The sequence below is a fragment of the Azorhizobium doebereinerae UFLA1-100 genome (assembly GCF_000473085.1).
Taxonomy (GTDB): domain Bacteria; phylum Pseudomonadota; class Alphaproteobacteria; order Rhizobiales; family Xanthobacteraceae; genus Azorhizobium; species Azorhizobium doebereinerae.
On the sequence record NZ_AXBA01000030.1, the window covers coordinates 1 to 57,671 of the forward strand.

33 protein-coding genes (1 of these 33 running past the window's edge) are annotated in these 57,671 nt (G+C 69.4%); 18 read left to right on the forward strand and 15 right to left on the reverse strand.

What is annotated here, in order from left to right; genetic code table 11:
- The coding region (locus YU1_RS0119535; protein WP_029005526.1) for an IS5/IS1182 family transposase at positions 1 to 193 on the forward strand (193 nt) is incomplete at its 5' end.
- Between the two features lie 127 nt (positions 194 to 320).
- Here YU1_RS0119535 and YU1_RS30245 read toward each other — a convergent pair.
- Genes YU1_RS30245 through YU1_RS0119550 form a run of 3 tightly spaced genes read right to left on the reverse strand, consistent with a single transcriptional unit; the run spans position 321 to position 15,016 of the window.
- Positions 321 to 1,733, reverse strand: coding sequence for a tetratricopeptide repeat protein (locus YU1_RS30245; protein ID WP_051357044.1), 1,413 nt, complete (start codon positions 1,731 to 1,733; stop codon positions 321 to 323).
- Positions 1,726 to 3,552, reverse strand: a complete 1,827-nt coding sequence (locus YU1_RS0119545; RefSeq protein ID WP_029005527.1) for a tetratricopeptide repeat-containing sulfotransferase family protein — start codon at positions 3,550 to 3,552, stop codon at positions 1,726 to 1,728. The genes YU1_RS30245 and YU1_RS0119545 overlap by 8 nt, the downstream gene beginning before the upstream one ends.
- A gap of 46 nt (positions 3,553 to 3,598) precedes the next feature.
- Positions 3,599 to 15,016 (reverse strand): hypothetical protein, encoded by an 11,418-nt coding sequence (locus tag YU1_RS0119550; protein WP_156922278.1) that lies wholly within the window; start codon positions 15,014 to 15,016, stop codon positions 3,599 to 3,601.
- A 381-nt stretch (positions 15,017 to 15,397) separates the two neighbouring features.
- Between YU1_RS0119550 and YU1_RS30250 the strand changes: the two genes are divergently transcribed.
- The gene (locus YU1_RS30250) at positions 15,398 to 16,378 is read left to right on the forward strand and encodes an alpha/beta hydrolase (protein WP_051357045.1); all 981 of its coding nucleotides are present in this window, start codon (positions 15,398 to 15,400) and stop codon (positions 16,376 to 16,378) included.
- Between the two features lie 91 nt (positions 16,379 to 16,469).
- On the opposite strand, the gene YU1_RS0119560 is transcribed toward YU1_RS30250, so the two are convergent.
- The 7 genes from YU1_RS0119560 to urtA form a co-directional block, all read right to left on the reverse strand.
- Complete coding sequence (locus YU1_RS0119560; RefSeq protein ID WP_029005529.1) at positions 16,470 to 16,814, reverse strand: FmdB family zinc ribbon protein; 345 nt, start codon at positions 16,812 to 16,814, stop codon at positions 16,470 to 16,472.
- Positions 16,815 to 17,036: 222 nt separating this feature from the next.
- Complete coding sequence (fmdA, locus tag YU1_RS0119565) at positions 17,037 to 18,266, reverse strand: formamidase (RefSeq protein ID WP_029005530.1); 1,230 nt, start codon at positions 18,264 to 18,266, stop codon at positions 17,037 to 17,039.
- Positions 18,267 to 18,335: 69 nt separating this feature from the next.
- Positions 18,336 to 19,025: an urea ABC transporter ATP-binding subunit UrtE gene (gene urtE / locus YU1_RS0119570; protein ID WP_029005531.1), complete on the reverse strand. Its 690-nt coding sequence runs from the start codon at positions 19,023 to 19,025 to the stop codon at positions 18,336 to 18,338.
- Between the two features lie 11 nt (positions 19,026 to 19,036).
- A complete protein-coding gene (gene urtD / locus YU1_RS0119575) occupies positions 19,037 to 19,804 on the reverse strand; it encodes an urea ABC transporter ATP-binding protein UrtD (protein WP_029005532.1) in 768 nt (255 codons plus the stop codon).
- 10 nt (positions 19,805 to 19,814) lie between these two features.
- Entirely contained in the window at positions 19,815 to 20,939 is a 1,125-nt protein-coding gene (urtC, locus tag YU1_RS0119580) for an urea ABC transporter permease subunit UrtC (protein WP_029005533.1), read from the reverse strand.
- Between the two features lie 10 nt (positions 20,940 to 20,949).
- On the reverse strand, positions 20,950 to 21,876 hold the full coding sequence (gene urtB / locus YU1_RS0119585; RefSeq protein WP_029005534.1) for an urea ABC transporter permease subunit UrtB: 927 nt from the start codon (positions 21,874 to 21,876) through the stop codon (positions 20,950 to 20,952).
- 334 nt (positions 21,877 to 22,210) lie between these two features.
- Positions 22,211 to 23,491, reverse strand: coding sequence for an urea ABC transporter substrate-binding protein (gene urtA / locus YU1_RS0119590; RefSeq protein WP_084539990.1), 1,281 nt, complete (start codon positions 23,489 to 23,491; stop codon positions 22,211 to 22,213).
- Positions 23,492 to 23,951: 460 nt separating this feature from the next.
- Here urtA and YU1_RS0119595 point away from each other — a divergent pair, with 460 nt between their 5' ends.
- Together YU1_RS0119595 and YU1_RS0119600 are read left to right on the forward strand one after the other, a co-directional pair.
- A complete protein-coding gene (locus YU1_RS0119595) occupies positions 23,952 to 27,326 on the forward strand; it encodes a hybrid sensor histidine kinase/response regulator (protein ID WP_029005536.1) in 3,375 nt (1,124 codons plus the stop codon).
- Positions 27,316 to 28,242: a response regulator gene (locus YU1_RS0119600; RefSeq protein ID WP_029005537.1), complete on the forward strand. Its 927-nt coding sequence runs from the start codon at positions 27,316 to 27,318 to the stop codon at positions 28,240 to 28,242. The genes YU1_RS0119595 and YU1_RS0119600 overlap by 11 nt, the downstream gene beginning before the upstream one ends.
- A 34-nt stretch (positions 28,243 to 28,276) precedes the next feature.
- Here YU1_RS0119600 and YU1_RS0119605 read toward each other — a convergent pair whose 3' ends face one another.
- Both YU1_RS0119605 and YU1_RS0119610 read right to left on the reverse strand, forming a co-directional pair.
- Entirely contained in the window at positions 28,277 to 28,714 is a 438-nt protein-coding gene (locus YU1_RS0119605; RefSeq protein ID WP_029005538.1) for a hypothetical protein, read from the reverse strand.
- A complete protein-coding gene (locus tag YU1_RS0119610; protein WP_029005539.1) occupies positions 28,711 to 28,974 on the reverse strand; it encodes a type II toxin-antitoxin system Phd/YefM family antitoxin in 264 nt (87 codons plus the stop codon). The genes YU1_RS0119605 and YU1_RS0119610 overlap by 4 nt, the downstream gene beginning before the upstream one ends.
- 471 nt (positions 28,975 to 29,445) lie before the next feature.
- Between YU1_RS0119610 and YU1_RS0119615 the strand changes: the two genes are divergently transcribed.
- The 5 genes from YU1_RS0119615 to YU1_RS0119635 all read left to right on the forward strand — a co-directional run bounded on the left by YU1_RS0119615 (position 29,446) and on the right by YU1_RS0119635 (position 35,303).
- Positions 29,446 to 29,970 (forward strand): sigma-70 family RNA polymerase sigma factor, encoded by a 525-nt coding sequence (locus YU1_RS0119615; protein WP_051357055.1) that lies wholly within the window; start codon positions 29,446 to 29,448, stop codon positions 29,968 to 29,970.
- Positions 29,967 to 30,614, forward strand: coding sequence for a ChrR family anti-sigma-E factor (locus YU1_RS0119620; RefSeq protein ID WP_029005541.1), 648 nt, complete (start codon positions 29,967 to 29,969; stop codon positions 30,612 to 30,614). The genes YU1_RS0119615 and YU1_RS0119620 overlap by 4 nt, the downstream gene beginning before the upstream one ends.
- Before the next feature lie 137 nt (positions 30,615 to 30,751).
- A complete protein-coding gene (locus tag YU1_RS30255) occupies positions 30,752 to 32,206 on the forward strand; it encodes a pyridoxal phosphate-dependent decarboxylase family protein (RefSeq protein ID WP_245263387.1) in 1,455 nt (484 codons plus the stop codon).
- Positions 32,207 to 32,209: 3 nt separating this feature from the next.
- Complete coding sequence (locus YU1_RS0119630) at positions 32,210 to 33,376, forward strand: acyltransferase family protein (RefSeq protein WP_084539987.1); 1,167 nt, start codon at positions 32,210 to 32,212, stop codon at positions 33,374 to 33,376.
- A 61-nt stretch (positions 33,377 to 33,437) separates the two neighbouring features.
- Positions 33,438 to 35,303 (forward strand): ABC-F family ATP-binding cassette domain-containing protein, encoded by a 1,866-nt coding sequence (locus YU1_RS0119635; RefSeq protein WP_029005543.1) that lies wholly within the window; start codon positions 33,438 to 33,440, stop codon positions 35,301 to 35,303.
- A 123-nt stretch (positions 35,304 to 35,426) separates the two neighbouring features.
- On the opposite strand, the gene YU1_RS0119640 is transcribed toward YU1_RS0119635, so the two are convergent.
- Positions 35,427 to 37,076 carry an alpha-amylase family glycosyl hydrolase gene (locus YU1_RS0119640; protein ID WP_245263388.1) on the reverse strand — a complete coding sequence of 550 codons (1,650 nt, stop codon included), beginning with the start codon at positions 37,074 to 37,076 and terminating at the stop codon, positions 35,427 to 35,429.
- 252 nt (positions 37,077 to 37,328) lie between these two features.
- Between YU1_RS0119640 and YU1_RS30260 the strand changes: the two genes are divergently transcribed.
- The 7 genes from YU1_RS30260 to YU1_RS30280 all read left to right on the forward strand — a co-directional run bounded on the left by YU1_RS30260 (position 37,329) and on the right by YU1_RS30280 (position 53,816).
- Positions 37,329 to 40,625 carry a maltotransferase domain-containing protein gene (locus tag YU1_RS30260; RefSeq protein ID WP_035715986.1) on the forward strand — a complete coding sequence of 1,099 codons (3,297 nt, stop codon included), beginning with the start codon at positions 37,329 to 37,331 and terminating at the stop codon, positions 40,623 to 40,625.
- 3 nt (positions 40,626 to 40,628) lie between these two features.
- Complete coding sequence (gene treS / locus YU1_RS30265; RefSeq protein WP_035715988.1) at positions 40,629 to 43,934, forward strand: maltose alpha-D-glucosyltransferase; 3,306 nt, start codon at positions 40,629 to 40,631, stop codon at positions 43,932 to 43,934.
- A 55-nt stretch (positions 43,935 to 43,989) separates the two neighbouring features.
- Positions 43,990 to 46,236, forward strand: coding sequence for a 1,4-alpha-glucan branching protein GlgB (gene glgB, locus YU1_RS0119655; RefSeq protein ID WP_029005545.1), 2,247 nt, complete (start codon positions 43,990 to 43,992; stop codon positions 46,234 to 46,236).
- Positions 46,237 to 46,252: 16 nt separating this feature from the next.
- Complete coding sequence (gene glgX / locus YU1_RS30270) at positions 46,253 to 48,424, forward strand: glycogen debranching protein GlgX (RefSeq protein ID WP_084539992.1); 2,172 nt, start codon at positions 46,253 to 46,255, stop codon at positions 48,422 to 48,424.
- Between the two features lie 7 nt (positions 48,425 to 48,431).
- Complete coding sequence (gene malQ / locus YU1_RS30275; RefSeq protein ID WP_051357047.1) at positions 48,432 to 50,549, forward strand: 4-alpha-glucanotransferase; 2,118 nt, start codon at positions 48,432 to 48,434, stop codon at positions 50,547 to 50,549.
- On the forward strand, positions 50,546 to 53,347 hold the full coding sequence (treY, locus tag YU1_RS0119670; RefSeq protein ID WP_029005546.1) for a malto-oligosyltrehalose synthase: 2,802 nt from the start codon (positions 50,546 to 50,548) through the stop codon (positions 53,345 to 53,347). The genes malQ and treY overlap by 4 nt, the downstream gene beginning before the upstream one ends.
- Before the next feature lie 145 nt (positions 53,348 to 53,492).
- Complete coding sequence (locus tag YU1_RS30280; protein WP_198018991.1) at positions 53,493 to 53,816, forward strand: hypothetical protein; 324 nt, start codon at positions 53,493 to 53,495, stop codon at positions 53,814 to 53,816.
- Between the two features lie 68 nt (positions 53,817 to 53,884).
- Here YU1_RS30280 and YU1_RS0119680 read toward each other — a convergent pair whose 3' ends face one another.
- Positions 53,885 to 54,412, reverse strand: coding sequence for a Dps family protein (locus YU1_RS0119680; RefSeq protein ID WP_029005548.1), 528 nt, complete (start codon positions 54,410 to 54,412; stop codon positions 53,885 to 53,887).
- Positions 54,413 to 54,648: 236 nt separating this feature from the next.
- Between YU1_RS0119680 and YU1_RS30285 the strand changes: the two genes are divergently transcribed.
- Positions 54,649 to 55,338 (forward strand): YoaK family protein, encoded by a 690-nt coding sequence (locus YU1_RS30285; RefSeq protein WP_051357048.1) that lies wholly within the window; start codon positions 54,649 to 54,651, stop codon positions 55,336 to 55,338.
- A 7-nt stretch (positions 55,339 to 55,345) separates the two neighbouring features.
- Here the strand turns inward: YU1_RS30285 and YU1_RS30290 are convergent, their stop codons facing one another.
- Positions 55,346 to 56,263: a LysR family transcriptional regulator gene (locus tag YU1_RS30290; RefSeq protein WP_051357049.1), complete on the reverse strand. Its 918-nt coding sequence runs from the start codon at positions 56,261 to 56,263 to the stop codon at positions 55,346 to 55,348.
- A 57-nt stretch (positions 56,264 to 56,320) separates the two neighbouring features.
- Here YU1_RS30290 and YU1_RS0119695 point away from each other — a divergent pair, with 57 nt between their 5' ends.
- Positions 56,321 to 57,671 carry the 5' portion of a CoA-acylating methylmalonate-semialdehyde dehydrogenase gene (locus YU1_RS0119695; protein ID WP_051357050.1) on the forward strand. 191 nt of this gene lie beyond the right edge of the window, so only the first 1,351 of its 1,542 coding nucleotides appear in the window; it begins with the start codon at positions 56,321 to 56,323; the stop codon falls past the right edge of the window.

The following is a 57,671-nucleotide window of genomic DNA, read 5'->3' on the forward strand; positions in this document are numbered from 1 at the left end:
GGTCATCCCGTCCAATCCATCCCGCGCCAGGAAGCATAGCCTCGACAGGCACCTCTACGCTCAGCGCCACCTGATCGAATGCTGCTTCTCCAAGCTCAAGCAGTTCAGGCGTGTCGCGACCCGCTTCGAGAAGACCGCGCGAAACTACCTCGCCATCGTCACAATCGCTGCCATCGTCCTGTGGATCAGGTAACTGTCCACACCACCTAGAGCGCGATCCGATCAGATTGAATCAATCTGATCGGTGAATCGCCCTCTAACTTGATGATAGAGAACGCGTTATCCGATCAGCTTGCGTTGCAAGCTGATCGGCGCGTGCTCTAGTCCGCCGCTCGTCCGCCCTGGATGAGGCCGGACAGCCGCTCCGCGACCCGCGCCACCGGCTCGGCCCAGGCGGCGCTGGCCGGCTGGCGGAACAGTTCCAGGCTCGGATACCACGGGCTGTCGCCGCGATCGCGCAGCCAGCGCCAATCGGGGGCGAACGGCAGCAGCACGCAGACCGGCCGTCCCATGGCCCCCGCCAGATGCACGATGGAGGTGTCCACCGCCACCACGTGGTCCAGCACCTCCAGGATCGCCATGGTGTCGGTGAAATCGGCGATCTCGGCGCCGAGATTGATCAGCGGGGCGGGGCCGTAATACTCCGCCACCTGCGCCATGGCCGGGCCGATCTGGAGCGAGACCAGCGCCGTGCGCTCCAGCCGGCCCAGCGGGGCCAGCGCCTGCAAGCTCATGGAGCGGTTGAAATCGTTGCCGTGCGTCGGCCGCCCGGCCCAGGCGAGGCCCACCGCCCGGAAGCCGCCGGGCACCAGTTCCGCCAGCCGCGCGCGCCACCGCGCCACCTTGGCCGGTTCGGCCCGCACATAGGGCACCGGGGCGGGGATGGAGCCGAGATCGGTGCCGAACAGGCGCGGCAGGCCGGAGAGCGGGCAATAGGCATCGAACGCCGGCACATGCTCCCAGCGGTCGAAATAGCCGGTGATGCCGCCTTGTTGCAGCACGATCGGCTGCATTTCCGAGCTGCACGCCATGATGAGGTTGGGGCAGAGCCGCGCCACCTGCGGGATGTAACGGCAGAACTGGATGGTGTCGCCGAAGCCCTGGTCGCCGATCAGCAGCAGCGTGCCGCCGGGCATGGGCGCGCCGTCCCACTGCGGCTTGTCCGCGTGCGGCAGCAGGCGCGCGGAATTGGGCAGGGAGAAGCGCCACTCATATTCGCGCCAGCCCTCGGCGAACTGGCCGTCCAGCAGCAGCGCCTCCGCCAGTTCGAAATGCGCGGGCGCCATCGCGGGATCGAGCGCCAGCGCGCGGCGGGCATAGGCGATGGCCGCGTCGATCTCCATGCGGTCGTAATGGATCACGCCGAGATTGTAATTGGCCCCCGCATCGTCCGGCGCCAGCTCCACCGCCCGCCTGCCGTGGGCCACCGCCGCGTCGAGCTGCGACTGGCCGCGGTAAAGCTCGCAGATGTTGCGATGGAAGATCGGCTGGTCCGGCGCCGCCCGGATCGCCCGCTCCAGCCGCGCGAGCGCCTCCGCCGGGCGCTTGCGCCTGTGCGACAGGAGGGCGGCCTGGTGCAGCGCCGGAGCATAGTCCGGCATGGCGGCGAGGATCTGGGCCAGGATCTGCTCGGCTTCCTCCAGCCGCCCCGCCTGCTCGTGGGCGTCCGCCTCGGCCTGCCACTCGTCGACGGTGCGCGAGAGGCCCGGGTTTGCCTGTCCCGCGCTAGCCATCGACGGAATAGCCCAGGCGCGCGATGGCCGGCTCCAGCATCGGGATCACCGGCGCCAGGTGCTTGAGATAGTGCCGGTAGCGATAGCGCGAACCGTCATACAGCTTCTCGGTCACCTGCGCGTAGCTGGCGGTGCGGGCATAGCGCTTGTTCTCGTGGAACTTCAGGCAGCGCTTGTCGAACGGCAGATCGGCGAAGGCCAGCATGCGGCGCACATGCGCCTCCTGGTCGTCGACGATGTCCTCATAGCGCACGGCGAGATACTTCAGCGCCATCTCGCGCCGGTAATGGTCCACGAGGTCCATCACCAGCAGATAGTGCCGAGCGATGGTCTCCAGTGCGTTGGCGCAATAGAAGCCGTGGGTCAGATGGTTGGAATAGACCGAGAGCACGATGTCCAGCGGATGGCGCAGCACATGGATCAGCGGCGCGTCGGGGAACATCAGCGCGATCAGCCCCATATGGGTCTCGTTGAGCGGCATCTTGTCGGTGAAGCGCGTGGCGCCGGGCTCGACGATGCCCAGTTGCCGGACACGCTGGAGATAATAGTCGCGCAAATTGTCCAGCCCCTCGCACTGGTCGCCCATCCACAGGTCGGCCAGCGCCTCGGGATAGGCCAGCGGGCTGTTCAGCATGCGCGGCATCAGATTGGCGATTTCGTGCACGAAGGTCAGCTCGTCGCCGGCGCAGACCTTGGGATGGGCGGAGAGGGTCTGCTCCACCATGGTCGTGCCCGAGCGCGGGAAGCCGAGGATGAAGATCGGCCGGGGGCCGGCCTCTACGGGCTTCGCGCGCGGCACGATGCGCAGGCGGCCGGCGGTGAAATAGGCCTTCAGCCGGGCGGCGAGATCGGCGGCATGCTCGGCCATGTAGGCCGTGCCGCTCAGCTCCACATTCTTGCGCTTGCCGGCGGCGAAGGCGGCGAAGGCCTCGTCATGGCGGCCCATCTTGTCCAGCAGCCGGCCCTTCTCCAGCAGCTCGTTGGTGCCGAGCCCGCCGCCCGGGCTCTGCCGCTCGATCCGCTCCAGGATGGCCAGCGCGCGGTCGTAATCCTTGGTGCGGCCGCGCACGATGGCCCGGTGCAGGAGGATGCTGGGATGGCCGGGGGCGACCGCCTCCGCCTGATCCAGCAGCGCATCGGCGCGGGCGAAATCGCGGTCGGTCTCCTCCATGCGCGCCCAGCCCAGCAGGGTTTGCAGCACGGTGGGGGCGGCCGCGAGGGATTCCTCGTAAAGCGCGCGGGCCTGCGCCATCTTGCCCTGGTTCTTCAGGTTCCAGGCGAGGTTGGCGAGCAGGATGGGCTGGCGCTGGCCCAGCAGTTCCAGCGCCCGGCGGTAATGGAACTCGCCCACCTGGGGCCGGTTGGCCTCGGTCAGGATCATGCCCATCAGATTGTGCGACTGCGGGTCCGCCGGGGCGATGCGCACCGCATTGCGGGCATGGACTTCCGCCTCGGCGAGGTCACCCTTGCCGAACAGCAGCAGCGCCAGCTCCTGGGTGGCCCACACATTGTTCGGGTCCAGCCCCACCAGCCGGCGCACCAGCGCCTCCGCCGCCGGGCCGGCGCCCTGCGCCTTGCGGATCTGGTAGAGGATGGCGAGCGCCCCGCCCTGCCCCGGCGCCAGCTCCAGCACCTCCAGGCACAGCCGCTCGGCCTCGGCGACCGCGCCGCGGCCATGGCTGGCGATGGCCTGGTCCACCAGCGGCAGCAGGTGCCGGCTGGCGGCCGCCGGCCCGAGCGTGCGCGGGTCCAACTGGCAGCAGCGCACCGGGCGCAGCCCGCTGCCGCAGGCACACAGATCGGGTTGCAAGGCGTTCATGGGCCGAATGTCCTGAAACCTGCCGAAGTGTCAACGCATGCCCCGGTCAGAACGACCAGGAGAATACTCCGGTCACCGCATTGTCCTGCACCGCGCTGGACAGGGTCCCGCGGTAGGAGAGGCCCAGCTTCACGCTGTCGCTGAGCTTCCAGTCCGCCCCCAGTTCCAGCAAAGCGGCATCGCGCGCCAGCGGCGCGCCGGTGACGCTGAAGCCGACGCCGGTGGTGGCGAAGGCCAGGCTCGCCGCCGGGTCGAGGTCGCCGAAGGCGTGCTGCCAGCCGAGCATCGCCCGCGGCACCAGCGTGATGCCGCCGCCCAACTGCCAGGTGGTGCCGAGCCTGAGGCCGAGGATGGAATAGGTGATGTCGGCGCTCAAACCCTGCACGCTCAGCGCCGCCGCCCCGCCGGCTTCGGTCGCCGTGCCGGTGTCGAGATGCACATAGGACAGGCCGGCGAACGGCTCCAGCGCCAAGGCGTTCCAGGTGAAACCATAGCCGACCTCGCCGAACACCTGCGCGGTGTGCGCGTCATAGCTGGAGCTGAGCGCGTTCTGGAAGCCGGGGAACAGCACCGTGCGGGCCATGTCCACGTCGCTCCAGCCATAGGCGCCGCCGAGCCGCAGGTTGAGCGGCCCGAAGGCGCGGCCGGCATAGAGGCCGAGCGTGTAGGTGCCGATCTGCGCCGAGCTGGCGCGGTCGGCGATGGTCAGGTCCGTATTGGTGTAGCCGCCCGCGATGCCGACCCGCCAGTCTTCGCCGATCCGGGCATCCATGCCGGTCAGGAAGCCGGAGCGGTCGTGGCTGACGGAGGCGGCGTTGCCGTTGCCGGCGATGCTGCCCCAGCCGCCGAACGCCTCGCCCCAGGCCACGAGGCGCGAAGCGGCGCCGTCCGCGACCGCCGCCTGGGAGGCCGGGCCGGCGATGGCCACCACGCCCGGCTGCGCCGCCAGGCCCGCGCCCGCCGCGCCATAGCCCAGCGCCGCGGCGGAGCCCGCCGCCGGGCCGCCCGCGCCGAGCGCGGCGACGGCGCCGCCGGCATCGCCATAGGCATCCTGCCGCAGCCTGTTCATCAGCGTCTGCGGCACCACGCGGCTGTCGTCCAGCAGCGCCGTGCCGACGCTGGCATAGGCCTCGCCCGACAGCATGGTGAAGGCGGTGCGAGCGCCGGCCACGCTCTGCCCGACCACCGCCTGGTAGAGCGCCGAGCCCGCGCCGCCGTCCTGCACCGCATTGGCGGTGTTGAACTGGTTGCGCGTCGTCGCCACGCTGGCGAAGCGCACCGGCTGGGTGCCGGTGGACAGCGTCAGCGAGACCGTCTGCGCGCCGTAGCTGAGCTGCGGGATGAGGAAGGCGAGATCGCTGGTGACGCTGGAGAACTGCCCGCTCAGCGCCGTGGCGGTGAGGATGGAATAGGTGGTGGAGGCCTGGTAGGAGCCGGTGGCGGCGAGCACCGCGAGCGTCCCGCTCAACGTTGCCGTTCCGCTGATCAGCAGTTGCGAGCTCTGGCCGGCGGGGTTCACCGCCACCTGCAAGGTGCCGCCCGCCGCCTGGACGAAATTGCCGGTGAGCCGGAGCGCGCTGCCGGCGGCGCCGGGCTGGAGCGTGCCGGAATTGGTGACCTGGCCGATGGTCCAGCTGCCCGAGGCGGTCCACGCCGCGCCGCCGGCGATGGCGAGCGCGCTGCCGGCGCCAAAATTGGCGATGGTGCTGGACAGCGTGCCCGTGCCGGTGAGCGTGATCTGCCCGGCGCCCGTGCCGCCGTCGATGCCGCCGTTCAGCACCGAGCCGGTGGCGAGGGTGAGGCTGTTCACGCCGGCATCGAACTGGACCGCGATCCCGCCGGTGCCGGTGATGGTGCCGCTGCTGGTGGCGCTGGCGCCGGTGCCGGTGAACAGCAGGCCAACCACGCCGCCGATGCTGCCGGAATTGGTCAGCACCGCATTGCTGCCCAGCGCCAGGCCGGCGATGGCGTCGTCGAGGATGGTGCCGGAATTGACCACCGTGCCGCCGGCGCCGACCTGCACGCCGTAGATGCCGCCCTGGATGAAGCCGCTGTTGCTCAGCGTCCCGCCGGCGCCGAGGTTCACGCCGGTGTCGGCGGTGCCGATGATGGTGCCGCTGTTGCTGACGGTGCCGCCGCCGGTCACCCCGTTGACGAGGCCGACCACCACGCCGCTGTTGCCGAAGCTGCCGCTGTTGGCGAGCGAGCCGGTGCCGGTGATGGTGCCGGAATTGGTCATGCTGCCGGAATTGATGAGCGTGCCGTTGTTGATCAGCGAGCCCTGGTTGGCGAAGCTGCCGGCGTTGGCAATGCTGCCGGTGACGGTCAGCGTGCTGGCGTTGATCAGCGTGCCGCCGGTGTTGAGCCCGCCGCCGATGGTGGACGGGCCGTCCGCCGACACCAGGCCGCCGTTGTTGAGCGTGGCGCCGGCATCCACCTGAATGATGCCGTTGAGGGTGCCAAGGCTGCTCAGCGTGCCGAAGACGACCACCGGGTTGGTGATGGTGGTGTTGGCGTCCAGCGTCTGGGTGGCGTTCAGGAACGCCACGGAGCTGAAGCCGATGGCCTGGACGTTCGACAGGCTGGCGCCGCCCTGGATGGCCAGCGTGTTCACCCCCAGCGTGCCGTCGGCGATGCCGATCAGCACGCTGCCGCTCTCCAGGATCAGGCGGTTGGTGCCGCCGGCGAACTTCACCGCCGTGCCGCCGGCGCCGGACAGGGTGCCGAAATTGTCGATGGTGCCCGAGGCGCCGCCGCTGAACAGCACGCCGACGCCGGCCGTCCCGGTGCCCGAGATGGTGCCGGTATTGGTGATGGTCGCGGTGCCGCCGGCCACGCTCACGCCCGCCGTGGCGCCGGTGATGAGGCCGGAATTGGTGACCAGCCCGCCGGCGGCCAGCGCCACGCCCGCGCCCGTGAGGCCGGCCACCGTGCCGGAATTGCTGACCGTGCCCGCCCCGGAGAAGGCGATGCCGGTTGCCCCGCCCTGGATGAGCGCCGCGCCGCCGGTGTTGCCGACGGTTCCCGAGGAAAGCGCGATGGCGGTGCCGGCGGGGTCGCTCGCCAGGATGGTGCCGGCATTGACGACGACGTTGCCGCCGCTGCCGCCGGTGACGCCCGCGAGCACGCCGGTGATGCGGCCCGCCGCCTGGTTGCTCACCGACCCGGCGGCGGCCAGCGTCACCGTGGCGGCGACGGTGCCGCTGTTGGTGAAGCTGCCGCTGTTGGTGAACACGCCGGTGCCGCGGATGGTGCCGCTGTTGGACATGCCGCCGGCATTGTCCAGCAGGCCGGTGTTCAGCAGGTCGCCCAGATTGGCGAACACGCCGGTGCTGGCGAGCGTGCCGGTGTTCGCCAGGGTGCCGGAGCTGGTGAGCGTGCCGGAACTGAGCAGCTGCCCATCATTGTCTAGGATCGCGCTGCTAGCCAACGCGCCGAGATTGACCAGCGTGCTGAGGTTGGCGAACGAGCCGCTGTTGGCGATGGTGCCGCTGTTGGTCGAGCTGGCGGTGACCGACACCACGCCGCTGGTGACCAGCGTCGCGCCGCCGATGACGGTGACCTTGCCGTTCAGCGTGCCCCGGTTGGTCAGCGTGCCGGAAATCACCGTCGGGTTGGTGATGGTGGAGCCGGCATCGATGGCCGAGGTGGCGTCGATGAAGCCCACATACTGGAAGCCGATGGCCGTGACGCTCGAAAGCGTCGCGCTGTCGCGCACGATCAGCGAATTGGTGCCAAGGCTGCCGTCGGCGATGCCGACGAGCGTGCTGCCGCCTTCCAGGATCAGCTGGTTGATGCCACCGGCGAATTTCACCGCCGTGCCGCCGGCCCCCGAGATGGTGCCGAAATTGTCGATCGTGCCCGATGCGCTGCCGGTGAACAGGATGCCCACGCCGGTCGTCCCGGTGCCGGAAATGGTGCCGGTGTTGGTGATGGTCGCCGTGCCGCCGGCGATCCGGATGCCTGCGGCCCCGCCGCTGATGCGGCCGCTGTTGGAGATCGACCCGCCCAGCGCCAGCGCCACGCCATAGCCCAGCACGCCGGCAATGCTGCCGGCGTTGATCAGCGTGCCCAGCCCGCCGATGCTCACGCCGTCGCGCCCGCCGGAGACCAGCGAGGCGGTGCCCGCATTGCTCACGCCGGCGACCCCGGTGAGCAGGATGCCGGTGCCCGCCGTGCCGCTGGCGCTGATGGTGCCCGCATTGCTCACGCTGGCGCCGCTGCCGGTGACGCCGGCCAGGGCGCCGGTGATGATGCCGCCCGCCTGGTTGTCCACCGCGCCGCTGGCGGCGAGCGTGACCGTGCCGGAGATGCTGCCGCTGTTCGCCAGCAGGCCGGCGTTGGTGAGCGCGCCGGCCACCGTCAGCGTGCCGGTATTGGTCAGGGTGCCGCTGTTGGTCAGCGTGGTGAGCGCCAGGGTGCCGCCCAGGGTCCAACTGGCCGGGCTGTCCACGGTCACATACTGGAAATTGGCGGCGGTGAGCGTTCCGGTGCCGGAGGCGAATTGCAGGGTGTTGCTGCCCGCGCCGCCATCCACCGTGCCGACGAAGGCCGCCCCGTCGAGCACCCGCAGCACGTCGTTGCCGCCGCCGAACTGCACCGCGGTGCCGGCGGTGCCGGCGATGGTGCCGCTGTTGATCAGCGTATTGTCGAAGGCGCCGGAGAACAGGATGCCGGTGGCGCCGCGGATCGTGCCCTGGTTGGTGACGGTGCCGGCGCCGCCGGCGATGTAGACGCCCGTGGTGCCGCCGGAGATCAGCCCGGTGGCGGCATTGGCGACGCTGCCCCCGGCCAGCAGGGCGACGCCGCGCACGCCGCCGGAGATGGTGCCGTCATTGGCCACCGTGCCGGCGGCGCCGAGGATGCGCACGCCGTGCAGCCCGCCGCTGATCAGCGCGGCGCTGCCGGAATTGGTGATGCTGCCGCCGGCGGAAAGATAGACGCCGGTGCCCAGCACGCCGGTGATGGTGCCGGCATTGGTCAGCGTCCGCGCCGCCCCCCCGGTCCCCACCACGCCGTCCACGGAACCGCGCACCATGGCCCCGGCGGCATTGGCCAGCACGCCGGTGCCGGACAGGGTGACGCTGCCCAGCAGGTCGCCGTTATTGAGCAGCGTGCCCTGGTTGACGATGGAATCGAGATTGGCGAGCGTGCCGGAATTGATCAGCGTGCCGGCATTGGTGATGGTGGCGAGGCTCTCGGTGCCGGTCAGCGTCCAGCTGGCGCCCGCGCCGACGATGAGGATCTCGAAATTGCTGAAGCCGGCGGACGAGCCGCTGCCCGACACCAGCTCGATCGTATCCACGCCGGCGCCGCCATCCACCCCGCCGCTGAACGCCGCGCCCGACAGGATCCGCAACAGGTCGTTGCCGCCGCCGAAACCCACCGCCAGGGTGCCGCCGGAGATCGTGCCGCTGTTCACCAGGGTGTTGTTGAAGGTTCCCCCACTGTCGGAGAAGCGCACGCCCACGCTCGATCCGGCAATGGTGCCGGCATTGTCGATGGTGGTGCCGGCGGTGCCGCCAGCGAGCACACCATAGGCCCCGCCGGAGATGACGCCGCTCGCCAGATTGGTGACGGCGCCCGCCCCGGTCAGCGTCACCACGCCGGAGATGGTGCCGCTGTTGGCCAGCCCGCCGGCCGCGGTGAACACGCCGGCGGTGGTGATGAACGCCCCGGTATTGGTGAAGGTGCCGGTGCTGGCGAGGGTGCCGGTGTTGGTCAGCGTGCCGGCATTGGTCAGGGTCGGGACCGAGAGCGCGGCCCCGAAGCTCCAGGAGGCCCCCGCGTCCACGGCGACGGTGGTGAAATTGGCGAAGGCGGGCGCGGCGCCGCTGCCGGAGACGAACTCCAGCGTGTTCGCGCCCGCGCCGCCATCCACCAGGCCGGTGAAGGACGCCCCCGCCAGCACCAGCATCAGGTCGTCGCCGGCGCCGAAGCGCACCGCCGTGCCGCCGTTGCCGATGATCGTGCCGCTGTTGACCAGCGTGCCGGCCGTGCTGCCGCTGAAGGCGACGCCCACGCCCGCGGTGCCGAAGGCGGCGATGGTGCCGGCGTTGGTGACCATGCCGCCGGCCATCTCGATGCCCGCGGCGAAGCCGTAGATGGCGGCGGCGGCATAATTGGTCACCGCGGCCAGGCCCGTCGCCCGGATGCCGACGCCGGCCGCGCCGGAGCCGGCGATGCCGCCGCTGTTCAGCACCGTTCCGCTGGCGGTCAGCACGCCCACCGGGCCGTAGATGGCGCCCGTCGCGGCATTGGTCAGCGTGCCGGAGGCGAGCGAGACGCCGGCCGTGGTGTAGCCGGCGATCAGGCCGGCATTGGAGATGGTGCCGGCGCCCTGGATGACCACGCCGCTGTCGGCGCCCATGACGAGGCCGGTGGCGCGGTTGGTGAGGCTGCCGCCGACCGCGTACATCATCACGCCGAACTGGCTGGTGCCGATGATGCTGCCTTCGTTGACCACCAAGCCGCCGTTCGCCGCCGTGCCGGCGAAGCGCACGCCGGTGGAGCCGGTGATCACCGCGGCGGTGCCCTGGTTGGTGATGGTGCCGCCGACCGCCGAGGCGATGCCGATGGCCGAGCCGCCGATGACGCCGGCGTTGGTCAGCGTGCCGGTGCCGCCGGCGGCCCAGGTCACGCCGGTGGTGGCGCTGGTGATATAGGCGCCGGCCGCGTTGGTCAGCACGCCGGCGCCGGTCAGCGTCACGGCGGCGGCGATGGAGCCCTGGTTGAGGAGCGTTCCGGCATTGGTCAGCACGCCGCCGGCGCCGATGGTGGCGGCGCTGGTGATGGTCCACTGCGCGCCGGCATCCACGTTCACGACGGAGAAATCGGCGAAGGACTGCGTGATCGTGCCGGCATTGCCCAGCGTGTCGGCGGCAAGCTCCAGCGTATCGGTGCCGCCGCCGCCGATGACCGCGCCCGAGATCACCGAGGTGGGCGCCAGCACCAGCAGGTCGTTGCCCGCGCCGAACTGGATGGCGGTGCCGCCGTTGCCGATGATCGTCCCGGCATTGGTCAGCGTGTTGCTGAACGTGCCGGTGCCGAACGAGACGCCGATGCCCGCCGTCCCGGTGCCGCTGATGGTGCCGGAGTTGGTCACCGTTCCCGCTGCGCCGTTGACCAGCACGCCGTAGTACGCGCCGGAGATGGTCGCGCCGGCGCCGCTGTTGGTGACCACCCCGCCGGCGTCCAGCCGCACGCCGGTCATCCGCGTGCCGAGGATGGTGCCGGAATTGGTCACCGTGCCCCGGGCGCCGGTGCTGCTGGCATCCTGGAACATGACGCCGGTATAGCCGGAGATCAGTGCGGCGGTGCCGCTGTTGGTGACGCTGCCGCCGTCGAGCATCGCCACGCCGAAGATGTAGGTGCTGGCGGGCAGCGCCCCGCCATTGGTGTAGGTGCCGGCGATGGTGCCTTCGTTGGTCACGACGCCGGTGCCGGTGAACACCGTGACGCCGCTCTGCCCACCGGTGATGGAGGACGCCGTGCCGCTGTTGGTGACGGTTCCGCCGGCGAGGAGATAGACGCCGGTGGAAGTGCCGCAGGTGCCCCGGATCGCGCCGGAATTGGTCACCACCACGGGGTTGTTGAAGCCTGAGATGCCGCTGCAATCGCCGGCGATGACGCCGGTCAGGTTGTTGAAGACGGTGCCGCCGGCCAGCATCAGAATGCCGTCGCCGGCCGTGCCGAGGATGGTGCCGTCGTTGGTGACGGTGCCGCCGACGTTCTGCATGTAGACGCCGCTGCGGTCGCCGGTGATGCGCGCGGCGGAGCCGATGTTGGTGACCGACCCGCCATCCACGAGCGCGACGCCGTCGCCATAGGCGCTGTGGATGGTGCCGTAATTGGTCACCGTCGCCGCCGCGCCCTGGGCGAAGACGCCGGCGGACCCGCCGGAGATCAGCGCCGTCAGGCCGGCGTTGTTCACCGTGCCGCCGGCATCCAGGAAGATGCCCATCCCCGCCGTGCCGCCGCGGATGGTGCCGGTGTTGTGGATGGTGCCCAGGCCGTCCATCGTCTTGATGCCGATGCCCGCCGTCCCGGTGCCCTCGATGGTGCCGGCGTTCGAGATCGACACCGACATCACGTTGGTGGTGGTGCCGTTGGAGATCAGAATGCCGGCAAGCCCGCCGCTGATCAGCGAGGCGGTGCCGAAATTGATGATCACGCCGTTGGTGGTCTGGTCGGCGCCGTAGCCGGCGACGCCGACGATGGTGCCTTCGTTGCGCAGCAGCGAGCCGGCGTTGCGCAGTTGCACCCCGGTCAGCGCGCCCTCGATCCGCGCGGCGGTGCCGATGTTGGTGACGGTGTCGGTGTTGAAGCTGTAGACGCCGACGCCGCTGGTCCCGATCGCGCGGATGGTGCCGGAATTGGTCAGCGTGCCGCCGAACATCATGACGCCGTACACGACGCCGGTGATCCGGCCGGTGGCGTCGTTGGTGATGATGTTGTTGCCGCCGTTCGAGCGGATGCCGTTGGTGGCCGTGCCGGTGATGGTGCCGCTGTTGAGCAGCGTGCCGGTGGCGAGCTGGAGGCCGGAGGCGCCGGACAGGATGGCGCCGGCGTGGTTGACCACCGTGCCCATGTCGATGTTGACGCCGTAGCCGGCGGCGGAGGAGATCAGGCCATAATTGATCACCGTGGCATTGACGCCGAGGGTGGAGGCGAAGCTGACGCCGCCGGAGGCGCCGGTGATGGTGCCGGTGGCGGCATTGGTGACGCTGCCGGCGGCGGACGAGATCAGCACGCCGACGCCGGAGGAGGCGGTGATCGTCCCGGCGTTGGTCACCGTGCCGGCGGCGTTGCTGATGACGACGCCGGTGCCGCCGCTGATGAGCGAGGCCGTGCCCGTGTTGGCGACGCTGCCGCCGGCATTCAGGAGGATGGCGGTGCCGCCGGCGACGATGGTGCCCGCGTTGGTCACGACGGGGGTGGTGGCGCTGCCGGCATAGACGCCGGTGCCGGTGGTGGAGATCAGGCCGCTGGACTGGTTGTCCAGCACGCCGCTGCCGGTCAGCGTCACGGTGCCGGAAATGCTGCCCGTATTGACCAGCAGGCCGCCGTTTCGGAGCACCCCGGAGGTGGTGACCAGCAGGCCGGCATTGCTGAGCGTGCCGCTGCTGGCCAGCGTGCCGCTGTTGGTGAGCGTGACGCCGGAGGCGACGGTGTTGGCGCCGGTGAAGGCCCAGCTCGCGCCGCTGTTGACCTGGACCAGCCCGAAATTGGTGAAGCTGGCGCCGCCGAGCCCGGTGAAGCTGCCGCCGGTGCCGCTGAACGCCAGGGTGTTGGTGCCGCTGCCGCCGTCCACCACGCCGATGAAGGTGGCGCCGGCCTGGAGGGTCAGAAGGTCGTCGCCGCCGCCGAACGCCACCGCCTTGGTGCCGCCGGAGATAGTGCCGCTGTTGGTGAGCGTGTCGTTGTAGCTGCCGGCGGCGAACACGACGCCATAGTTCGATCCGACGATCCGGCCCGCGTTGCTCACCACGCCGGTGCCGGAGGAGACCAGGATGGCCCGGTCGCTGGAGGAGATCAGCGAGGCGGTGCCGGAATTGGTGACGGTGCCGCCCTTTTCCAGATAGACGCCGTAGGCGGCGCCCGAGCTGGCGGTGGCCGAGATGGTGCCGGCGTTGGTCAGGGTGCCCGCCGCACCCTTGATGCCGACGGCGACGTAGTCGCTCAGGATCTTGGATGCCGTGCCCTGGTTGGTGATCCTGCCGCCGTTGAGCAGGAACACACCAACATTGCCCGAGACCGTGCCCGCGTTGAGCAGGATGCCGGTCGCGCCGGCGAGCGAGAACACGCCGACGCCGGCAGAGGGGCCGGTGATGACGCCGCCCGCCAGATTGCTCACCGCGCCGCTGCCGGAGAGCGTCACCGTTCCCGCGATGCTGCCGGAATTGGTCAGCGTGGTAGTGCTCACCAGCGTCCCGGTGGCGGTCAGCGTGCCTGCGTTGATGAAGGTGCCGGAACTGGTCAGCGTGCCGCCGGCGGCGATGGTCAGGTTCCCGCTGTTGGTCATGGACATGGACGCGGCGACCGTGTTGGCCCCGGTGAACGTCCAATTGGCGCCGGCCAGCACCGCCGCCTGCTCGAAATTGATGAAGCCGGAGCCGCCCAGCCCGGTGAAGCTCGCGGCCGACGTGCCGCCGAATTCCAGCTTGTCGGTTCCAGCCCCGGCGTCCACCGCCCCGGTGATGACCGAGCCCGGCAGCAGGCGCACCAGATCGTCGCTGCTGCCGCCGAAGCGCACAGCGGTGCCGCCATTGCCGATGATCGTGCCGCTGTTGATCAGCGCGCCGCCGCTCGCCAGCGAGATGCCGAGCGCCGACGCGCCGCTGGCGATCGTCCCGGAATTGGTGATGGTGGCCGCCGCCAGGGCGGTCAGCACGCCGGTGCCCCCGGAGCCGGTGGCGAGGATGGTGCCGGCGTTCGACAGCGAGCCGCCATTGGCCATGTAGACGCCGAGCGCGACACCGGAGATCGTGCCCGTGGCGGTGTTGCTGATCAGGCTGGCGGAGGTGTTCGAGCGGACGCCGGCGCTGTCGACGCCACTGGTCCCCGTGCCGGTGACGACGCCGCTGTTGGCCAGGGTGGCGGTTCCGAGGCCCAGCTGGACGCCGCCATAGCCGGTGATGGTGCCCCCGGCATTGTTGGTGATCGTGCCCTGGTCGACATTCACGCCGAAGCCGGTGCCGCCGGAGATCCGCCCGCTGTTGGTCACCGTGGCGTCGACGCCCCCGGTGGACCCGAAGGTGACACCGCTGGTGGCGCCGGAAATGACGCCGGTGACGGCGTTGGTCACGTTGCCGCCGGCATACCAGACGGCGACGGCCGCGTTGCCGGTGCTGGTGATGGTGCCGGCATTGATCACCGTGCCGGCCACGTCCCTGAAATAGACGCCGTAGCCGCCGGCGGTGATGGACGAGGCCGTGCCGCTGTTGGTCACGGAGCCGCCGCTGGACATGTAGATGCCCTGGTTGCTGCCGGTGATGCGGCCGCCGTTGACGACGGCGCCCGCCGCGCCGGAAATCCGCACGCCGGTCTGGCCGGAGATCAGCGAGGCGGTGCCATTGTTGGTGACGACGCCGCCGCCGTCGAGCGAGATGCCGGCCCCCGACGAGCCGGCCACGGTGCCCTGGTTGGTCACCGTCCAGGCGTTCGCCGCGCTGCCGGTGATGCCCGTGCTCGGCCCGCTGACCGTGGTGGCGGCGGTGACGAGGAAGCTGGTGAAGCCGGGATAGGAATCCAGGGTGATGCCGCTGGTGGTGGCCGGCAGCGTCTGGGTCTGGCCCCGCGCCGGGCCAGGCAGCGTGACGCCCAGGGTCAGCACCACCGGCGCGAGCATCAGCGCCACGGTGGCGCAACTGCTCAGCAAGGCGTCCACGCCGCCACGCAGCCGCCGCCCCGGCCGGGCGGCCGCGCAGGAAGCGGCGATCGCTGTGGACACAGCAGGACGCATGCTTGGCCTTATCCCCCGATAGCCGACGCAAACTCCCGGGGCGACCCGTATGAAATACCCACTCCGCGACGCCGGTGCATCACGGCCCACATGCGGACACGGCGCCTCCGGAACAGCGGTGAGAGTGCGGCCCGCCCCTACAGAAATATACAGATCGATCAGGTAACGGACAGAAACATCGAAGACAAGTGAAACAGAGCCGGCTTCGAACGGTATTTCGGTCCGCCTCCCCCCACCGGAACGCGCCCCGCTTCCGTCAACCCGCGCCCGGCGTCGCCCCGCGCCCCGGCGTCGTCCCCTGTCGAAGACTGGCCGCACCGGCCGGCGGGCGCTCTAATCCCCGCCCCGGGCGCCGCCGCCCGTGATTCGGAATGACCACGCATGACCGCCCACACCGCCCCCCGGGGCCTGCCCATCGATCCCGCCCTGCGGGCCTATCTGGACAGCCTCGCGCCCCCGCCCGGCACGCCCGCGCCGGCGACCGACGCCCAGATGCTGGCCGCCCGGCGCGCGGCGCTGGCCGGCGCGCTGGCGGCGCGCACCGAGATCGCCGGCCTGCCCAATGGCGTCGCCGCGCGGGACCTCCGGATCGCCGGCGCCCTGCCCGCCCGGCTGTTCACCCCGCCGGGCGCGACCGGCCCGCTGCCGCTCCTCGTCTATCTGCACGGCGGCGGCTGGGCGGCGGGCTCGCTGGACACGCACGATCCCTTCTGCCGGCTGCTGAGCGGCGCGGCGGGCATGATGATCCTCTGCGTGGACTATCGCCTCGCGCCCGAGCATCCCTTTCCGGCCGGGCTGGAGGATGCGCGCGCCGCCGCGCGCTGGGCGTGCGCGCACGCCGCCGGCCACGGCGCCGACCCGGCGCGCCTCGCCATCGGCGGCGACAGCGCCGGCGCCAATCTCGCCGCCGCCGCGTTGAACACCCTGGCCGCCGCCGGCGCGGGCGCGGCCTTCAAGGCGCAGCTTCTGCTCTATCCGGTGACGGACCACCCCAGCGGCGGGCACGCCTCCTATGCGGAGAACGCCACCGGCTACGGGCTGGAAGCGGCGCTGATGCGCTGGTTCTGGAAAACCTACGCGCCGGGCGTGGCGCCCGACCTGCCCGAGGTCTCGCCGCTGCGCCATCCCGCCCTGCCGCTGCTGCCGCCGACCCTGGTGGCCACGGCGCAATATGACGTGCTGCGCGACGAGGGCATCGCCTATGCGGACAAGCTGCGCGCGGCGGGCGTGGCGGTGCGGCACCTGCATGCCGGCGACATGCACCACGATTTTCCCGCCCTGCCGGGCACGGTGGGGCGCTTCCCGCAATGCGCGACGACGCTGGCGGCGATCGCGGACTGGCTGAAGGCGACGCTCGGCTGAGGCCGCGCGGCGGCGGGCGAAGCGGGCCGGCCCCCCTTCCGGCCCGCCCGCCGCCCCCGGCCACCGGGCAGGCGGTGCCCGGCGCGCGTCCTCAATGGCTGATCATCCACGGCCGGGCGCTGGGAAAGCTCTTGGCGCCGCCGGCGGCGGTCCGGGTGCGGCTCTTCATCTTGGCCCCGCCGCAGCAGCCGCAGCCGGCGCCGTGCGTCTTCGCGGCATATTCGCCGGTGCTCATGGGCGCGTTGGCGCTGCGCTCATTGGTGGCGAAGGCGGTGCGGCGGGCGCTGTCCATGCCGGCGAGGTACGGCACGGAGAGGAAGGCGCGCGGCGAAAGGCCGGCGCAATCCGGGCAGGGCTGGGCTTCGGCGCAGGCACTCATGGGGTGCATCTGCGTGAACGGCCCGCAGTCCTCGCACATATAATCATAGACCGGCATTCGCATATCCTCCCCGGACCTGGGTCCTCAATCGGGCCATCGACCGGCCACCTATCGAGCCGCCGGCGGGACCGCTGGAACGGTCCGCCGGCCGGCATCGTCACGGGCCGCCATCGTCATGGGCCGTCATCGTCACGGGCCGGCATGGCCCGGCCCGGCATGACCATGATGGAGCGGCCGCGAAACCCCGCGGCCGCTCATGATCGTGCGATCAGTTTCGCCTCACAGATCCGGCGACAGCGGCATGTCGATGGAGCCGTCGAGGAACTTGGTCGGCCCGGCGGCGCTCGGGTTGATGTCGAAGTCGAAGATCTCGGTGGGCAGCCACAGCGTGGCGCAGGCGTTCGGCACGTCCACCACACCCGAGATGTGCCCCTGCACCGGCGCGGTGCCGAGGATGGAATAGGCCTGGGCCCCGGAATAGCCGAACTTCTTCAGATATTCGATGGCGTTGAGGCAGGCCTGGCGATAGGCGACGTGGACGTCGAGATAGTGCTGCTTGCCCGCCTCGTCCACCGAGATGCCCTCGAAGATGAGGTAGTCCTTGTAGTTGGGCGTGATCGGCGAGGGCTTGAAGATGGGGTTCTTGATCCCGTACTTCGCCATGCCGCCCTTCAGCACATCCACCTTCAGATGCACCCAGCCGGCCATCTCGATGGCGCCGCAGAAGGTGATCTCGCCATCGCCCTGCGAGAAGTGCAGGTCGCCCATGGAGAGGCCGCCGCCGTCCACATAGACCGGGAAATAGATCTTCGAGCCGCGCGACAGGTCCTTGATGTCGCAATTGCCGCCATGCTCGCGCGGCGGCACCGTGCGCGCGCCTTCCGCCGCCGCCTTGTCGCGGGCCTCGCCGGAGAGGCGGCCCATGTGGGCGGTGGGGCCGAACGGCGGGTTGGCAAGGCCGGGCACGCGGCCGGGATCCGTGGCGATGAAGTCGATTTCGCGCTTGTTCCAGGTCTCCAGCAGCTTGGGATCGGGCAGGCAGCCGATCAGGCCGGGGTGGATGAGGCCGGCGAAGTTCACGCCCGGAATGTGCCGGGACGAGGTGAACATGCCCTTGAAATCCCAGATGGATTTTTGCGCCTGGGGGAAATGGTCGGTCAGGAATCCGCCGCCATTCTGCTTGGAGAAGAAGCCGTTGAAGCCCCACTGGCTGTCCGGCATGGCGCCGATGTCCAGGAGATCAACAACCAGCAGGTCGCCCGGCTCCGCGCCCTTCACCCCGATGGGGCCGGAGAGGAAGTGGACGATGGACAGGTCGATGTCGCGCACGTCGTCGGCGCTGTCGTTGTTCTTGATGAAGCCGCCGGTCCAGTCATAGGTCTCGACGATGAAATCGTCGCCCGGCTTCACCCAGGCCACCATGGGAATGTCCGGGTGCCAGCGGTTGTGCACCATGTCGTTGTCATAGGCGGACTGGCCGAGATCCACCTTGATGAGGGTATCTGTCATCTTTGGCTCCGTTTCCTTGGGACGCAGGGAAGAAGGACGGGGATGCCGGCGCGCGCGGCGCCCGCGGGGTCAGACCGAGAGGAATTTCGAGACCTTGGCCTCGTCGATGTCGGCGCGCAGGTCCTCGTGGACGATCTCGCCATTCTCCAGCACCAGCACCCGGTCGGCGATGTCGAGGGCGAAGGAGAGCACCTGCTCGGACACCACGATGGAGAGCCCGCGCTCATCGCGGATGCGCTTCAGCGTGCGGGCCATGTCGCGGATGATGGAGGGCTGGATGCCCTCGGTCGGCTCGTCCAGCAGCAGCACCTTGGGCCGGGTGGCGAGCGCGCGGGCGATGGCCAATTGCTGCTGCTGGCCGCCGGACGGGTTGCCGCCGCGCCTTTTCTTCATCTCCAGCAGCACCGGGAACAGCTCGTAGATGTCGCCGGGGACCTTGCTGTCGCCATGGGCGACGAGGCCGGTCTCGATATTCTCCTCCACCGACATGGTGGAGAAGATCATGCGGCCCTGCGGCACATAGGCGATGCCCTTTTCCACCCGCTGGAAGCTCTTGAGCGCGGTGATCTCGCCATCCGCCAGCGACACCTTGCCGGAGCGCGTCGGCACCACGCCCATGAGCGACTTCATGAGCGTGGTCTTGCCCATGCCGTTGCGGCCCATGATGGCGACGATCTCGTTCGGCGCGACGGAGAAGTTGAGGCCGTGGAGCACTTCGCTCTGGCCATAGGAGACGACGAGGTTCTCGACGTTCAGCATGTTACGTCTCCTCAGTGTCCCAGATAGACTTCGATGACCTTGGGGTCCGCCTGCACCTTGGCCATGGTGCCCTCGGAGAGGATCTTGCCCTGGTGCAGCACGGTGACCTTGTGGGCGATGTCCTCGACGAACTTCATGTCGTGCTCGATGACGATCACCGAGCGGTCCTTGATGATCCGGTTCAGCAGCTCGGCGGTCTTCTTGCGCTCGGCGACGCTCATGCCCGCCACCGGCTCGTCCAGCATCAGCAATTCGGGGTCCTGGATCAGCAGCATGCCGATCTCCAGCCACTGCTTCTGGCCGTGGCTGAGGAACTCCGCCCGCTGGTCGAGCAGGTCGGCGAGGAAGATGGTCTGCGCCACCTCCTCCACCCGCTCCTTCACCGCCCTGTCGCGCTTGAAGGCCAGAGCGCCGACGACGCCGCGCCCCCTGGGGTAGGAGATTTCCAGGTTCTCGAACACGGTGAGGTCGTCATAGATGGACGGGTTCTGGAACTTGCGCCCCACCCCGGCGCGGACGATCTCGTATTCCTTCAGCTTCGTCAGCTCGGTGTTCTTGAACTTCACCGAGCCCGAGGTCGCCCGGGTGCGCCCGCAGATGAGGTCGAGCACCGTGGTCTTGCCGGCGCCGTTGGGGCCGATGATGACGCGGATCTCGTTCTCATCCACGTAGAAGGAGAGGTCGTCCACCGCCTTGAAGCCGTCGAAGGAGACGGTGAGCCCCTCCACCGCGAGCAGGAAATCGGGCGCCATCTGGTCGGAAATGGGGGTCGCGTTCATCGGTGCGTCCTCACTCGGCGGGGGCGGGCGTGGCGTCGGGGGCGGCCGGGCGCTTGCGGCCGAACAGGGCGCCGAGGCGCGGCTCCACATAAGAGCGGTAGAGGCCGGCCAGACCGTTGGGGAACAGCAGCACCACAGCGATGAACAGGCCGCCCAGGCCGAACAGCCACAGCTCCGGGAAGCTCTCGGAGAAGGAGGTCTTGGCCCAGTTCACCAGCAGCGTGCCGTAGACCGCGCCGAGCAGCGACAGGCGCCCGCCAACGGCGGTGTAGATCACCATCTCGATGGAGGGCGTGATGCCGACGAAGGAGGGCGACATGAAGCCCACCTGGAGCGTGAACATGGCCCCGCCGACCCCGGCCAGCGCGGCGGCGAAGCAGAAGACGAAGATCTTGAAGCTCGCCACGTCATAGCCGGAGAAGCGCACCCGGTCCTCCTTGTCGCGCATGGCGACGAGGATGCGGCCGAGCTTGGAGCGGCGGACGAACTGGCAGAGCAGGATGGCGCCGATGAGCAGCGTCACATTAACGAAATAGAGGATGAACTTGGCGCTGTCGGTGCGGATGTCCCAGCCTTGCAGGGTGCGCAGATCGGTGATGCCGTTGATGCCGCCGGTATAGCCCTGCTGGCCGACGATGAGGATGGTCATGATCGCCGCCAGCGCCTGGGTGATGATGGCGAAATAGACCCCGCCCACCCGCCGCTTGAACAACGCGAAGGCCAGCACCAAGGCGAACAGCGCCGGCACCAGCACGACCGCCAGCAGCGAGAAGCCCAGCGACTTGAACGGCACCCAGAAGAAGGGCAGCTGGGTGATCTGGTTCCAGTCCATGAAGTCCGGAATGCCCGGCGTGGACTGGATCTTGGTCGCCTCGGGGGTGGAGGCCTGGAGCTTCAGGTACATGGCCATGCAGTAGCCGCCCAGGCCGAAGAACACGCCCTGGCCCAGCGACAGGATGCCGGCATTGCCCCAGCACAGCACCAGGCCGACGGCGACGAAGGCATAGGTGAGATACTTGCCCACCATGTTGAGCCGGAACGGATCGAGCACCAGCGGCAGCACCACCGCCAGCAGCAGGGCGAGGATGACGACGCCGATGAGATCCTTGGCGCGGAGCGTGAATGCGGGGGTCATGAGCGGCTCCTCAGCGACGGACCTTGAGGACGAACAGGCCTTCGGGCCGCAGCATCAGGATGCCGACCACCACCAGCAGGGTGAGCACCTTGGCCATGGAGCCGGACATGAAGAATTCCATGGTCGACTGCGCCTGCGAGATGGTGAAGGCGGAGGCGATGGTGCCGGCGAGGGAGGCCGCGCCGCCGAACACCACCACCAGGAAGGTATCGACGATGTAGAGCTGGCCCGCCGTCGGCCCGGTGGAGCCGATCATGGTGAAGGCCGATCCGGCGATGCCGGCGATGCCGCAGCCGAGGCCGAAGGTGTAGCGGTCGATGCGCTCGGTGGAGATGCCCACGGCCCCGGCCATGGTGCGGTTCTGCACCACCGCGCGCACCTGAAGGCCCCAGCGCGAGCGGAACATCAGCAGGTAGACGGCGGCGGCGATCAAGGTGGTGAGGCCCATGACGAACAGGCCGTTGATCTGCACCTCGATCGTGTCGGTGACCGGCAGCGAGCCCATCATCCAGTCGGGCAGCTCGACGCCCACCTCGCGCGCGCCGAAGATGGAGCGGAATGCCTGCTGCATGATGAGCGAGAGGCCCCAGGTGGCCAGCAGCGTGTCCAGCGGGCGCTTGTAGAGGAAGCGGATCATGCTCCACTCCACCAGCATGCCCAGCGCGCCGGAGACCACGAAGGCGACCGCCATGGCGACGAAGAAATAGATGCCGTTCAGGCTCGGCAGATAGGCCTGGAACAGTTGCGAGGTCAGATAGGTCATGTAGGCGCCGAGGATCATGAACTCGCCGTGCGCCATGTTGATCACGCCCATCTGGCCGAAGATGATGGCGAGGCCGAGCGACATCAGCACGAAGACCGAGAACAGGATCAGGCCGGCGAAGGCCTGCATGGCGAAGATCGAGCCGAGCTCGCCGAGCGAGTATCCCATGAACATGCGATGTGCCTCGGTGTCCGTTTCAGGTGGCCGGCGTCAGGTGTTCGGCTTGCGATGCGGACGCGTGCGGGCACGCCCTCACCACCCGCCTGACAGATCCCCTCCCCCCTTGCGGGGGAGGGCTAGGGAGGGGGGTATGACAGTTCCGTCCGGCGCGCGGGCAGAGGAGAAAGCCCCCGAAACTCGCGAAAGCGGAGAGGGCGTTNCCCCCCTCCCCTGCCCTCCCCCGCAAGGGGGGAGGGAGCGCGTCGTACCGGGCGGCTAGTGCTCCCCCGCAAGCGGGAGAGGGCTTTACGCCGCGCCCTATGAGCAGCGGATCACTTGCTGCACCCGCTCACTGGTAGCCCTTGGGGAACGGATCGGGCTCGACCAGTTCGGAGGTCTCGAACACCACGTCATACTGGCCGTCAGCGCGCGCCTTGCCGACGCGGGTCTTGCTCCAGAGATGGTGGTTCTCGTGGATGCGCACATAGCCTTCCGGCGCCTTGTCGAAGGCCACCCCGGGCGAGGCCGCCGCCACCTTGTCGATGTCGAACGAGCCGGCCTTCTCCACGGTCAGTTTCCACAGCCACGGCCCGAGATAGGCGGCCTGGGTCACGTCGCCGATGACGATCTTGTCGCCATAGGTCTTCTTGAACGCCTCAACGAACGCCTTGTTGTTCGGGTTGTCGAGCGACTGGAAGTATTTCATGCAGGCGAAGGCGCCTGCGATATTCTCGCCGCCGATACCCAGGATTTCGTCCTCGGTCACCGAGATGGTCAGCAGGGTCTGCTTGGAGAGGTCGATGCCGGCGGCCTTCAGTTGCTTGTAGAAGGCGACGTTGGAGCCGCCGACGATGATGGCGTAGATCACGTCCGGCTTGGTCAGCTTGATCTTGTTGATCGCCGAATTGAACTGGGTGTGGCCCAGCGGGAAATATTCCTCGCCCACCACCTTCAGCTTGAGGAAATTCTCGATGTGCTTGCGGGCGATCTTGTTGGAGGTGCGCGGCCAGATATAGTCCGAGCCGAGCAGATAGAAGGTCTGCGCGCCGCGCTCCTTCACCACCCAGTTCAGGCCGGCGATAATCTGCTGGGTCGCCTCCTGGCCGGTGTAGATGACGTTCTTGGACTGCTCCAGGCCCTCGTAAAAGGTGGGATAGTACAGCATTCCGTTATACTGCTCGAACACCGGCAGCACCGCCTTGCGCGAGGCGGAGGTCCAGCAGCCGAACACCGAGGCGCACTTGTCCTGCACCAGCAGCTTCTTGGCCTTCTCGGCGAAGGTCGGCCAGTCGGAGGCGCCGTCCTCCTGGATGTACTTGATCTTGCGGCCGAGGATGCCGCCGGCGGCGTTGATCTGGTCGATGGCCAGCTTTTCCGCCTGCACCGAGCCGGTCTCGGAAATGGCCATTGTGCCGGTCACGGAATGCAGGATGCCGACCGTGACTTCCGTGTCCGTCACCGCAAGTCCCGTCGTATTGACGGCGGACGTGGCCGGAACATCGGCGCGCGCGGCGGACGAGAACAGCGTCGTTGCGGGAACAGCCGAAGCAACCGGCAGGGCAGCCAGCCCCTTGAGTACGTGGCGACGCGTGGCGCTCATCTTGTCTTGACGCTCGTCACTGGAAGACATGCCCATTCCCTCCACGGCAATTACGTGGCCCCAGCAGATTCACGATCGAACCTGCGATGCCATGCATGCTTCACGGGAGGTGGGCGGTGCAGCAATACGTCGATTGACGTATATGCGCCGCACACAGCCGCGCTATCCTGCCCTCAAGGTCGGGTTTTCCTCAGCTCCGCCCGCTTCGTGCGCGCGCGAGAAGTGGAAACAGCGTATTGAGTGGGCAGGGAATGGCGCGTTATTGGGCGTTCGCGGAACAGCATGAGGAACACCTCCACGCTCCAGCCGGAAAGACATGCCGGCGGCGGGGAAGTTCACGCAATGCACGCCAAAATTGCATGATCTAAATTGCTTGTGGAAGCGAACCGGAGGGCCGTAAAGTCCCTCCGAAATAAAAAATGCCAGAGATCGCAGGGAGCGGATGCAGCAAGGGGGCCCTTCAGCCTTTTCGGAGACGGGGCGCACGTCCATGGCGGCGGAACAGCGTATCGTCCGCGTTCGACGCCAGTACAACCAATGGGTCGTCAACGAGACCCTGGAAGACTATGCCCTGCGCTTCACCGCCAAGAGCGCGCGGCGCTGGTCGGCCTTCCGCGTCGCCAACACCGCGCTCGGCGCCATCTCCTTCCTGGCGCTGGAGGCCATCGGCGGGGCGGTCACGCTCAGCTACGGCTTCACCAACGCGGCCGCCGGCATCCTCGTCGTCAGCCTCATCATCTTCCTCACCGGCCTGCCAATCTCCTATTACGCCGCCAAGTTCGGCGTGGACATCGACCTGCTCACGCGCGGGGCGGGCTTCGGCTATATCGGCTCCACCGTCACCTCGCTGATCTACGCCTCCTTCACCTTCACCTTCATCTTCTTCGCCATCGAGGCGGCGATCCTGGCGCTGGCGCTGGAGATGTGCCTCGGGATGCCGCTGGCGGTGGGCTATGTGGTGAGCGCGGTGGTGGTGGTGCCCCTCGTCACCCACGGCATCACCTTCATCAGCCGGTTCCAGACCTGGACGCAGCCGCTCTGGCTGGTGCTGCACATCGTCCCGCTGCTCTGGCTGGTGGCCCATCGCGGCGCGGAGATCGGCCACTGGACCGCCTTCACCGGCCTCGCCGGCCCCAAGGACGGCGGCTTCAGCCTGCTGGCCTTCGGCGGCGCCGCCACGGTGGTGTTCGCCCTGGTGGCGCAGATCGGCGAGCAGGTGGATTTCCTGCGCTTCCTGCCGCGCGCGCAGGCCGGGCGGAACGTGAAATGGTGGGTCGGCATGCTGGCCGCCGGCCCCGGCTGGATCATCCCCGGCGCGGTCAAGATGCTGGTGGGCTCCTTCCTCGCCTATCTGGCGCTGGAGAGCGGCGTGCCGCTCGACAAGGCGGCCGAGCCGACCCAGATGTATCTCGTCGCCTTCGGCGCCATGATCCCCTCGCACGAGGTGGCGCTGTGGCTGATGGGGGTGTTCGTCGTCGTCTCCCAGCTCAAGATCAATGTGACGAACTCCTATGCGGGGTCCATCGCCTGGTCGAACTTCTTCTCCCGCCTCACCCATTCCCACCCCGGCCGGGTGGTGTGGCTGGTGTTCAACGTCACCATCGCCTTGCTGCTCATGGAGCTGGGCATCTACCGGGTGCTGAACGAGACGCTGGGCATCTATGCCATCGTCGCCATCGCCTGGGTGGCGGCGCTGGTGGCGGACCTCGTGGTCAACAAGCCGCTCGGCCTCTCCCCGCCCACAATAGAGTTCAAGCGGGCGCATCTCTACGACATCAACCCGGTGGGGGTCGGCGCGGTGCTGGCCGGCACCGGGGTGGCGGTCAGCGCCTATGCCGGGGTGTTCGGCCCGCTGCCGCAGGCGTTCGCGCCCTTCATCGCCCTGGTCGTCTCCTTCCTCACGGCGCCGGCCATCGCCCTCGCCACCAAGGGGCGCTACTACACCGCCCGCAAGCCCAAGACCGAGTGGCGCAAGGGCATCGTGCGCTGCTGCATCTGCGAGCACAAATACGAGCCGGAGGACATGGCCCACTGCCCGGTCTATGCCGGGCCGATCTGCTCGCTGTGCTGCTCGCTGGATGCCCGCTGCCACGACCGCTGCAAGGTGGAGGCCCGCGCCGGAGACCAGATCCTCGCCGTGCTCGGCGCCGCGTTGCCGGACTGGGTGGTGGCCAGGCTCAATTCGCGGGTGGGGCACTATCTTGCCATCCAGGCCATATTGGCCTCGGTGATCGGCGGCATCCTCGCCATCATCTATTTCCACGCGCGGTTCGAGAGCCCGGCCCATGGGGAGGCCATCCGCACCACGCTGTGGACGCTCTATTTCGTGCTCATGATCATCGTCGGCGTGGTGGCCTGGCTGTTCGTGCTGGCGCAGGAGAGCCGGCAGGTGGCGCAGGAGGAGAGCCAGCGCCAGACCACCCTGCTGATGCGCGAGATCGAGGCCCACAAGCGCACCGACGCCAAGCTGCAAAAGGCGAAAGAGGTGGCGGAGGCCGCCAACCTCGCCAAGAGCCGCTACGTGGTGGGCATCAGCCACGAATTGCGCACGCCGCTCAACGCCATCCTCGGCTATGCGCAATTGCTGGAGCGCGACACCTCCATCCCCGCCCACCGGCGCGACGCCATCCGCGTGGTGCGGCGCTCGTCCGAGCACCTGTCGGGGCTCATCGACGGGCTGCTGGACATCTCCAAGATCGAGGCCGGGCGGCTGCACCTCTATCGCGACGAGGTGCGCATCCGCGAATTGCTGGACCAGATCGTGGACATGTTCCGCCTCCAGGCCAAGGCGCGCGGGGTGGCGTTCATCCACCAGCGCTCCGACCGCCTGCCGGTGGTGGTGCACACCGACGAGAAGCGGCTGCGGCAGATCCTCATCAACCTTCTGTCCAACGCCATCAAGTTCACCGCCAAGGGCCATGTCGCCCTGCGGGTGAGCTATCGCAACCAGGTGGCCGAGTTCGAGATCGAGGACACCGGCATCGGCATCGCCGAAGGCGAGCGCGAGCGCATCTTCGAGCCGTTCGAGCGCGGCACGCGGGGCGGCGCCTTCAACGCCATCGGCATCGGCCTCGGCCTCACCATCACCAAGCTGCTCACCGAGATCATGGGCGGGGACATCTCGCTGAAGAGCGAGCTGGACAAGGGCAGCGTGTTCCGCGTGCGCCTGCTGCTCTCCCAGGTGGAGGGCCGCGACGCCGCCGCCCCGCCGGAGCAGCGCATTTCCGGCTATGCGGGGCAGGCCCGCACCGTGCTGGTGGCGGACGATGACGACGCCCATCGCGACCTGATGTGCGAGATGCTGCGGCCGCTGGGCTTCATCGTCTTCACCGCCGCCGACGGCTTGAGCTGCCTGGAGATGGCGGCGCAGACCGACCCCGACCTCGTGCTGCTGGACGTCTCCATGCCCCTGCTCACCGGCTGGGAGGCGGCGGCCGCCCTGCGCACCCGCGTCGCGCCCGCTGCCCGCATCATCATGATCTCCGCCAATGCCGGCGAGATGGGCCAGCGCCCCGCCGATCCGCGCCACCATGACGATGCCTGCGTCAAGCCGGTGGACCTGCGGGCGCTGCTGGAGAAGATCCGCGCGCAGCTCGGCCTGGAATGGACCTTCCAGGCGGACACGCCCGAGGCGCCGGCGGCGCTCGCCGCGCCGGTCCGGCCGCCGGCGCCGAGCCATCTGGACGAGCTGCTGAAGCTCGGCCAGATCGGCTATGTGCGCGGCATCCAGGCCAAGCTGCAGTCGCTCGCCGCCGAATCCCCCGAGCACGAGCCCTTCGTCCGGGAGATGAGCGACATCGTGCGCACCTTCGATCTCAACCGCTACATGGCCGTGCTGGAGGCTCTGCGCTCCGATGATGCATAGCGCGAAACGCCGCGACATCGTCCTCGTCGTGGACGACAGTCCCGAAACCCTGAGCCTCCTCACCGATGCGCTGGAAGAGGCGGGCGTCACCGTATTGGTGGCGGTGGAGGGGGCGAACGCCCTCGCCCTGGTGGAGCAGATCACCCCGGACGTCATCCTGATGGATGCCATGATGCCCGGCATGGACGGCTTCGAGACCTGCCGGCGGCTGAAGACGCTGAAGGCGCTGGCCCATGTGCCGGTGATCTTCATGACCGGCCTGTCGGAGACCGAGCATATCGTGAAGGGGCTCGACGCCGGCGGCGTCGATTACGTCACTAAGCCGGTGGTGCCGAACGAGATCATCGCCCGCATGCGGGTGCACCTCGCCAATGCCCGCCAGACCCAGAGCGCCCAGGTGGCGCTGGACGCGGCCGGGCGCTTCCTCATGTCCGCCAGCCTCGACGGCCGGGTGCTGTGGAGCACGCCGCAGGCCACAAGGCTGATCGGCGGCCTGTTCACCGCTTTGCCCGGCGAGGGCTATCTGCTGCCGGCGCCGGTGCTGGCCTGGCTGCGGCGCCTGCACGCCGCCCCGGGCACGCCGCCGGAGAGCGTGGCGGTGCCGGACCCGGCGGGCGTGCGCAGCCTGAAGCTGTCCTATGTGGGGCAGATCGGCGAGCAGGAGGTGCTGCTGCGGGTGATGGACGAGGTCCGCGTGAAGGACGAGGACCTGCTGCGCGCGGCGCTCAACGTCACCCAGCGCGAGGCCGAGGTGCTGGTGTGGATCGCCCGCGGCAAGCCGAACCGGGACATCGCCGAGATCCTCGGCCTGTCGCCGCGCACGGTGAACAAGCACCTGGAGCAGATCTACGCCAAGATCGGCGTGGAGAACCGCGCCGCCGCCGCCATGGCGGTCCGCGCCCTCTCGCCGCGCTAGGCGCGCGCGGGGACGCCGCGCAGGCGGCCTCCAGCTATTCCGTTCGCGGAACCTGCTCGACCCGCAGCGCCCGTGCCAAGGCGAGAAAGCGCTCCCGGACGAGGCGAAAGAAGCCCGGCGGCAGCATGCCGAACGCCACGCTGCCGGCATCCCCGCCCGCCAAGGGGCGCAGGTCCGGCCCGGGCCAGATGAAATCATTCAGTTCGGTGAGCACGATCCAGGATCGTGCGAAGTCCAGCCCGAGGCGGGCCTTGGTCGCCGCCGGGATCTCCACGGCCATGGCGGGATCAGCCGGCGCGGCATGGGTGATGGGCAGGACCAGGACGCGGCGTTTGCCGCCGGCATCCTGGGTGACCAGGATCACCGCGCAGGGGCGATCCTTGACCCCTTCCTCCCGGCCTTGCTCGGCCTCGCTGGCCCACAGATAGGAATACCGGATCACCAGGCCCGGCTGCGGCTCCGGAAAGCTCACGGCTTCCGGTCTTCCAGCTCCGCATCGAGATGGGCGAATTCCGCGGGCACTTCGGCCTCGGCGATCCGGGCCAGATCATCTTCGCTCACCTCGCCGGCGCGGACCGCATGACGGTCCCGGCGCTTGAGACGGGCATATTCCTCCGCCGAGAGCAGCACCAGCCGATCCCGGCCGTTGCGGGTGATGGTGACCGCCTCCGACAAGGCCTTGTCGGTCAGCGCCCCGTAATTCTTGATGAACTCGGCGGACGAGACTCGCATATCATATATCTTTCGAAACTTTCGTTACTTATGAATATGGCAAGTCGGACCGGGGCTTGGCAAGGGAGGAAGGGCCTTTCTTCCGCGGGCGCACACGACTGGCGAACTGTCGCGCGGCATCCGGCGATCGCGAAAGACGGCATGTAATTCAATCCATTGAACCTCGTTCCGCTGCGGCCGCGCTGCCGCGCGCGTGGACAAACCGCCGCCGTCCCCTATTCTGGATCCGCCGGTCCCGGCGGCGCGTGCGGGGCGCGCGCGGATCGGAAAGTCGTCTCCTCCTCCGTGGCGGAGGTTGTGCGGGCGAGAGACGAGGGGTGGAATGCCGGTTCCCAGGAGGGTCCGCCAGGGGCGGACGCGGCGGTGCGCGGGCCAGCGCGCGTACCCGAGGGCTGGCCGCGCGCCGGAGGCCCGGCCGTGAGCGACGCCGCGCCGGCGCCGCCCCCCGTGGACCGGGACGGCTTCAACCGCATGATCCTGGCCATCGCCGCGCACGGCGACCGGGAGGCGTTCGCCGCCCTGTTCAAGCATTTCGCCCCCCGCCTGAAGACCTTCCTCATGCGCTCCGGCCTCTCCGCCACGGCGGCGGAGGAGATCGCCCAGGAGACCATGCTCAGCGTCTGGCGCAAGGCGGCCTATTTCGACCCGGCCAAGGCGGGGGCCGCCACCTGGATCTTCACCATCGCCCGCAACCTGAAGATCGACGCCCTGCGCCGCGAGCGCCCGGTGGCGCAACTGCCCTCCGACGCGGACGAGACGCCCGACGAGGCGCCGGACGGCGAGGCGCTGGTGCTCACCCAGGAGCGCGAGGCCAAGGTGCGCGCAGCGCTGGCCGCGCTGTCCGCCGAGCAGGCCCATATCGTCCGCCTGTCCTTCTTCCAGGACAAGCCCCACGTGCAGATCGCCGCGGAACTGGGGATTCCGCTCGGCACCGCCAAGTCCCGCGTGCGCCTTGCCCTGACGCGCCTGCGCACGCTGCTGGAAGACCTCGGATGACGCACATCCCGCACGACGACACCCTCGCCCGCTACGCCGCCGGCACACTGGAGCCCGGCCTCAGCCTGGTGGTGGAGACCCAGATCGAGCTGGCCCCCGCCGTCCGCGCCCGCCTCGCCGTGTTCCAGGCCGCCGCCGGCACCCTGCTCGCCGCCTTGCCGCCCGCCGACATGGCGGACGACGCGCTGGCCCGGGCGCTGGCCCGCCTCGACACCCCGCCCCCGCCCGCCCCCGCCGCGCCGCCGCCCCGCCAGGCCGCCGCCTTGCCGGACGGCGTGCGCCTGCCGCGCGCGCTCGCCCGCTGCACCACCGGCCGCTGGATCTGGATCGGCCCCGGCGTCCACTTCAGCCCGGTCGGCATCCCCGGCGCGCGGCGCGCCAGCGTCGGCCTCATCAAGGCCGCGCCGGGCCGCCACCTGCCGGACCACGGCCATCACGGCAGCGAGCTGACCCTGGTGCTCGACGGCAGCTTCTCCGATGCCGGCGGCCGCTACGGGCCGGGCGACGTGTGCGAGACCGACGAGAGCGTGGAGCACGCGCCCGTGGCCGACCCGCGCGAGGGCTGCGTCTGCCTCATCGCCATGGACGCGCCGCTGCGCCTCAAGGGCCTGCTCGGCCTGCTGCTGCGCCCGTTCACCGGCTGAGCGCCCGCGCCGGAAGCGCGGCTCAAGTCATCGGCCGGCGCCGGCGGCGCGGCCTCAAGGCAGTTGCACCGCCCCCCGCCGAGGGCTTACCACCCGCAGCAGGAGACCCCGCAGCAGGAGATCTGGGAGACGATGCCGTGAGCGAGCCCACCCTGGACCCGGCCGACTGGAGCGCGCTCGGCGCCATCTTCCACGCCGCCGTGGACGATGGCCTCGCCCATCTTCAGGACGCCCTCGACGCCCCGGTGTGGCTGGCCCCGCCGGAAGCCGCCAAGGCCGCGCTGCACGAGCCGCTGCCGCAGGCGCCGACCCCGGTGGCCGAGGTCTATGAGAGCTTCAAGGCCAATGTGCTGCCCTATGGCGTGGGCAACGTGCGCCCCGGCTTCTTCGGCTGGGTGCACGGCGCCGGCACCGCGGAGGGCGTGCTCGGCGACCTCATGGCCGCCTTCATGAACTGCAACGTGGGCGGGCGCGCCCACATGGCCAACGAGCTGGAGCACGTGGTGGTCGGCTGGTGCAAGGAGATCACCGGCCTGCCGGCGAGCGCCAGCGGCCTGCTCACCTCCGGCACCTCCATGGCCACCATCATTGCCCTCGCCGCCGCCCGCACCGCCCATGCGGACGGCGACATCGGCCGCGACGGCATGGCGGTGGCCGGCCGCGGCATGGTGGCCTACGGCTCCACCGAGGCCCACAGTTGCCTTGCCAAGGCGTTCGACCTGCTGGGCTTTGGCCGCGCCGCGCTGCGCCCGGTGCCGGTGAACGCCGCCCGCGAGATGGATTGCGACGCGCTGGAGGCGATGATCGCCGCCGACCGGGCCGCCGGGCTGAAGCCGTTCTGCGTCGCCGCCACCGTCGGCACGGTGAACACCGGCGCCATCGACGACCTCGCCCGCATCGCCGACATCTGCGAGCGGGAGGGCCTGTGGTTCCACGTGGACGCCGCCTTCGGCATCGGCGCCCTGTTCAGCGAAGCCCATCGCGCGAAGGCCGTGCCCATGGCGCGGGCGGCCTCCATCGCGTTCGATTTCCACAAATGGTTCCAGGTGCCCTATGACGCCGGCATCGTGCTGGTGCGCGACGCCAAGGCGCACTACGCCACCTTCGCCGGGCGCAAGGAATATCTCGCCACCTCCGAGCGCGGGCTGGCGGCGGGCGAGCCCTGGTTCTGCGACTACGGCCCCGAGCTGTCGCGCACCTTCCGCGCGCTGAAGGTGTGGTTCACGCTGAAGAGCCACGGGCTCGACGGCATCGCCGCCATCGTCAACAAGAACATCGCCCAGGCCGCCTATCTGGCCGGGCGCGTCGCCGCCGAGGCCCCGCGCCTGGAGCTGCTCGCCCCCACCAGCCTCAACATCGTCTGCTTCCGCTACATCGGCCCCGGCGACGCGGCGGCGGTGAACCGGCTGAACAAGGACATCGTGGCCGACCTCCAGGAGGCGGGCATCGCCGCCCCCTCCACCACCACGCTGAACGGCCTCACCGCCATCCGCGTCTGCCTGGTCAACCACCGCACCCGCCGGCAGGATCTGGACGCCTTCCTCGCCGGCGTGCTAGAGCTGGGCGCCCGGCGCGTCGCGGCGGCGGCCTGAGCCATGGCGCCCCCCGCCCCATCCCCCGCCCCATCCCCCGCCCAATCCCCCACGGTGCCGCGCGGCGCCCGCGTCACCTGCCTCGACGGGCTGCGCGGGGTGGCCGCCTGCGCGGTGGTGGCGTTCCATTTCCTCTATGCCTTCGCCCCCGGGGTGTTCGCCAAGGGGCGCACCGGCTTCGGCCTGTCCGACACGCCGCTGGCCGTGCTGTGGAACGGCCGCTTCTCGGTGGCCATCTTCTTCGTGCTCAGCGGCTTCGTGCTGGCCGCCTCCTGCCCGAGGACGCTGCGCGAGGCGCCGCTGCTGATCGCCCTGCGCTACCTGCGCCTCGCCATCCCCGCCCTCATCAGCTCCATCATCGCCTGGGCCTGGCTCACCGGCTTTCCCGACGCCGGGCGGGAGGTGCAGGCGCTGACCGGCAGCAGTTGGTTCCGCTGGACCTACCAGCCGCCCATCCCGCCGCTCTCCCAGGCCATGTGGGAAGGGGCCATCGGCACCTTCATCGAGGGCACCACGCGCTTCAACAACCCGCTCTGGACCATGCGCACCGAATTCCTCGGCTCGGTGCTGATCTATGGCGCCTATGCGCTGGTGCCGCAGCGCCGGCGCGCGCTCGCCATGGCCGCCGGCCTGCTGCCGCTGGTGCTGGCCGACCAGATCAGCCTTGCCGCCTTCTGCGCCGGCGCGCTGGTGTTCGAGGCGCGAAACCGCCTGCCCGCGCACACCGGCCTCGGGCTCGCGCTCGGCCTCGCCGGCCTCGTGCTCGGCGCCCCCCTCTCCGGCCATACGGCGGGAATGGGGATGGGCGACCTCGTGCTCTCCGTCCTCGGCAGCCCGGGCCTGAGTGAAATGGGCGCGACGCTCATCGTCCTGTCCATCCTGATGACGCCGGCCCTGCGCGCCATGTTCGAGCGCCCGCTGCTGCAACGGCTGGGCGAACTCTCCTTCCCGCTCTATCTGGTGCATGTGCCGCTGATCTGCGGCCCGGCCTGCGCGATCTTCCTCCATTTCGCGCCCATGGGTTCGCTCGGGCTGGCGCTGCTGTTCGCGCTCACCGCCACGGCCGCGCTGGCGCTGGCCATCCCCTTCCTGCTGCTGGTGGAGCGACCCGTGCTTTCGGGCCTGCGCGCATTGCGCACACGCGGAAAGGCACGGCTCGCGGCGCTTTGAAGCGGCGGGCGGCGCGCAAAGCCTTGCCCTTCGCCTTCGCGCCTGCGAGAAGAGCCCGATCATGATCGTGCTCGACGACATTTCCCTGCGCATCGCAGGCCGCCTGTTGCTGGACCACGCCTCCGCCGCCCTGCCGGAGAATGCGCGCGTGGGCGTCGTCGGCCGCAATGGCGCGGGCAAGACCACGCTGTTCAAGGCGCTGATGGGCGAACTGGAGCTGGAGAGCGGCTCCGTGCGCCTGCCCAACCGCACCCGCATCGGCCGGGTGGCGCAGGAGGCCCCCGCCGGGCCGGACAGCCTGCTGGAGCGCGTGCTGGCCGCCGACACCGAGCGCGCCGCGCTGCTGGAAGAAAAGAAGACCGCCAGCGATCCGCACCGCATCGCCGAGATCGAGATCCGGCTGGTGGACATCGACGCCCATTCCGCGCCCTCGCGGGCGGCGCGCATCCTCTCCGGCCTCGGCTTCGACGAGCAGGCGCAGGCGCGCGCCTGCGCCGAATTCTCCGGCGGCTGGCGCATGCGCGTGGCGCTGGCGGCGCTGCTGTTCACCGAGCCGGACCTGCTGCTGCTGGACGAGCCGACCAACTATCTGGATCTCGAAGGCACGCTGTGGCTCCAGGACTATCTGGCCAGCTATCCGCGCACGGTCGTGCTCATCAGCCATGACCGCGACCTCCTGGACACGTCGGTGGACCACATCCTCCACGTCTTCAACAGCAAGCTGACCCTTTATCGCGGCGGCTATACCCAGTTCGACCGCCAGCGCCGCGAGCGGATGCTCCAGGACCAGAAGGCGCGCAAGAAATCCGAGGCGCAGCGCGCCCACATGGAGGCGTTCGTCGCCCGCTTCCGCGCCAAGGCCACCAAGGCCAAGCAGGCGCAATCCCGCCTCAAGGCGCTGGCCCGCATGGAGCCCTTGGCCGACGAGATCGGCGAGGCGCCCGCCCACATCACCATCCGCCACCCGGACAAGCTGCTCTCCCCGCCCATCGTCGTCTTCAACGACGTGAACGTGGGCTATGTGGAGGGCAAGCCGATCCTGCGCGGGCTGAACCTGCGCATCGACGAGGATGACCGCATCGCCTTGCTGGGGCCGAACGGCAACGGCAAGTCCACCTTCGCCAAGCTTCTGGCAGACCGGCTGAAGCCGCAGCACGGCAACGTGGTGCGCGCCGACAAGCTGGAGATCGCCTATCTGGCCCAGCATCAGGTGGACGAGCTGCGCGTCGGCGAAAGCCCGGTGGAGCATGTGCGCCGCCTGATGCCGGATGCCCCCGAGGCGCGGGTGCGGGCGCGGGCCGCCGAGATGGGCTTCTCCGCCGCCGCCGGCGACACCAAGGTGGCGCAGCTCTCCGGCGGCGAGAAGGCGCGGCTGCTGCTGGGCCTTGCCTGCTTCCACGGCCCGCACATGCTGATCCTGGACGAGCCCACCAACCATCTGGACATCGAGGCCAGGGCGGCGCTCATCACCGCCATCAACGACTTTCCCGGCGCGGTCATCCTGGTCTCGCACGACCGGCATTTGCTGGAAGCCTGCGCCGAGCGCCTGTGGGTGGTCGGCAACGGCGCGGTGAAGCCCTATGACGGCGACCTCGACCAGTATCGCTCCGAGGTGCTGGGCAAGGCCGGGCGCATGACGGGGGACGGGCGCAAGGACAAGGCGCGCGCGGCCGAGGACGCGGCGGACGGCGAGAACGCCGCCCTCGCCCCCTTGCAGAAGCGGGCCCGCGAGCTGGAGGCGCAGATCGCCAAGTGCGAGAAGGACATCGCCGCCATCGACAAGCGCCTCGCCGACCCGAAGATCGAGAAGTTTCCCAACGACGCCGCCCGCCTGAAGCGCCAGCGCGAGGAGGCCCTCGCCGCCATGGCCAAGGCGGAGGAAGACTGGCTGGAGGCCAGCGCCGAGATCGAGGCACTGGGGGCGTAGGGACGGGGCGCCGCCCCCTCCCGGTGAGCCGCGCGCCCGGTTGAGCGGCCGCTCATCTCCTGATCGCCGGCGGCATGCGCCGGACCGGCGCTGCCGGGCGCCGCGCACGGGTGCGCCCGGCACTCAGCCGGCTTCGGCGGGAAACGCCACGCCCCGGCCGAGCGCCACCACCACGCCCTCGTTGGCCCGCAGGGCAAGCTCGCCCGCCACCGCCTCATCCACCCGGTCGCACAAGGTGGATTGCAGGATCTGCCCGGCGAGGCCGTCGAAGGCGGCGAGCAGGGGCTCGCCGCCCAGATTGAGCGCGACGAGGAGGCGCTCGTCCTGCGCCTCGCGGCCATAGACCAGCAGGTTGCCGGTGGCCGCCACCGGGCGATAGGCGCCGACGGCGAGGGCGGGGTGGGCGCGGCGCAGGCTCAGCAGGGCGTGGGTGAGCGCGTACATTCCATGCGATGACACACGGTGTTGCATCACGTTAATTTCGGGGAAGTTCGTGTCCAAAGGCAGCCACGGTGTCACATCGCTGAACCCGCCATTGGCGGACGCATCCCATGGCATGGGGGTGCGCACCCCGTCCCGCCCGAGCCCCAGGCCGGGCAGGTTCTTCTCCCACGGATCCTGCACCTTGTCGGCCGGAATGGGCACGGTCGTCATGCCGATTTCATCGCCATAATAAAGGGTTGGCGTACCGCGCAGGGTCAGGAGCAGCATCTGCGCCACCCGCGCCTGGTCCGGCCCCAGCCGGCTCGCCACCCGCGGCCGGTCGTGATTGCCCAGCACCCAATTGGGCCAGCCGCCCGGCGGCAGGGCTTTTTCATAGCGGGCAATGAGATCCGCCACCGCCCGAGCCTCCCATGCTACCTCCAAAAGGGCGAAGTTGAAGGGCAGGTGGGCGCCGTCGAGATTGGCCCCATAATACGCGCCAAGCCGTTCCACCGGCAGGTAGATTTCGCCGATGAGCACACGGTCGTCATAGCCGTCCACCACCTTCCGCAGGCCGGCTATGACGGTATGGACTTCCGCCAGATCGGTGGTGTGGACCGGCAGCAGCCGCCGGTAGGGGTTCATGCCCGGGCGATAGTCCGGATCGGGCGGGTTGTCGCGAAAATCCTTGTCCTTCAACAGGTGCCAGATCACATCCACCCGGAATCCCGCCACCCCGCGATCCAGCCAGAAGCGCATCGCCTTGTGGATCGCCTGGGCCACTTCGGGGTTGCGCCAGTTGAGGTCGGGCTGGCTGGCGAGGAAGGCGTGGTAATAGTATTGTCCGGTATTCTCGTCGTATTCCCAGGCACTTCCGCCGAATTCCGACAGCCAGTTGTTGGGCGGCCCGCCATCCGGCGCCGGGTCGCGCCAGATATACCAGTCGCGCCGGGGATGGGTCCGCGACGTCCGCGCCTCCCGGAACCAGGGGTGCTGGTCGGAGGTATGGTTGGGCACCAGGTCGAGGATCACCTTGAGATTGCGTGCCCCCGCCTCCGCCATCAGCCGGTCGAAGTCGTCGAGCGTGCCGAACAGCGGGTCGATTCCCTCATAATCTGCAACGTCATAGCCAAAATCGGCCATGGGCGAGGGATAGATGGGCGAGATCCAGACCGCATCCACTCCCAGCTCTTCCAGATAGCCGAGCCGGCGACGGATGCCCTCCAGATCGCCCACCCCGTCACCATTGCTGTCCTGGAACGAGCGCGGATAGACCTGATAGATCACGCCTTTCTGCCACCACAAAGGCTCGCGCCCCGGCCCCGCCCCCGCGCTCTCCCGATCCGCCACGCCGTCCTCCCCTTGCTCCGGGCTGGCATCCTGCGCCCCGCCGACGACACGCCCGCGACCCTGATCCGCGCGTGTCGCATCATCGATAACATACGGTGGCTGAAGGGGTTCCCCCGGGCGACCTTGAGCACGGCGTTTCCAGGCAGGCGGGGGAACCCTCGGCCAGCTGCCGCGTTGAGCCGGTGGAGGGGACCGCCCGGCGGCACGCGTCGGCGGCGACGCGCCTCTTCGTCACCCGCCACGACGAGTGCCATGCAGATCCTGCGCGCCCCCTTTTCCCATGCCCCTTCCGCCGGTCTGGCCGCGCCCCTGCCGCGGCTCTATCTCGTGCACCCGCTCTGGCTCGACGGCCTCGATGCCTTCGGTGCGGCCTGCGACCATGCCGCCGGCCTCGGCTTCAACGGCATCCTGCTGGCGCCGCCCTTCGCCACCGGCCGCGGCGGCAACATCTTCCTGACCGCCGACCACGACCGCCTGAACGCCGCCTTCGGCACCGAGGCCGACGCGGTGGACGGCCTCGCCGCGCTGGTCGGCCACGCCCGCAGCCGCGGGCTCGACCTCCATCTGGACCTGGTGGTGGACCGCGTCGCCGCCGACGGCCTGCTGCCGGCGCTGGAGGGCGGCTGGTTCCTGCCGGCCGAGGCCGCCGAGGCGGCGCCCGACCCGCGCCGGCCCGAGCGTCAGCGCGACGCCGCCCTGCTGGCCCTCGACCAGCCCGACGTCGCCATCGCCGCGGGCCGCTATTTCGCCGAGTTGGTCGCCCAATGGACCGCCGCCGGAGTGCGCGGATACCGCTGCGACGCTCCCCATCGGGTCCCTGCGGCGGTGTGGGCCGAGGTGATCGGCGCCGGCCGCCTCACCCGGCCCGACACGCGGTTTCTCGCCTGGACGCCCGGCGTTCCGGCCGAAGCGGTGGCCGCCCTCGCCGGCATCGGCTTCGACGGCGCGTTCGCCTCCACCGCCTGGTGGGACTTCCGCAAGCCCTGGATGGGCGAGGAACTGGAACGGCTGCACGGCCTCGGCGCCGCCTTGGGCTGCCCCGAGACGCCGTTCGGGCCGCGCCTGTCGGCGCATCTGCCTCTGCCCGCCCATGGGGAAATCCCGCATCGGCGGGCGCTCGACTTCAGCGCCGCCATCGGCGACGGCCTGCTGGTGCCGGCCGGCTTCGAATATGGCGCCCGCGACCCGCTCGACCCGGCGCGCGGGTCGCCGTCCGACCTCGCCTTCGCCCGCGAGACCGCCCCGTTCGACCTCGGCCCCGCCATCCGCGCCGCCAACGCCCGCCTCGCCGCCCGGGCCGGAGCCGCCGCGGGGCCCTGGCGCCCGGCCTCGGCGCCCGGCGCCGACGCGCCGGCCTTCGCGCGGATGGAAGGCGACGGCGCCGCCCTGGTCCTGGCCAATGCCCTGGTGGATGCCCGCACCACGGTGGACGGCATGGCGATCCTGCCGCGCGCCCTGGGCTTCGGCCGTTTCATGAGCCCGGACGGCCACATGCTCTCGCCCGCCGCGCCCGCCGACCTCGGGCTGGGGCAGGTGATCCGCTTCACCTCCGCGGCGCTCCCGCCGATCCTGGAAGGCCGGATCGGGCGAGACGCTGCACGCGCCGCGGCCGAAGCGCCCCGCCTTGCCATCGAGGCGGTGACGCCCGCCGTGGACGGCGGCGCCTTTCCGGTCAGGCGCCTTCTCGGCGAGCGGGTCCGCGTCGAGGCGGACGTGGTGACGGACGGGCATGACGCCATCGCCGTGGCACTGCTCTGGCGGCCGGCGGATGCCCCGGACTGGGCCGAAATCCCCATGACCGCGCTGGGCAATGACCGCTATGCGGGGGAATTCCCGCTGGAGCGCCTGGGGCGGCACGTCTTCACCATCGCCGCCTGGCGCGACGCCTTCGGCACCTTCCACCACGAGTTGGACGCCAAGGTGAAAGCGGGCATCCCCGTCGACCTGGAGATCCGCGAGGGTGCCGCGCTGGTCGCCCAGGCCAGCGCGGCCGAGGACACCGCCGGCGCGCTGGCGACGCTACAGGACCGGATGGCCCGCGCCACGCCCGAGCAGCAGCGCGACATCCTGCTGGCGGACGACACCGTTCGCCTCATGCGCACCACCCGCGAACGTCCCTTCCTGTCTCAGCATCCGACGCATTTCGGCGTCGATGCCGAGCGCCAGGGCGCGGCGTTTGCGAGCTGGTACGAGATCTTCCCCCGCTCCACCAGCGGCGATCCCACGCGGCACGGCACCTTCGACGACGTGATCGCCGACCTGCCGCGCATCCGCGACATGGGCTTCGACGTGCTGTATTTTCCGCCCATCCATCCCATCGGCAGGCAGAATCGCAAAGGCCGCGACAACAGCCTGACGCCGGGCCCCGACGATCCGGGCAGCCCTTACGCCATCGGTTCCAGCGACGGCGGCCACACCGACATCCACCCGCAGCTCGGCACGGCCGAGGACTTCCTGCGCCTCGTTGCGGCCGCGCGGGCACATGGGCTTGAGATCGCGCTCGATTTCGCCATCCAGTGCGCGCCCGACCACCCCTGGCTCGCCCAGCATCCCGGCTGGTTCGCCTACCGGCCCGACGGCTCGATCCGCTATGCGGAGAATCCGCCGAAGAAGTACCAGGACATCGTCAACGTCGACTTCTACGCGAAGGACGCGGTGCCCGACCTGTGGCTCGCTCTGCGCGACGTGGTGATCCACTGGATCGACCAGGGCGTGCGCCTGTTCCGGGTGGACAATCCCCACACCAAGCCGCTGCCGTTCTGGCAATGGCTGATCGCCGACGTGCGCGGGCGCTATCCCGACACCGTATTCCTGGCGGAAGCCTTCACCCGCCCGAAGATGATGCTTCGCCTCGCCAAGATCGGCTTCTCCCAGTCGTACAGCTATTTCACCTGGCGCAACACGAAGGCGGAATTGACCAGCTATCTGGAGGAATTGCGCCAACCGCCGGCGAGCGACGTCTACCGCCCGCACTTTTTCGTCACGACGCCGGACATCAATCCCTACTACCTCCAGACTTCAGGTCGCGGCGGCTTCCTCGCCCGCGCGGCGCTGGCGGCGACCCTGTCGGGCCTGTGGGGCGTGTTCTCCGGCTTCGAGCTGTGCGAGGCCGCCGCCGTTCCGGGCAAGGAGGAATACGTCGCCTCCGACAAATACGAGATCCGCGCCCGCGACTATGCCGCGCCCGGCAACATCGTGGCGGAAATCACCAAGCTGAACCGCATCCGCCGCGAGAACCCGGCGCTGCACACCCACACCTCCGTCCTCTTCCTCAATGCCTGGAACGACCACGTGCTCGCTTTCGCCAAGGCCACGCCCAGTCGCGACAACCTCCTGGTCGTCGCCGTCAACCTCGATCCCCATGCGGTGCAGGCAGCGGATTTCGAGATCCCACTCTGGGAGCTCGGCCTGCCCGATGATGCCGCCGTCGAGGTGGAGGACCTGATGGGCGAGACGCGCTTCCGCTGGACCGGCAAGGTGCAGCACGTGCGGCTCGACCCCGCCGTGCTTCCCTTCGCCATCTGGCGCCTCTCCAAGGCGGAGGGCTGAGCCATGGATGCCATGCGCGCAGGCGACGATCCGCTCTGGTACAAGGACGCGGTTATCTATCAGATGCATATCAAGTCGTTTTTCGATTCCAACAATGACGGCATCGGCGACTTTCCCGGCCTCATCTCCAAGCTCGACTACATCGCCGAGCTGGGCGCCGACACCATATGGCTGCTGCCCTTCTATCCCTCGCCGCGCCGCGACGATGGCTACGACATCTCGCTCTACGAGGGCGTGTCACCGGACTACGGCACCATGGAGGATGCCCGCCGCTTCATCGACGCCGCGCACGCGCGGGGCCTCAGGGTCATCACCGAGCTGGTGATCAACCACACCTCCGACCAGCATCCCTGGTTCCAGCGGGCGCGTCACGCGCCGAAGGGCTCGCCGGAGCGCAATTACTACGTCTGGGCCGACGACGACCAGGGCTATGCCGGCACCCGCATCATCTTCCTCGACACCGAGAAATCCAACTGGACCTTCGACCCGGTGGCCGGCCAGTATTTCTGGCACCGCTTCTATTCGCACCAGCCGGACCTGAATTTCGATAATCCCGAAGTGCTGGACCAGGTGCTCTCCGTCATGCGCTTCTGGCTCGACCTGGGCGTGGACGGGCTCCGGCTCGACGCGGTGCCCTACCTGATCGAGCGCGACGGCACCTCCAACGAGAACCTGGCCGAGACGCACGACATCCTGAGGCAGATCCGCGCCCATCTCGACGCGAACTATTCCGGGCGCATGCTGCTGGCGGAGGCCAACATGTGGCCCGAGGACGCCCAGCAATATTTCGGCGCGGATGCCGACGAATGCCACATGTCGTTCCACTTTCCGCTGATGCCGCGCATGTACATGGCCATCGCGAAAGAAGACCGCTTCCCCATCACCGACATCCTGCGCCAGACACCGGAGATTCCGGAAAGCTGCCAGTGGGCCATCTTCCTGCGCAACCATGATGAGCTGACGCTCGAGATGGTGACGGATTCCGAGCGCGACTATCTGTGGAGCGTCTATGCCGCCGACCGAAGGGCGCGCCTCAACCTCGGCATCCGCCGCCGCCTCGCGCCGCTGCTGGAACGCGACCGGCGTCGCATCGAGCTGATGAACGGCCTGCTGCTCACCATGCCCGGCACGCCGGTGATCTATTATGGCGACGAGATCGGCATGGGCGACAACATCCATCTGGGCGACCGCGACGGGGTGCGCACGCCCATGCAATGGTCGCCGGACCGCAACGGCGGCTTCTCCAGGGCCGACCCGGAGCAACTGGTGCTGCCTCCCATCCAGGATCCGCTCTACGGCTATTTCGCGCTGAATGTGGAAGCCCAGCTGCGCGACCCTCACTCGCTGCTCAACTGGACACGGCAGATGCTCGCCATAAGGCGACGCCACAAGGCGTTCGGCCGCGGCACGTTCCGCCTGCTCTATCCGGGTAACCGCAAGATCCTCGCCTATCTGCGCGAATATGAGGACGAGGCGATCCTCTGCGTCGCAAATCTCTCGCACACCTTGCAGGCGGTGGAGCTGGAGCTGCAGGAATTCGAGCATCGCGTGCCGGTGGCCATGGTGGGCGCGACACCCTTCCCGCCCGTCGGCCGGCTGCCCTATCTGCTCACCATCCCGCCGTTCGGCATGTATGCCTTCCAGCTCTCCCGCGAGGTGGCCGAGCCGAGCTGGCACAGCCCGCCGCCGTCGCAATTGCCGGAGTTCACCACACTGGTGCTGCGCAACGGGCTCGTGGAGGCGGTCTCGGCCAAGCATCGCGCGCTGATCGAGAACGAGGCCCTGCCGGCCTATCTTCGCCGCCGGCGCTGGTTTGCCTCGAAGAACGAGAAGATCGGCGGCGCCCGCCTCGCGCTCACCGCGGGCATGCCCGGCACGGAGAAGGACTTCCAGTTCGCCGACATCGAGGTGAACGTGGGCGGGCGGACCGAGCATTACGCCATGCCACTCACCATCGTGTGGGAGGACCAGCAGCCGGCCGCGCTCGTCACCCAGCTGGCCCTCACCCGCGTGCGCCAGGGGCGGCGGGTCGGCTATCTCACCGATGCGCTCACGTCCGATGCCCTGCCCCACGCGCTCGTCCGGGCGCTCCGGCGTCAGGCGGCGATGCCGCTGCCGGATGGCGGCGAACTGCGCTTCGTGCCGACCCACAAGCTGGCGGAGATGGAGATCCCCGCCGACGCGCCGATCCAGCGCACGGCGGCCGAACAGTCGAACTCCACCATCATCATCGGCAGCGTCGCGGTCATCAAGGTGGTCCGCCGCACCCTCTACGGCATGCACCCCGAATCCGAGATGGCGCGCTACCTCACCGAGCAGGGCTACCAGAACACGGCGCCGCTGCTGGGCGAGGTGGTTCGCATCGCGCCGGACGGCACCCCGGCGGTGCTCGGCCTGATGCTCGGCTTCGTCAGCAACCAGGGTGATGCCTGGTCCTGGACGCTGGATCAGCTGCGCCGGGCTCTCGATGCCACCGAGGCGATGCCGCAGGAGGCCGAGCATCTGTTCGAGGAACAGATCTCCGGCATCACGCCGTTCGTGCGCGGGCTCGGCCGACGACTGGCGGAGCTGCACGAAGTGCTGGCCCGGCCGACCGCGAATCCGGATTTCGCGCCGGGCACCGCGACAGCGGAGGATGCCCGGCGCTGGAGCGAGGACATCGCGGCGGAAATGACCGCCGCGCTGGACACCCTGGCCGAGACCACATCCTGGCCCGACGCGGACACGCAGACCATCGCGCGCAGCATCCTGGACGTCCGGCCGGCGCTGCTGGCGGCGGTCCAGCGCCTCGCCGCCGGGGCGGAGGGCGCGGCCATGACGCGCATCCATGGCGACTTCCACCTGGGCCAGATCCTGGTCTCCGGTGGAGACGCCTACATTATCGACTTCGAGGGCGAGCCGCGCCGTTCCATTCCCGAACGCCGCATGAAGTCCAGTCCCTGGCGCGACGTGGCCGGACTTTTGCGCTCGCTCGACTATGCCACTGCCACCCTGTCCATGGGCGCGCCGGACCAGGCTTCCTGGTCCGGCGGCCCGCAGCGGACGGACCTGCTGCGCCGCTTCAAGGTTCGCGCCGCCCGCACCTTCCTCGGCGGCTATGTGGAAGGCGGCGGACCGGCCACCTCCATCGACCGCGCTCTGCTCGATCTCTTCCTGCTGGAGAAGGCAGCCTATGAGATCGCCTATGAGGCCGCCAACCGCCCCGGCTGGATGGGCTTGCCCGTGCGCGGCCTGCATGGCCTTGCCGTTCGCCTTGCCGGTGCCGCCGAGCTGGAGGAGGACGCGGAGCTGGAGGGGGTCTCGCCATGAGGTCCACCACGCCGTCCGCTTTCGACCGCGCCCATTCCCATTACGGAGACCTGCCATGACCATAGCGGAGCGCTTCGCGACCGATCTCATCCTTGATGAGGGCGCGCTCAAGGCCCTGGTTGACGGGCGGCACGGCGATCCGTTCGGCCTTCTCGGGCCGCATCGCCTGGAAGGCGGAACGGTGGTGCGCACCTTCCAGCCGGGCGCCCGCGCCGTGGAGGTTCTGGAAGGCGGCTCGGGCCGCGCGCTGATGCCGCTCCAGCAGGTCCATCCCGCCGGCGTGTTCGCCGGGCGGCTGCCCGAGCGCACCGCGGCGCGCGGTCGCGCCGACGCGATGCCGCACTACGTGCTCGCGATCACATGGCCCGACGGCAGCATCCAGGAGACCGAGGATCCCTACTCCTTCGCCCCGCTGCTCGGAGAACTCGACCTCTATCTGCTGGCGGAAGGGACCCATCTTGGCATCTCCGAGGTGCTGGGGGCCCATGCCACCACGGTCGAGGGCGTTCCCGGCGTGCGCTTCGCCGTCTGGGCGCCCAACGCGCGGCGCGTTTCGGTGGTCGGGGAGTTCAACGGCTGGGATGGAAGGCGCCACCCCATGCGCCATCGCCACGCGGGCGGCATCTGGGAGCTGTTCCTGCCCCGCCTCGGCCCCGGCACGCGCTACAAATACGAGATCATCGCCCGCGACGGCACGCCACTGCCGCTGAAGGCCGATCCCGTCGCGCGGGCGGCGGAGCTGCCGCCCGCCACCGCCTCCATCGTCGCCGATCCCACGCCCTTCCACTGGAGCGATGCGGCATGGATGGCCGGGCGCGCCGAGCGCCAGTCGGCCGAGGCGCCGCTCTCCATCTACGAGGTGCATCCCGGCTCGTGGATGCGCGTCCACGAGGACGGCTGGCGCAGCCCGGACTGGGCAGAGCTGGGCGACCGCCTCATCCCCTATGCCGCCGAGATGGGCTTTACCCATATTGAGCTAATGCCCATCATGGAGCATCCCTTCGGCGGCTCCTGGGGCTACCAGCCGCTCGGCATGTTTGCCCCCACCTCCCGCTTCGGCACGCCGCACGCCTTCGCCCGCTTTATCGACCGTTGCCACGAGGCCGGCATCGGCGTGCTGCTGGATTGGGTTCCGGCGCACTTCCCCAGCGATGCGCACGGCCTCGCCCGGTTCGACGGAACGGCGCTCTACGAACATGCGGACCCCCGGGAAGGCTTCCACCACGACTGGAATACGCTGATCTACAATTTCGGACGCTCGGAGGTTTCCGGCTTCCTCGTGGCGAGCGCGCTGGAATGGCTGCGGCACTTCCATATCGACGGGCTGCGGGTCGATGCGGTGGCCTCGATGCTGTACCGCGACTATTCCCGCAAGCCCGGTGAATGGGTGCCGAACATCCATGGCGGACGGGAGAATCTGGAGGCTGTCGCCTTCCTGCGGCGGCTCAACGACGTGGTCCATATGGAAGCGCCCGGAGCCATCGTCATCGCCGAGGAGAGCACCGCCTGGCCGGGCGTGACGGCGCCGGTTGAGGTCGGCGGGCTGGGCTTCTCCTTCAAGTGGAACATGGGGTGGATGCACGACACCCTGCGCTACATCGGCCATGAGAGCATTCACCGCCGCTATCATCACCACGACATGACGTTCGGCCTCGTCTACGCCTTCTCCGAGCGCTTCATCCTGCCGATCTCCCATGACGAGGTGGTGCACGGCAAGGGCTCGCTGCTGGCCCGCATGCCGGGCGACGAATGGCAGCGCATGGCCAACATGCGCGCCTATCTCGGCTTCATGTGGGGCCACCCTGGCAAGAAGCTGCTGTTCATGGGCTGCGAGATCGCCCAGCCGCACGAATGGAACCACGACGGCGAGATCGCCTGGGACCTGCTGGACCAGCCGTTCCACCGCGGCATGCAGAAGTTGGTGCGCGACCTCAACGCCTGCTATGCGGCGCACCCCGCCCTTCATCGGCGCGACGCCACGCCGGACGGCTTCGCCTGGATCGTCGGCGACGACGTGGACAATTCGGTCTTCGCCTTCTTCCGTCTCGCACCGGACGCCCCGCCGGTGCTGGTGGTCAGCAACATGACGCCGGTGCCGCGCCAAGCCTATCGCATCGGCGTGCCGGTGGGCGGCTGGTGGGCCGAAGCGGTGAATACGGATGCCGGCGATTACGGCGGCGCCGGAATGGGCAACCTGGGCGGCATCGCGGCGGATGCGCAGGAGAGCCACGGCCAACCGCACAGCCTCGTCCTCACTCTGCCGCCGCTCTCGACCCTGTTCCTGACACCACAGGTGTCATGAGAGGCGCGTCATGACCATGCCGCCCATCCCCGATCGGCTGGAGAAAGGACGCCCTTACCCGATGGGCGCGACGCCGGACGGACTCGGCACGAACTTCGCCGTCTTCTCGGCCAATGCCGAGAAGATCGAGCTCTGCCTGTTCGAGCCCACCGGGCGGCGGGAGGTGGCCCGCCTCGCCCTGCCGGACTGCACCGACGAGGTATGGCACGGCTATCTTCCGGGGGCCTTCGAGGGCCTGATCTACGGCTATCGCGCGTATGGTCCGTTCGATCCCGCGCGCGGCCACAGGTTCAACCCCGCGAAGCTGCTGCTGGATCCCTACGCGAGGCAATTATCGGGACAGCTCCGCTGGTCCGACGCCCTGTTCGGCTATCGGGTGGGCGGCATGCGGGGCGATCTTTCGCTCGACCGGCGCGACAGCGCGGCCGCAATGCCCAAGGGCATGGTGGTGGGCAATACGGTGGATTGGGGTGATGACCGCGCGCCCGATGTCGCATGGTCGGACACCGTGATCTACGAGACGCACGTGCGCGGCCTGACCATGCGTCGCAGCGATGTGAGACCTCACGAGCGCGGCACCTTCTCGGCGCTCGGCAGCCCCCGCATCATTGACCATCTGCTCAAGCTCGGCATCACCAGCGTCGAGCTGATGCCGATCCACGCTTTCTTGCAGGAGCGCTTCCTGCTGGAGAAGGGGCTGCGCAACTATTGGGGCTATTCGACCCTCGCCTTCTTCGCCCCCGAGCCCTCGTTCCTCTCCACGGGCTCGCTGCACGAGTTGCGGGCCGCCATCCGGCGCCTGCACGCGGCTGGCATCGAGGTGATCCTGGACGTGGTGTACAACCACACCTGCGAGGGCAATGAGCTCGGCCCCACGCTGTCGTTCCGCGGCCTCGACAATGCCAGCTACTACCGCCTCGTCCCCGGAGACGAGCGCTACTACATCAACGACACCGGCTGCGGCAACACGGTGAACCTCTCCCATCCGCGCGTGCTGCAGATGGTGATGGACAGCCTGCGCTACTGGGCCACGGCCTTTCGCGTGGATGGGTTTCGCTTCGACCTCGGGGTCACGCTGGGCCGGGAAGGCAATGGCTTCGATCCCGGCTCCGGCTTCTTCGACGTCATCCGCCAGGACCCGGTGCTCTCGCGCTGCAAGCTGATTGCCGAGCCCTGGGACATCGGACCGGACGGCTACCAGCTCGGCTGCCTGCCACCGGGTTTTGCGGAGTGGAATGACAGTTTCCGCGACGGCGTGCGCCGCTTCTGGCGGGGAGAGGAAGGCCAGCGCGGTAATCTCGCGGCGCGCCTGTCCGGATCGGGCGAGCTGTTCGATCGCCGCTTCCGCAAGCCGTGGGCCTCGATCAATTACGTCGCCTCCCACGACGGCTTCACGCTGGCCGATCTCGTTGCCTACGAGTACAAGCACAATCTGGCCAATGGCGAGGACAATCGCGACGGGCACGACGGCAATTACAGCGCGAACTGGGGCGAGGAGGGCCCGAGCCCGGACCTGGCCATCCAGGAGACACGCGCGCGCGTCGCCCGCGCCATGCTGGCGACCGTCTTCTTCTCCCACGGCACGCCCATGCTGCTGGCAGGCGACGAATTCTCCCGCACGCAGAGAGGCAACAACAATGCCTACTGCCAGGACAACGACATCTCCTGGGTGGACTGGGAGCAGGCGCAGGCGCCACAGGGCCGCAGCCTCACCGCCTTCGTCGCGCGGCTGAACGAGATCCGCGGCCGCTACCCCATCCTCCGCGCTCCGCGCTTCCTGCATGGGCATGAAGCGCTCAGCGAGAGCCTGCGCGACATCGGCTGGTTCGACGAGACCGGCGCCGAGCTGGCGGGCGAGGGATGGCATGCGGACGGGGGGCAGACGTTGGCCCTGCGCCGTGCCGGCCGCACCCCCACGGGCGGGTTCGACATCCTCCTCCTGCTGCTCAACGGGCGACCGCATCCCGTTTCCTTCACCCTGCCCGAACCCGTGCTCACCTGGCGCCTCCTGGTGGACAGCGCTGCGGGCGTCGTTCCCGAGGAGCGGGGCATCGTCGGGCAGACCGCCGTGGAAGGCCGCAGCGTGCGGCTCCTCGCCGCCCATATGGCACCCCACGCCGCGCCCTCTCCGGCGCCCCGCCCGGCCGCATCGCCCGCATGGCCGCCACCCACCAGATCGGACTTCTGAGAACGCCATGGACGACAGCCTTCGCGACCTCGCTCGTGCCGCCTGTGTCTCCCCCACCTGGCACGACGCGTTCGGACGCCTCCAGACGGTGCCGGCCGAAGCCTTGCGCACCATCCTCGCCGCGCTCGGTCTGCCAGCAGGCTCGCCCGGAGATCTCTCCGACAGCCTCGCCCGCGCCCGCCAGGGCGCGGCGTCAACCCCGCCTCTCGTGACGGCAGACGCCGGCGCGCCGGTGCGCGTCCCCCTGCCCGACGCCGACGGGCGTGTGCGATGGCACGTCACACTCGATGGCGGCGGCGTGGTGGAGGGAGAGACGGATGTGGAGAGGGGAAGCCTGCTGCTGCCCGCCCTCGACATGCCCGGCTACCACACCCTGGAGGCGGGCGGAACGCGCTGCACGCTCGCGGTGGCGCCGGCATGCTGCTTCGACATCGGCGACGCCACGGCGCAGGCCGACCCGCGCCTCTGGGGCCTCGCGGTCCAGCTCTATGCGCTGCGCCGGCAGGGCAAGGAAGGGGCCGGCGACGGCGGCATCGGCGACTTCACCGCCCTCGCCGATTTTGCCCGCGGCGCAGCGGCGCAAGGCGCCTCCGCCCTGGTGCTCAGCCCCGTCCATGCCTCCTTCTCAGCGGACATTCGTCATTTCAGCCCCTATGCGCCGTCGAGCCGCCTGTTCCTGAATGCGCTGCATGCGGACCCTGCCGCCCTGTTCGGCCCCGCAGCGACTGCCGCCGCCATCGCCGCCCTTGGCCTGTCGGAGCCCCTCTCCCGCTTCGCCCAGGCCGAAGCCGTGCCATGGCAGCCGGCGGGAGATGCCCGGCTCGCCATATTCCGCCGGCTCTACGAGACCGAGCTGCCCCTCCGTCCTGACCTTGAGGCGGACCTGGCAGCCTTCCGCGCCGCGGGCGGGGAGCCGCTGGAGGACCACGCCCGGTTCGAGGCCCTGCATGCCAGGATGTTCGGAGCCGATCCGGGCAAGTGGCATTGGCACACATGGCCGGAAGGCTTCCGCGATCCGCGCGGCGCGGCGGTCGCCGCCTTTGCCCGCAAGAGCGCGGCGGAGGTCGGTTTCCATGCCTTCCTGCAATGGGCCGCGGCGCGGGGGCTCGCGGACGCCCAGGCGGCGGCGCGGGCGGCGGGCATGCCCATCGGCCTCATCAGCGACCTCGCCGTGGGCAGCGACGGCGGCGGCAGCCAGGCCTGGAGCCGCCAGCAGGACATGCTCATCGGCCTGTCCATCGGTGCGCCTCCGGATCTTCTGAATTCCATCGGGCAGGCCTGGGGCCTCGCCGCCTTCTCGCCGCGCGCCATGGTGGAGACCGGGTTCCGGTCCTTCATCGACATGCTGCGCGCCGCCATGGCCCATGCGGGCGGGGTGCGCATCGACCACATCATGGGATTGATGCGGCTATGGATGGTACCCGACGGGGCCAAGCCCTCGGAAGGCGCCTATCTCGCCTATCCGTTCGATGACCTGGAACGTCTCGTCGCGCTGGAATCCCTGCGCCATCGGACCATCGTCACCGGCGAGGACCTCGGCACCGTGCCGGAGGGCTTCCGGGAGCGGCTGGCCCGGCGGCACATCCTCGGCATGCAGGTGCTGTGGTTCGAGCGCGACGCCGCGCGCTACACGCCGGCGGCCGATTATGCGGCCGCCTCCATCGCCGTGACCGGCACCCACGACCTGCCCACCGTCGCCGGCTGGTGGCGCGGGCGCGACATCGACTGGCGCACACCGCTGGGGCTGCTGGGCGAGAATATCGACGCGCCGCAGGCCAGAAGTGACCGCGAGGCCGACCGCGAGGCCCTGTGGTCCGCCATCGGCGCGGGTGCCCGTCCGGCGGCCGACGACCCCGCGCCGGTGCTCGACGCCGCCTTGCGCTTCATCGGCCGCACCCCCGCCCCGCTCGTGGTCATCCCCGTCGAGGACGCCCTCGGCCTCGTGGAGCAGCCGAACCTGCCGGGAACGGTGGACGAGCATCCGAACTGGCGGCGCCGCCTGTCGGCCACGGGGGCCGAACTGCTCGATGCGGCGGATGTGAAGGCACGGCTTGCCGCGCTCGACGACGCACGCCGCGATGGCCGGTCCGCCGCGGCCGGCGGCCAGCACAGGAGACATGCGTGATCCCTCCCCGCGCCACCGTCAGGCTGCAATTCCATAAGGCCTTCCCGCTGGATGCCGCGATCCCCCTGCTCGACTATTTCCAGGCGCTCGGCATCAGCCACATTTATTCCTCGCCCCTGCTCACCTCCCGCATCGGGTCGGGACATGGCTATGACACGGTGGACCACACCTCCCTCGACCCGGAAACCGGCGGGGAGGAAGCCTTGCGCCGCCTCGTGGCCGCGCTGCGGCTGCGCGGCATGGGGCTGATCCTCGACATCGTGCCCAACCACATGGGCGTGGGCGGCGGCGACAATCGCGTGTGGCTCGACGTGCTGGAATGGGGCCGGGCCAGCGCTTACGCTGAGGTCTTCGACGTGGACTGGGCCCCCGCCGACCCGCAGCTCGCCGGCAAACTGCTCGCTCCCTTCCTCGACCGCCCCTATGGCGTGGCGCTTTCCGCCGGGGCGCTGCAACTCACCTATGACGCGGCACGCGGCACGTTCCATGTCTCCCACCACGAGCACGTCTTTCCCATCTGCCCGCTGAACTATGCCGAAGTGCTGGCCGCCGCCGAACTGCCCGCCCTGACCGAGGCGCGGCTGCTGTTCGAGGAGATCGCCGCCACGCCCGCCCCCCATCCCGACCGGGTGGCGAGCGCCCAGGCGCGGCTTGCCCAAGCCGTCGCCGACGCCGGCGGCCCCGACCTCCTCGCCCCCCTCATCGCGGCTTTCGACGCCCGCACCGAGGATGGCAAGGCCCGCCTCCATGCCCTTCTGGAACGCCAGAACTACCGCCTCGCATGGTGGCGGACGGCGAACGACGACCTGAACTGGCGGCGCTTCTTCGACATCACCGGGCTCGCCGGCGTGAAGGTCGAGCGCGCTGACGTATTCGACCAGACCCACGCGCTCATCTTCCGGCTCTATGCCGAAGGGCTCATCGACGGCCTGCGCATCGACCATGTGGACGGCATCGCCGATCCCGGTGCCTATTGCCAGCGGCTGCGCCGCCAGCTTGAGAGCCTGGACGCCGGCCGGCCGGAGGACCTGCCCCCCGCCGGCTATGTGGTGGTGGAGAAGATCCTCCATCCGGGCGAGGTGCTGCCCGCCGACTGGCCGGTGGAAGGCACCACCGGATATGATTTCATGGACGAAGCCGCAGCCGTGCTGCACGACCCCGCGGGAGCGGCAGCGCTGACCGCCATCTGGCAGGATGCCTCCGGCGAGCGGGCGCCCTATGCGGCACAGCTCGAAGCAGCGCGGCGCCAGATCCTGCGCGAGGGCTTCGGCGCCGAGATGCAGACCGCCACCCGTTCGGTGCACCAACTCGCCCGCAGCGATCTCGACACGCGCGACATCACCGAGGCGGCGCTGCGCCGGGTGCTCAATGAGCTGGTGATCGCCTTCCCGGTCTATCGTTCCTATGTCACCGCGCAGGGTCGCACGGCGCAGGACGTCACCTTCCTCGGGCATGCGGCGGAGGACGCACGCAAGAGGCTGCCGCCCATCGATCATCCGGTGCTGGACCTGCTGTGGCGCTGGGTGAGCGGCGAAGCCCCGAAGGCGACCGGCGACATCTGGCAGGCCGGCACGCGGGACTATGCGCTGGCGAAATTCCAGCAGCTCACCGCGCCCATCGCGGCCAAGTCCATGGAGGACACGCTGTTCTACCGCTATGGCCGGCTGCTTTCGCGCAACGAGGTGGGTTCCGACCCACAGCATCTCGCCATGACGCCGGACGAATTCCACGCGCAGATGGCGCGGCGCGCGCAGACCCATCCGCACGCCATGCTCGCCACCGCCACCCACGACCATAAGCGCGGCGAGGACGCCCGCCTGCGCCTCGCGGTCCTGAGCGAACTGCCGCATGTCTGGTGCGACGTTCTCGATGCGCTGATGGCGCAGGCCGCGCCGTTCCGCTCCGAGCTGGCGGGAGGGCCAGCCCCCAGCGCGGCCGACGAGATCATGCTGTATCAGACCCTCATCGGCGCCTGGCCGCACATGCTGGCTCCCGATGACGCTGCGGGCACCGACGCGCTGTGCGCGCGGGTGGCCGAATGGCAGCTCAAGGCCCTCCGCGAAGCCAAGAAGCGCACCAATTGGGTGTTCCCGAACGATGCCTATGAGGCCGCTTGCCGTGATTTTCTTGATGCCTTGCTCAAGAGAGAGGACGGCGCTCCCGCCCGGCGGACCCTCGCGGATTTCGCCGCCCGCATCGGCGTTGCCGGCGCGCTCAACAGCCTGTCACAGATCGCACTGAAATATGCCGGGCCCGGCGTGCCCGACCTCTATCAGGGCACGGAATTCTGGGACCTCAGCCTCGTCGATCCCGACAACCGCCGCCCGGTGGATTATGAGGCGCGGATGGCCGCGTTCGCCGCCGACGCCCCGCCGCAGGACCTCATGGCGCATTGGCGGGATGGCCGGATCAAGCAGGCCGTCATCGGCCGCATGCTCGCGGCCCGTAGCGCCTGCCCCGACCTGTTCGCCTCCGGCAGCTATCGCCCTCTGGACGTGCGGGGCGCGCGCCAGGACAACGGGCTCGCCTTCGCCCGCGCGCTTGGACACGACAGCCTCATCGTCCTCGTCTCGCGGCTCGCGGCGCCGTTGCTGGACGGCCAGGCCCTTCCCCACATTCCCGCCGCCGCCTGGGAAGACACGGCGGCGATGGTCCCCGGCGGTTTCGCGGGCTCGTATGTGGACGTGCTGACCGGCGGGACGAGGAGCCTGGGTGAGGGGCCGCTCGCCTTCGCCGACGGCCTCACGGCCCTGCCGGTTGCCGTGCTGCTCAGATCCCGCGCGATCGCGGCATCCTGAAACCTAACCTGCGCTTTGCGCGTTCCCCTTGGGATCGGCGCCGCATCGGGGTAGATTCATTCGGTCGGCACGCTCGATACGCTGCCAGCATATCGCCGTGCCGCCTCCGTTCGGCCCCGCGCCCGAACGGCGAGTTGAGCCGCAGATGCCCGAGGAAGGGTATCGCGGCGAGCAGAAACGGGAGAGTGGGATGACCTCGAAGGCAGCGCGCCCCGCGCAGAACGACCAGCCCGCGAAACGGGTGGACCCGCTCGACGAGGCGCTGGCGGAGAGCTTTCCGGCCAGCGATCCGCCGGCGGCGACGAACATCACAGGCGCCGGCGCGGCGCGCGTGGACCAGCATGCCAAGCGCGCGCACGATCAGGCGGAATCGGATCTTCTGGACGAGGCGCTCGACGAGAGCTTCCCGGCCAGCGATCCGCCTGCCGTCACCCTGAAGCACGGCAAGGATGACGCCGACCCGGCCTGATCATCTGTCATGCTGACCTGTTTGAAATCCCCGCCGGAAGCCGGCGGGGATTTTGCTTATGCGCGGCCTCAGGCCGTCTCGCCATGCGCGCGGGTGGTCTCATAGAGGAACCAGGTGCGGCGCTCGGCTTCGTCGATCCAGTTCTCCAGCAGACTGGCCGTGGCCACGTCGCCATGCTCGTCGCACAGATCGTGCGTCTCGCGCATGTAGGAGGTGAGCTTGAGGTTGTCGTCCCGCAATTCCGCGAGCATGTCCATCGGCGTGACGAACTCGGCGTCATTGTCTTCCAGGCGCTGGAGCCGCGCCGCATGGCCGATCGAGCGCAGCGTCGTGCCGCCGATCTTGCGGGCGCGCTCGGCCATATCGTCAGTCATGGCGAAAAGCTGGTCGCCATGCTCGTCCAGCAGCAGATGGTAGTCGCGGAAATGCGGGCCGGACATGTGCCAGTGGAAATTCTTGGTCTTCATGTAGAGCGCGAACGTATCCGCGAGCAGGGTCGTCAGCGCCGCGGCGATGTCCTTCGTGGCGTTCGACGGCAGATTGCTCGGGGTCTGCAAAGGAGCCGTGCGGCGGGACTTTGCGGGTTTGCTAGCCATGGATCTAACTCCTGAAAGGCAAAGGCGGGCAGCCCATCGCCGCCAGCCCATGGAAGGAGATGACGCGCCCTTCCGGTCACGACCGTAATGAACGTCAGCGCAGCCGTATTGTTCGATCCGGGTATTGCCCGCCCGCCGGAGGCCTGACGGCGCGCGGCTAAAAGCTGCGTGGCGGATCGCCCCGCCTGCGGCATTGTGGGGGCGCGAGGGGCGCACGCACACCCCGGAGAAGACCGATGAAACTGACGCTTCCCGTGGTCCTGAGCTTCAACGGCGGCTATGTGGACACATCCGGCTTCCTGGCGCTCCAGGGCCTGTTCACCGCCCATGTGACGGGCAATTTCGTCACCTTCGGCGCCGCCATGGTGCTGGGCACGTCCGGGGCCATCGCCAAGCTGCTGGCCCTGCCGGTGTTCTGTGCCGTCATCGTCGGCAGCCGCCTCCTTGGCCTCTCCTTGGCGGCACGCAATCTGCCGGACCTGCGCATCCTCATGGGTCTCAAGCTGGTCCTGCTGGCAGCGGCCGCGGCCATATTCATCATGCTCGGCCCGTTCCACAATGCCGACGCCCTGCCGGCGCTGGCGGCAGGCATGCTGCTGGTGGCGGCCATGGCGATCCAGAACGGCGTTCACCGCACCCACCTGCCGGAAGCAGCCCCGTCCACCCTGATGACCGGCAGCACCACCCAGATCATGGTCGATCTCACCGACCTGATGCGCACCATTCCCGAGCCGCAGCGCCATACGGCCCGTGCCCGCCTGAGGCGGCTCGCGATGAATGTCGCGGCCTTCGCCCTCGGCTGCGGCATGGCCGCCCTGCTGTTCGCCATCGCCGGCGTATGGAGCTTCCTGCTGCCGCCGGTGATCGCCTTCGCCGGCTTCTTTGTGCCGCTGGCGGATGCGCCTCCGGCGGCGGGAAAGGCCTGAGGCGGCGTCAGGAGACCGCAGCCGCCTCGCCGCGCGGGTGATGCACGAGAAAGGTGCGGCGGGCCGCCTGCACCTGGGTCGCGATGAAGCCCTCCACCTCGGCAATGCGCCGGAGGCCGCGCATGTCCGCATGCACCGCGATCCAGTAGCTGCGCTCGAACCGCAGCGCCGGCAGCACCGGCACGAGGTCCGGATACGCCGCCGCGGCATAATCGTGCAGGATGCCGACGCCCGCGCCCGCGCGCACCGCCTCCATCTGCCCCACCACGCTCGCGCACTCGAAGCGGCGGGCGCAGAGGCCTGTCAGGACGTCCATATAGTCGAGACCCGGACTGTAGGTGAGATCCTGCACATAGGTCACCGCCAGCCGGTCGGCGAGGTCCGCCTCGCTGGCGACGGGGCCGTGCCGGTCGAGATGCCCGCGGGCCGCATAGAGGCTGAGCGAATAGCTGGTCAGCTTGCGCCCCACCAGCCGGCCGGTGCGCGGCCGGTCCAGCACCACGGCGATGTCCGCCTCGCGCTTGGAGAGGGAAAAGGTCTGCGGCAAGGGCACCAGCTGGATGACCAGATCCGGATGCAGGGCCGCGAAGGCGCCGAGCCGCGCGGCGAGGAAATAGGTGCCGAAGCCGTCCGGCGCGCCGATGCGCACCGTCCCGGACAGGCGCAGATCCGCATTGCCCAGCAACGACTGGGCCTTGACCATCTCGCCTTCGACCCGTTCAGCGATGGCCAGCAACTGCTCGCCCGCCGTGGTGAGCACGCAACCGGCAGGACTGCGTTCGAACACCTTGGCCCCGAGGTCGCTCTCCAGCGCATTGAGCCGACGCGTGACTGTGGCATGGTCGAGGCCGAGCTTGCGGGCGGCGGCCAGCATCTGGCCGTCCCGCGCCACGGCAAGGAACACACGGGCATGGTCCCAGTTCACATCTTTGCGCCTATTTCCGCAGAATGGTTTGGCAAACTTAGACGTTGATCCGCGTGGATGCCAGGACCGAGAGTGCGCGACCATTTTCTGCGGAGGCACGCCTTGGACACCATCGGCCATTTCATCAACGGGCAGCACATCGGCCCGGCGGCGGGCGAGCGCAGCGCCGCCACCTTCAATCCGGCCACCGGTGAGCAGATCGGCAGCGTTCTTCTGGCCAGCGCCGCGCGCACGGACGAGGCGGTCCGCGCCGCCGCCGCCGCTCTGCCGGCCTGGGCCTCGACCCCCGCCCCGGCCCGCGCCCGGGTGATGTTCCGCTTCAAGGACCTGCTGGAGCGGAACATGGACCGCCTCGCGGCCCTGATCACCCGCGAGCACGGCAAGACCGTCGAGGACGCCAAGGGCGAGCTCATCCGCGGCATCGAGGTGGTGGAATTCGCCTGCGGCATCCCGCACCTGCTGAAGGGCGAGTTCTCCGACCAGGTGGGCCGTGGCGTGGATACCTTCTCCATGCGCCACCCCGTCGGCGTGTGCGTGGGCATCACGCCCTTCAACTTCCCCGCCATGGTGCCGCTGTGGATGTTCCCGGTGGCGCTCGCCTGCGGCAACAGCTTCGTCCTGAAGCCCTCCGAGAAGGACCCGAGCCTGGCCCTCGTGCTCGCCGACCTGCTGGCCGAAGCCGGCCTTCCGAACGGCGTCTTCAACGTGGTCAACGGCGACAAGGAAGCGGTGGACGCGCTGCTCACTCATCCGAAGGTCGCGGCGGTGAGCTTCGTCGGCTCCACCCTGGTGGGCGAATATGTCTACCGCACCGCCTGTGCCCACGGGAAGCGCGCCCAGGCGCTGTGCGGGGCGAAGAACCACCTCGTGGTGATGCCCGATGCTGACCTCGACCGCACCGTCGATGCGCTCATGGGCGCGGGCTACGGCTCGGCCGGCGAGCGCTGCATGGCGGTCTCCGTCGCCGTGGCGGTGGGCGGCATCGGCGACGCGCTGATGGAACGCCTCGTGCCGCGCGTCCAAGCGCTGAAGGTCGGCCCGGGCACGGACCCGGACAGCGAGATGGGCCCGCTCGTCACCAAGGAGCATCTCGCCAAGGTATCCGGCTATGTGGACACCGGCGTCGCCGAAGGCGCCAAGCTGGTGGTGGACGGCCGCGGCCTGAAGCTCCAGGGCCACGAGGACGGCTATTACATCGGCGGCTGCCTGTTCGACCATGTGACGCCGGACATGAAGATCTACAAGGACGAGATCTTCGGCCCCGTGCTCGGCGTCGTCCGCGTGCCGGCGCTGGAAGACGCGCTGAAGCTGGTGAACGAGCACGAATACGGCAACGGCGCCGCCATCTTCACCCGCGACGGCGATGCCGCCCGCGCCTTCGATTATGGCGTGCAGGCGGGCATGGTGG

Bases quoted from the DNA above. Each gene is read 5' to 3' on its own strand.
- YU1_RS30245 (WP_051357044.1), bottom strand. From the start codon at position 1,733: ATGGCTAGCGCGGGACAGGCAAACCCGGGCCTCTCGCGCACCGTCGAC.
- YU1_RS0119595 (WP_029005536.1), top strand. From the start codon at position 23,952: ATGGCGGCGGAACAGCGTATCGTCCGCGTTCGACGCCAGTACAACCAA.
- YU1_RS30285 (WP_051357048.1), top strand. From the start codon at position 54,649: ATGAAACTGACGCTTCCCGTGGTCCTGAGCTTCAACGGCGGCTATGTG.
- YU1_RS0119560 (WP_029005529.1), bottom strand. From the start codon at position 16,814: ATGCCGGTCTATGATTATATGTGCGAGGACTGCGGGCCGTTCACGCAG.
- glgB (WP_029005545.1), top strand. From the start codon at position 43,990: ATGACCATAGCGGAGCGCTTCGCGACCGATCTCATCCTTGATGAGGGC.
- YU1_RS0119630 (WP_084539987.1), top strand. From the start codon at position 32,210: ATGGCGCCCCCCGCCCCATCCCCCGCCCCATCCCCCGCCCAATCCCCC.
- malQ (WP_051357047.1), top strand. From the start codon at position 48,432: ATGGACGACAGCCTTCGCGACCTCGCTCGTGCCGCCTGTGTCTCCCCC.
- urtB (WP_029005534.1), bottom strand. From the start codon at position 21,876: ATGTTCATGGGATACTCGCTCGGCGAGCTCGGCTCGATCTTCGCCATG.
- YU1_RS0119680 (WP_029005548.1), bottom strand. From the start codon at position 54,412: ATGGCTAGCAAACCCGCAAAGTCCCGCCGCACGGCTCCTTTGCAGACC.
- YU1_RS0119600 (WP_029005537.1), top strand. From the start codon at position 27,316: ATGATGCATAGCGCGAAACGCCGCGACATCGTCCTCGTCGTGGACGAC.
- glgX (WP_084539992.1), top strand. From the start codon at position 46,253: ATGCCGCCCATCCCCGATCGGCTGGAGAAAGGACGCCCTTACCCGATG.
- YU1_RS0119620 (WP_029005541.1), top strand. From the start codon at position 29,967: ATGACGCACATCCCGCACGACGACACCCTCGCCCGCTACGCCGCCGGC.
- urtE (WP_029005531.1), bottom strand. From the start codon at position 19,025: ATGCTGAACGTCGAGAACCTCGTCGTCTCCTATGGCCAGAGCGAAGTG.
- YU1_RS0119635 (WP_029005543.1), top strand. From the start codon at position 33,438: ATGATCGTGCTCGACGACATTTCCCTGCGCATCGCAGGCCGCCTGTTG.
- YU1_RS30260 (WP_035715986.1), top strand. From the start codon at position 37,329: ATGCAGATCCTGCGCGCCCCCTTTTCCCATGCCCCTTCCGCCGGTCTG.
- YU1_RS0119545 (WP_029005527.1), bottom strand. From the start codon at position 3,552: ATGAACGCCTTGCAACCCGATCTGTGTGCCTGCGGCAGCGGGCTGCGC.
- urtA (WP_084539990.1), bottom strand. From the start codon at position 23,491: ATGTCTTCCAGTGACGAGCGTCAAGACAAGATGAGCGCCACGCGTCGC.
- YU1_RS0119550 (WP_156922278.1), bottom strand. From the start codon at position 15,016: ATGCGTCCTGCTGTGTCCACAGCGATCGCCGCTTCCTGCGCGGCCGCC.
- YU1_RS30250 (WP_051357045.1), top strand. From the start codon at position 15,398: ATGACCGCCCACACCGCCCCCCGGGGCCTGCCCATCGATCCCGCCCTG.
- YU1_RS30280 (WP_198018991.1), top strand. From the start codon at position 53,493: ATGCCCGAGGAAGGGTATCGCGGCGAGCAGAAACGGGAGAGTGGGATG.
- fmdA (WP_029005530.1), bottom strand. From the start codon at position 18,266: ATGACAGATACCCTCATCAAGGTGGATCTCGGCCAGTCCGCCTATGAC.
- urtD (WP_029005532.1), bottom strand. From the start codon at position 19,804: ATGAACGCGACCCCCATTTCCGACCAGATGGCGCCCGATTTCCTGCTC.
- YU1_RS0119610 (WP_029005539.1), bottom strand. From the start codon at position 28,974: ATGCGAGTCTCGTCCGCCGAGTTCATCAAGAATTACGGGGCGCTGACC.
- treS (WP_035715988.1), top strand. From the start codon at position 40,629: ATGGATGCCATGCGCGCAGGCGACGATCCGCTCTGGTACAAGGACGCG.
- urtC (WP_029005533.1), bottom strand. From the start codon at position 20,939: ATGACCCCCGCATTCACGCTCCGCGCCAAGGATCTCATCGGCGTCGTC.
- YU1_RS0119615 (WP_051357055.1), top strand. From the start codon at position 29,446: ATGATCCTGGCCATCGCCGCGCACGGCGACCGGGAGGCGTTCGCCGCC.